General features: G+C 40.3%; 51 protein-coding genes and 1 tRNA gene (2 of these 52 cut by a window edge). 17 read left to right on the top strand and 35 right to left on the bottom strand.

Features of this window, described 5'->3' with window-relative positions; all coding sequences use genetic code 11:
* From H5186_RS13215 to H5186_RS13265, 11 genes are all read right to left on the bottom strand, one after another.
* Positions 1 to 1,466, bottom strand: partial view of a monovalent cation/H+ antiporter subunit A gene (locus tag H5186_RS13215; protein WP_149983002.1) — the 5' portion only. It extends 1,327 nt beyond the left edge of the window; the window shows 1,466 of its 2,793 coding nt (coding positions 1–1,466); its start codon is at positions 1,464 to 1,466; the stop codon falls past the left edge of the window.
* 220 nt (positions 1,467 to 1,686) lie between these two features.
* On the bottom strand, positions 1,687 to 2,892 hold the full coding sequence (locus tag H5186_RS13220; protein WP_182794562.1) for a hypothetical protein: 1,206 nt from the start codon (positions 2,890 to 2,892) through the stop codon (positions 1,687 to 1,689).
* On the bottom strand, positions 2,876 to 3,754 hold the full coding sequence (gene nlpI / locus H5186_RS13225) for a lipoprotein NlpI (RefSeq protein ID WP_182718695.1): 879 nt from the start codon (positions 3,752 to 3,754) through the stop codon (positions 2,876 to 2,878). Before nlpI ends, H5186_RS13220 begins: the two co-directional genes overlap by 17 nt.
* A gap of 138 nt (positions 3,755 to 3,892) precedes the next feature.
* Complete coding sequence (pnp, locus tag H5186_RS13230; protein ID WP_145240442.1) at positions 3,893 to 6,019, bottom strand: polyribonucleotide nucleotidyltransferase; 2,127 nt, start codon at positions 6,017 to 6,019, stop codon at positions 3,893 to 3,895.
* A 353-nt stretch (positions 6,020 to 6,372) separates the two neighbouring features.
* Entirely contained in the window at positions 6,373 to 6,642 is a 270-nt protein-coding gene (gene rpsO / locus H5186_RS13235) for a 30S ribosomal protein S15 (protein ID WP_016707659.1), read from the bottom strand.
* Between the two features lie 108 nt (positions 6,643 to 6,750).
* Positions 6,751 to 7,701, bottom strand: a complete 951-nt coding sequence (gene truB, locus H5186_RS13240; RefSeq protein ID WP_145240440.1) for a tRNA pseudouridine(55) synthase TruB — start codon at positions 7,699 to 7,701, stop codon at positions 6,751 to 6,753.
* Entirely contained in the window at positions 7,685 to 8,143 is a 459-nt protein-coding gene (rbfA, locus tag H5186_RS13245) for a 30S ribosome-binding factor RbfA (protein WP_145240438.1), read from the bottom strand. The genes truB and rbfA overlap by 17 nt, the downstream gene beginning before the upstream one ends.
* A gap of 108 nt (positions 8,144 to 8,251) precedes the next feature.
* Positions 8,252 to 10,909, bottom strand: coding sequence for a translation initiation factor IF-2 (infB, locus tag H5186_RS13250; RefSeq protein WP_149983006.1), 2,658 nt, complete (start codon positions 10,907 to 10,909; stop codon positions 8,252 to 8,254).
* Positions 10,910 to 10,934: 25 nt separating this feature from the next.
* Complete coding sequence (gene nusA / locus H5186_RS13255) at positions 10,935 to 12,434, bottom strand: transcription termination factor NusA (RefSeq protein ID WP_145240434.1); 1,500 nt, start codon at positions 12,432 to 12,434, stop codon at positions 10,935 to 10,937.
* 38 nt (positions 12,435 to 12,472) lie between these two features.
* Positions 12,473 to 12,928 (bottom strand): ribosome maturation factor RimP, encoded by a 456-nt coding sequence (gene rimP / locus H5186_RS13260; protein WP_145240432.1) that lies wholly within the window; start codon positions 12,926 to 12,928, stop codon positions 12,473 to 12,475.
* A 320-nt stretch (positions 12,929 to 13,248) separates the two neighbouring features.
* Positions 13,249 to 13,325: transfer RNA gene (locus tag H5186_RS13265), tRNA-Met, on the bottom strand.
* A 718-nt stretch (positions 13,326 to 14,043) separates the two neighbouring features.
* Between H5186_RS13265 and H5186_RS13270 the strand changes: the two genes are divergently transcribed.
* Positions 14,044 to 14,391 carry a globin gene (locus H5186_RS13270; RefSeq protein WP_182740117.1) on the top strand — a complete coding sequence of 116 codons (348 nt, stop codon included), beginning with the start codon at positions 14,044 to 14,046 and terminating at the stop codon, positions 14,389 to 14,391.
* 17 nt (positions 14,392 to 14,408) lie between these two features.
* Here H5186_RS13270 and H5186_RS13275 read toward each other — a convergent pair whose 3' ends face one another.
* Complete coding sequence (locus H5186_RS13275) at positions 14,409 to 15,221, bottom strand: hypothetical protein (RefSeq protein WP_182718633.1); 813 nt, start codon at positions 15,219 to 15,221, stop codon at positions 14,409 to 14,411.
* A 111-nt stretch (positions 15,222 to 15,332) separates the two neighbouring features.
* Here H5186_RS13275 and H5186_RS13280 point away from each other — a divergent pair, with 111 nt between their 5' ends.
* The 4 genes from H5186_RS13280 (at position 15,333) to H5186_RS13295 (ending at position 19,744) form a co-directional block, all read left to right on the top strand.
* Positions 15,333 to 16,886: a cryptochrome/photolyase family protein gene (locus H5186_RS13280; RefSeq protein ID WP_182758339.1), complete on the top strand. Its 1,554-nt coding sequence runs from the start codon at positions 15,333 to 15,335 to the stop codon at positions 16,884 to 16,886.
* A gap of 115 nt (positions 16,887 to 17,001) precedes the next feature.
* Positions 17,002 to 18,015 carry a phospholipase gene (locus tag H5186_RS13285; protein ID WP_145240424.1) on the top strand — a complete coding sequence of 338 codons (1,014 nt, stop codon included), beginning with the start codon at positions 17,002 to 17,004 and terminating at the stop codon, positions 18,013 to 18,015.
* Between the two features lie 56 nt (positions 18,016 to 18,071).
* Entirely contained in the window at positions 18,072 to 19,205 is a 1,134-nt protein-coding gene (locus H5186_RS13290) for a peptidylprolyl isomerase (RefSeq protein WP_259400337.1), read from the top strand.
* Entirely contained in the window at positions 19,202 to 19,744 is a 543-nt protein-coding gene (locus H5186_RS13295) for a hypothetical protein (protein ID WP_182794564.1), read from the top strand. Before H5186_RS13290 ends, H5186_RS13295 begins: the two co-directional genes overlap by 4 nt.
* 140 nt (positions 19,745 to 19,884) lie before the next feature.
* Here the strand turns inward: H5186_RS13295 and H5186_RS13300 are convergent, their stop codons facing one another.
* Complete coding sequence (locus H5186_RS13300; protein WP_145240418.1) at positions 19,885 to 20,331, bottom strand: Hsp20 family protein; 447 nt, start codon at positions 20,329 to 20,331, stop codon at positions 19,885 to 19,887.
* Between the two features lie 287 nt (positions 20,332 to 20,618).
* Here H5186_RS13300 and H5186_RS13305 point away from each other — a divergent pair, with 287 nt between their 5' ends.
* The 4 genes from H5186_RS13305 to H5186_RS13320 all read left to right on the top strand — a co-directional run bounded on the left by H5186_RS13305 (position 20,619) and on the right by H5186_RS13320 (position 25,729).
* On the top strand, positions 20,619 to 21,116 hold the full coding sequence (locus H5186_RS13305) for a TlpA disulfide reductase family protein (RefSeq protein ID WP_145240416.1): 498 nt from the start codon (positions 20,619 to 20,621) through the stop codon (positions 21,114 to 21,116).
* Between the two features lie 123 nt (positions 21,117 to 21,239).
* Complete coding sequence (locus tag H5186_RS13310) at positions 21,240 to 23,318, top strand: TonB-dependent siderophore receptor (protein WP_182794565.1); 2,079 nt, start codon at positions 21,240 to 21,242, stop codon at positions 23,316 to 23,318.
* A 139-nt stretch (positions 23,319 to 23,457) separates the two neighbouring features.
* The gene (locus H5186_RS13315) at positions 23,458 to 23,721 is read left to right on the top strand and encodes a GrxA family glutaredoxin (RefSeq protein WP_149983014.1); all 264 of its coding nucleotides are present in this window, start codon (positions 23,458 to 23,460) and stop codon (positions 23,719 to 23,721) included.
* A gap of 160 nt (positions 23,722 to 23,881) precedes the next feature.
* Positions 23,882 to 25,729 (top strand): DEAD/DEAH box helicase, encoded by a 1,848-nt coding sequence (locus tag H5186_RS13320; protein WP_145240410.1) that lies wholly within the window; start codon positions 23,882 to 23,884, stop codon positions 25,727 to 25,729.
* Positions 25,730 to 25,889: 160 nt separating this feature from the next.
* Here H5186_RS13320 and H5186_RS13325 read toward each other — a convergent pair whose 3' ends face one another.
* The 5 genes from H5186_RS13325 to H5186_RS13345 form a co-directional block, all read right to left on the bottom strand.
* On the bottom strand, positions 25,890 to 27,203 hold the full coding sequence (locus H5186_RS13325) for an AarF/ABC1/UbiB kinase family protein (RefSeq protein ID WP_149983015.1): 1,314 nt from the start codon (positions 27,201 to 27,203) through the stop codon (positions 25,890 to 25,892).
* Between the two features lie 153 nt (positions 27,204 to 27,356).
* Complete coding sequence (locus tag H5186_RS13330; protein ID WP_182761596.1) at positions 27,357 to 28,916, bottom strand: AbgT family transporter; 1,560 nt, start codon at positions 28,914 to 28,916, stop codon at positions 27,357 to 27,359.
* A gap of 162 nt (positions 28,917 to 29,078) precedes the next feature.
* A complete protein-coding gene (locus H5186_RS13335; protein ID WP_145240403.1) occupies positions 29,079 to 29,354 on the bottom strand; it encodes a YfcL family protein in 276 nt (91 codons plus the stop codon).
* 36 nt (positions 29,355 to 29,390) lie between these two features.
* Positions 29,391 to 30,506, bottom strand: coding sequence for an ATP-NAD kinase family protein (locus H5186_RS13340; RefSeq protein ID WP_182767917.1), 1,116 nt, complete (start codon positions 30,504 to 30,506; stop codon positions 29,391 to 29,393).
* Positions 30,496 to 31,050: an elongation factor P hydroxylase gene (locus H5186_RS13345; RefSeq protein ID WP_149983018.1), complete on the bottom strand. Its 555-nt coding sequence runs from the start codon at positions 31,048 to 31,050 to the stop codon at positions 30,496 to 30,498. Before H5186_RS13345 ends, H5186_RS13340 begins: the two co-directional genes overlap by 11 nt.
* Positions 31,051 to 31,310: 260 nt before the next feature.
* Here H5186_RS13345 and H5186_RS13350 point away from each other — a divergent pair, with 260 nt between their 5' ends.
* A complete protein-coding gene (locus H5186_RS13350; RefSeq protein WP_182731369.1) occupies positions 31,311 to 32,015 on the top strand; it encodes a DUF1045 domain-containing protein in 705 nt (234 codons plus the stop codon).
* A 13-nt stretch (positions 32,016 to 32,028) separates the two neighbouring features.
* Here the strand turns inward: H5186_RS13350 and H5186_RS13355 are convergent, their stop codons facing one another.
* Positions 32,029 to 32,382, bottom strand: coding sequence for a DUF4112 domain-containing protein (locus H5186_RS13355; RefSeq protein WP_145240395.1), 354 nt, complete (start codon positions 32,380 to 32,382; stop codon positions 32,029 to 32,031).
* A gap of 34 nt (positions 32,383 to 32,416) precedes the next feature.
* Positions 32,417 to 33,067: a glutathione S-transferase family protein gene (locus tag H5186_RS13360; RefSeq protein WP_145240393.1), complete on the bottom strand. Its 651-nt coding sequence runs from the start codon at positions 33,065 to 33,067 to the stop codon at positions 32,417 to 32,419.
* A gap of 109 nt (positions 33,068 to 33,176) precedes the next feature.
* On the opposite strand from H5186_RS13360, the gene H5186_RS13365 reads away from it, so the two are divergent.
* Positions 33,177 to 34,022: a LysR family transcriptional regulator gene (locus H5186_RS13365; protein WP_182767920.1), complete on the top strand. Its 846-nt coding sequence runs from the start codon at positions 33,177 to 33,179 to the stop codon at positions 34,020 to 34,022.
* A 17-nt stretch (positions 34,023 to 34,039) separates the two neighbouring features.
* On the opposite strand, the gene H5186_RS13370 is transcribed toward H5186_RS13365, so the two are convergent.
* Entirely contained in the window at positions 34,040 to 36,040 is a 2,001-nt protein-coding gene (locus tag H5186_RS13370; RefSeq protein ID WP_182794566.1) for a winged helix-turn-helix domain-containing protein, read from the bottom strand.
* A 128-nt stretch (positions 36,041 to 36,168) separates the two neighbouring features.
* Here H5186_RS13370 and H5186_RS13375 point away from each other — a divergent pair, with 128 nt between their 5' ends.
* Complete coding sequence (locus tag H5186_RS13375) at positions 36,169 to 38,178, top strand: fused MFS/spermidine synthase (RefSeq protein WP_182794567.1); 2,010 nt, start codon at positions 36,169 to 36,171, stop codon at positions 38,176 to 38,178.
* Between the two features lie 81 nt (positions 38,179 to 38,259).
* Here H5186_RS13375 and aroC read toward each other — a convergent pair whose 3' ends face one another.
* Together aroC and prmB are read right to left on the bottom strand one after the other, a co-directional pair.
* Positions 38,260 to 39,357 (bottom strand): chorismate synthase, encoded by a 1,098-nt coding sequence (gene aroC / locus H5186_RS13380; protein ID WP_182760385.1) that lies wholly within the window; start codon positions 39,355 to 39,357, stop codon positions 38,260 to 38,262.
* Positions 39,358 to 39,424: 67 nt separating this feature from the next.
* Complete coding sequence (prmB, locus tag H5186_RS13385; protein WP_182794568.1) at positions 39,425 to 40,360, bottom strand: 50S ribosomal protein L3 N(5)-glutamine methyltransferase; 936 nt, start codon at positions 40,358 to 40,360, stop codon at positions 39,425 to 39,427.
* A gap of 147 nt (positions 40,361 to 40,507) precedes the next feature.
* Between prmB and smrB the strand changes: the two genes are divergently transcribed.
* Together smrB and H5186_RS13395 are read left to right on the top strand one after the other, a co-directional pair.
* Positions 40,508 to 41,065, top strand: coding sequence for an endonuclease SmrB (gene smrB / locus H5186_RS13390; RefSeq protein ID WP_145240381.1), 558 nt, complete (start codon positions 40,508 to 40,510; stop codon positions 41,063 to 41,065).
* A gap of 36 nt (positions 41,066 to 41,101) precedes the next feature.
* A complete protein-coding gene (locus H5186_RS13395; RefSeq protein ID WP_145240379.1) occupies positions 41,102 to 42,025 on the top strand; it encodes an AEC family transporter in 924 nt (307 codons plus the stop codon).
* Between the two features lie 3 nt (positions 42,026 to 42,028).
* Here the strand turns inward: H5186_RS13395 and H5186_RS13400 are convergent, their stop codons facing one another.
* The 4 genes from H5186_RS13400 to sixA form a co-directional block, all read right to left on the bottom strand.
* Positions 42,029 to 42,766, bottom strand: coding sequence for an SDR family oxidoreductase (locus tag H5186_RS13400; RefSeq protein WP_149983026.1), 738 nt, complete (start codon positions 42,764 to 42,766; stop codon positions 42,029 to 42,031).
* A gap of 28 nt (positions 42,767 to 42,794) precedes the next feature.
* The gene (locus H5186_RS13405; protein ID WP_182794569.1) at positions 42,795 to 43,268 is read right to left on the bottom strand and encodes an ASCH domain-containing protein; all 474 of its coding nucleotides are present in this window, start codon (positions 43,266 to 43,268) and stop codon (positions 42,795 to 42,797) included.
* Positions 43,249 to 43,599: a RidA family protein gene (locus H5186_RS13410; RefSeq protein WP_149983028.1), complete on the bottom strand. Its 351-nt coding sequence runs from the start codon at positions 43,597 to 43,599 to the stop codon at positions 43,249 to 43,251. The genes H5186_RS13405 and H5186_RS13410 overlap by 20 nt, the downstream gene beginning before the upstream one ends.
* A gap of 74 nt (positions 43,600 to 43,673) precedes the next feature.
* On the bottom strand, positions 43,674 to 44,150 hold the full coding sequence (gene sixA, locus H5186_RS13415; RefSeq protein WP_179959228.1) for a phosphohistidine phosphatase SixA: 477 nt from the start codon (positions 44,148 to 44,150) through the stop codon (positions 43,674 to 43,676).
* A 180-nt stretch (positions 44,151 to 44,330) separates the two neighbouring features.
* On the opposite strand from sixA, the gene H5186_RS13420 reads away from it, so the two are divergent.
* Both H5186_RS13420 and H5186_RS13425 read left to right on the top strand, forming a co-directional pair.
* Positions 44,331 to 47,051, top strand: a complete 2,721-nt coding sequence (locus tag H5186_RS13420; RefSeq protein WP_182794570.1) for an insulinase family protein — start codon at positions 44,331 to 44,333, stop codon at positions 47,049 to 47,051.
* A 157-nt stretch (positions 47,052 to 47,208) separates the two neighbouring features.
* On the top strand, positions 47,209 to 49,341 hold the full coding sequence (locus H5186_RS13425) for a bifunctional diguanylate cyclase/phosphodiesterase (RefSeq protein ID WP_182740118.1): 2,133 nt from the start codon (positions 47,209 to 47,211) through the stop codon (positions 49,339 to 49,341).
* 8 nt (positions 49,342 to 49,349) lie between these two features.
* Here H5186_RS13425 and H5186_RS23385 read toward each other — a convergent pair whose 3' ends face one another.
* Positions 49,350 to 49,658 carry a hypothetical protein gene (locus tag H5186_RS23385; RefSeq protein ID WP_149983031.1) on the bottom strand — a complete coding sequence of 103 codons (309 nt, stop codon included), beginning with the start codon at positions 49,656 to 49,658 and terminating at the stop codon, positions 49,350 to 49,352.
* A gap of 86 nt (positions 49,659 to 49,744) precedes the next feature.
* Between H5186_RS23385 and H5186_RS13435 the strand changes: the two genes are divergently transcribed.
* A complete protein-coding gene (locus H5186_RS13435; protein ID WP_182740100.1) occupies positions 49,745 to 50,221 on the top strand; it encodes a DUF4234 domain-containing protein in 477 nt (158 codons plus the stop codon).
* A 47-nt stretch (positions 50,222 to 50,268) separates the two neighbouring features.
* Here the strand turns inward: H5186_RS13435 and H5186_RS13440 are convergent, their stop codons facing one another.
* The 7 genes from H5186_RS13440 to yeiP form a co-directional block, all read right to left on the bottom strand.
* Positions 50,269 to 51,588, bottom strand: a complete 1,320-nt coding sequence (locus tag H5186_RS13440) for a DUF58 domain-containing protein (protein ID WP_182784336.1) — start codon at positions 51,586 to 51,588, stop codon at positions 50,269 to 50,271.
* A complete protein-coding gene (locus H5186_RS13445) occupies positions 51,585 to 52,568 on the bottom strand; it encodes a MoxR family ATPase (protein ID WP_182761606.1) in 984 nt (327 codons plus the stop codon). Before H5186_RS13445 ends, H5186_RS13440 begins: the two co-directional genes overlap by 4 nt.
* On the bottom strand, positions 52,565 to 53,710 hold the full coding sequence (locus H5186_RS13450; RefSeq protein WP_182794572.1) for a hypothetical protein: 1,146 nt from the start codon (positions 53,708 to 53,710) through the stop codon (positions 52,565 to 52,567). Before H5186_RS13450 ends, H5186_RS13445 begins: the two co-directional genes overlap by 4 nt.
* Positions 53,700 to 55,166: a hypothetical protein gene (locus H5186_RS13455; protein ID WP_182794573.1), complete on the bottom strand. Its 1,467-nt coding sequence runs from the start codon at positions 55,164 to 55,166 to the stop codon at positions 53,700 to 53,702. Before H5186_RS13455 ends, H5186_RS13450 begins: the two co-directional genes overlap by 11 nt.
* Positions 55,156 to 55,794, bottom strand: coding sequence for a stage II sporulation protein M (locus H5186_RS13460; protein ID WP_182761608.1), 639 nt, complete (start codon positions 55,792 to 55,794; stop codon positions 55,156 to 55,158). The genes H5186_RS13455 and H5186_RS13460 overlap by 11 nt, the downstream gene beginning before the upstream one ends.
* Positions 55,795 to 56,096: 302 nt before the next feature.
* Positions 56,097 to 56,825 carry an RDD family protein gene (locus H5186_RS13465; protein ID WP_149983038.1) on the bottom strand — a complete coding sequence of 243 codons (729 nt, stop codon included), beginning with the start codon at positions 56,823 to 56,825 and terminating at the stop codon, positions 56,097 to 56,099.
* A gap of 411 nt (positions 56,826 to 57,236) precedes the next feature.
* Positions 57,237 to 57,671, bottom strand: partial view of an elongation factor P-like protein YeiP gene (gene yeiP / locus H5186_RS13470; RefSeq protein ID WP_145240366.1) — the 3' portion only. The gene runs 138 nt beyond the window's last position; only the last 435 of its 573 coding nucleotides appear in the window; its start codon lies beyond the right edge, outside the window; the stop codon is at positions 57,237 to 57,239.

Consider the following 57,671-nt stretch of genomic DNA (forward strand, 5'->3'; position numbering starts at 1 on the left):
TCCCCAAGAACTGCTAGCGACGCCGCTGACAAAATACCATCAACCACAAAGTTTGGAAACATACCGACTAGTAAACACAACACAACTAGTATTTCGATTGGCACACGCATATAGCGAGGAGGCTCATGCGGTGTTTTTGGTAAATTGATTGGGTCGCCATTAAAGAATACATCGTGAATAAAGCGTGCCGAATATGCCACAGAAAAAGCAGCCGCTAGAGTTGCTAATACAGGAATAAGCCACGACATAGAACCTAGTATTTGTTGATGTAAGGTTTCTGCAAAAAACATTTCTTTTGACAAGAAACCATTTAATAGCGGCACCCCAGCCATTGCCGCTGCAGCAACCATTGCCAGTGTCGCTGTATAAGGCATAAATCGCCACATACCATTGAGCTTACGCATATCTCGCGTACCAGTTTCATGGTCAATAATACCGGTGGCCATAAATAATGACGCTTTAAACGTTGCATGGTTAATAATATGAAATATTGCCGCTACTGTGGCAAGTTCAGTATCTAACCCAAGTAATAAAGTGATCAAACCTAAATGGCTAATGGTTGAATACGCCAGCAGCCCTTTTAAATCATGCTTAAATAAAGCGATGTAGGCGCCGACCAATAACGTTGTTAAGCCGGTCATGGCAACCAAAATAAACCAGATATCTGTTCCAGCTAACGCTGGATAAAAACGTGCAAGTAGGAAGATACCGGCTTTTACCATAGTCGCTGAATGCAAATAGGCACTCACTGGCGTTGGGGCTGCCATTGCGTGCGGTAACCAGAAATGAAATGGGAATTGAGCTGATTTAGTAAATGCACCTAGCAATACCAACACTAATGCAACTTCGTATAAGTCATGTGACTGGATCAATGTTTTGCTAGCTAAAATAACGTCTAGATCATAGCTACCAACAATATCACCAAGCAGTAGTAAGCCGCCTAGTAGAGCTAATCCACCGGCTCCAGTGACTGCTAATGCCATACGTGCCCCTTTGCGGGCCTCTGATTTATGCCACCAAAAACTGATTAACAAAAATGAGCTAATACTGGTTAATTCCCAAAACAGCCATAGTTGAATCACGTTATTCGACATCACAATACCGAGCATTGCAGTCATAAACAGCATTAAGTAACAGTATAATTTTGGCATCGAGTCATTATTACTTAGGTAATAACGGGTATAAAAAATAACCAGCAACCCGATCCCTAAGATCATAAAGATAAACAATAAGCTTAAGCCATCTAGGCGAAAAGCCAGCTCCATACCCAGCGCTGGTATCCATTGTGTGGTAAAGCGAATTGTCTCACCCGCTAAAACCGCTGGCGTGTGATAAATCGCAATTGCTAAGGCGCATAAAGGCGCTAGCATAGTTAAGCTCGTAGATTGATTACGAGTCAATTTGCCGGTGCAGGAAGAAATAACACTGCCAATTAAGGATAACAGGGGTATCCAGAGCAAAGTCATAGAGAGAAACCTTTTGAAGTCATAAGAGTATCAATACACTGCTAGTTAGTTTTAGTTTAGTACTGGTCATTTCGGATGGTTTTAATTTTAGCTTCAATAAACGCTTTATAGATATATAGTTATACTGATCAGCGACGATTTTGTCTATAGTAAGCCCTTCTACCTGCTGTTATTTTGTACTATTTTAGTGCTGACAGCATATTATTTACAACTTTATCCCTCAATATTTTTTTTTTGTCATTTTGTTTATAAAGTTCATAGGTGCTTTAAATTGCTGAAAATAGTCGCTAAATCGTAGTGGTTGATAGCTCGGATCAGTAATTTGTTGCAACCATAATTGTTGATAATGCACTGACAAAGGGATTTGTTGATATTGCATTATTGACCAGTTATGACTTGGTTTATATGCTTTAATTGGTGTTTGACAGCTATCACTTAGCTGCCAGCCAGCCGGTGGTGTAAGATCATTGGCAATAAAAAGGTTCGGCGCCACCAAGCCTTTTTGATTACATAGCCACGCCTGCTTCGCTGCGGGTAACGGATACTCATCTTCAAAGCCGTTAAAGTGCATCAGCTCATGTAAAAATAAACCGTAATAACTCGCCGAGTTTAAGTGCATTATGCCACCTTGCACATTGCCTGAGCCAGTTGCGGTCATCATCACTATAAAATCAAAGCCCGTTGGCCAAGCTTTATTGTGAGCTAAAGGCTGCCAATCACATTTAGCGGCATGTTGCGGCTGTTGTTGGCAGTTTATGGAGTCCCCTAAATAAATAGGCTTACTAAAACAAAAGCTGCCTGAGCTCGGTTGGGGGTGTTGTTGATAACGAATTTTAAATGCATTAAGTTTTGCTAAACCTTGGCGATGATCTGTCATCATCAACACATTAAACTGACACTGCGGTTGCGCTTGCAGCTGTGAAAAGGATAATAAAAATCCCTCATGACTGGCAAAGCTTTGGTCAATACTCGCCGGTGTGGCGCCATGGTGTAATTTTAATTGTTCTGCCGCATGACTTGCAGGCAACAGGTGTTGCTCTGCCAGTGATGTTAAATCATCCCAACGTTCTGATTGCAGTAACAATGTACTGAGTCTGCGGCGTTTATCAACACTTTGCTGAGCCACGCTAACACGCCAAAAAGGTAAAGCAGATTGTGCTTGATCATTTGTTAGTAACCGCAGTGCCCAAGCAAATTGTGCATCCGTAACAGCATTTATAGCTAATAAGTATAAAGTAGCATCAGTCAATGAATTAAGCTGAGCATTAAAATCGTCAATAAAACGATAATAACTAATAAGAATAGAATCTGGGGTATGTTTTACATGCCAAAAGGCAATATCGCGATGCTGATTAACTGAGCTTGGTAAATATCCCAAACTCAGCATAACAACAACGCTAATAAATAATTTAACTGTCGTTTTCACCAGCCATTAACTCAAGCTCTAAACGGGCATATTTATATTCCACAAACTCATGCACATTGGTGGCAAGTGCTAAACGAAAGAAATCTGCGGCTTGATAATCAAGCCCTTTAGCTTGATATATTTTAGCTAAATAAAAGTAAGCTTCGCATAGCCGCTGCGCATATTCTTGTTCAGTTTTAACACCATCGGCAAGACTTGTTAAAAAGCTCTGCTCGCTCATATCGCCCAAATAAAGTGATATTAAACTATACGCCCATTGGCTATCATCCAGCCCTTGTGCATTGCTTTTTAAGTTTGCTAAAGCTTGCACAGGATCAGCGCTTGCTTGCGCTAGATAAAGCCATAACACCCGGTAAGGATCACTTGGCGAACGAGATAAAAACTCTTTAAGATCAGCTGCTGCAAGATTTGCTCTATCGCCATAGTAAAGAGCAATACCACGATTTAAGTAGGCATATTCGTGTTGCTCATTGAGTTCTAACGCTGAATCAAAAAATTCATAGGCTTTTTCAAATTGTTGCATCAAGGTATGGTGAATACCTAAAAAGTTATACACTTCGGCTAAATCGGGCTTCAATTGCACAGCACGATTAAAATCAATCCGCGCCAAGGTAGACATACCTAAACTATCAAATAATACGCCACGGTCATAAAATAACTTTGCTTGTTGATCTGGCGCTAGATCAGCACGATTTAATAATTCAGAATAACGAGCTATCGCTATTTCACTACGAAAATCAGACGCTAAAGGCGCAGTGAAAGGCACATTCACAATCGCAGTCGGTTGTGCTTGCGAAGTAGATTGACAGGCGCTTAAAGACAGAATAGCAAACGATGCCAAGGCTATGTGTTTAAGTATCATTAAAATCCTTTATACCAAGATAAGTAGCAAACTGATAGGACAAGTGCTATCCAAAGAGGTTTCATTAAAGCATAAAAAAAGAGGCTATACAGCCCCTTTTTATATTATCCAGAGAATATCTGGATTAAATATCAACAATTAAGCGTCAGTTGGTGCATCGGCTGCGGCAGCTGCTGATTCCATTGCTTCTTTGATACTTAAACGTACACGACCTTGACGGTCTACTTCTAGTACTTTAACTTTAACTTCTTGACCTTCAGATAGGTGATCTGTCACGTTATTTACGCGCTCAGTACTGATCTGAGAGATATGCACTAGGCCATCTTTACCAGGAAGAATGTTTACAAACGCACCGAAATCAACGATACGTACAACTTTACCTTCGTAGATAGTACCTACTTCTAGTTCAGCTGTTAATTGCTCAATGCGGCTGATTGCATTTGCTGCGCTTTCACCGTCTGTTGCTGCAATTTTGATTGTACCGTCATCACCGATTTCAATCGTAGTACCTGTTTCTTCAGTAAGTTGACGAATAGTTGCGCCGCCTTTACCGATAACTTCTGCGATTTTCTTCTGTGGTATCTTCATAGTGTAGATACGTGGAGCAAACATTGAAAGCTCTTCAGATGGAGCAGAAATCGCTTCGTCCATCACACCTAAGATGTGTAAACGTGCAGCTTTTGCTTGTTTAAGCGCAATTTGCATGATTTCTTGAGTGATACCTTCAATCTTGATATCCATCTGTAGTGCAGTGATACCTGCAGCAGTACCAGCTACTTTAAAGTCCATGTCACCTAAGTGATCTTCATCACCTAAGATGTCAGAAAGAACTACGAATTTTTCGTCTTCTTTAACTAGACCCATCGCGATACCCGCAACAGACGCTTTAATTGGCACACCCGCATTCATAAGTGCAAGTGAAGTACCACATACTGATGCCATTGAAGATGAACCATTTGATTCAGTGATCTCAGATACAACACGGATTGAGTAAGGGAACTCAGTCAATGTAGGCATTACAGCTTGGATACCGCGCTTAGCTAGGTTACCGTGGCCGATTTCACGACGCTTAGGAGAACCTACAAAACCAGTTTCACCTACGCAGAACGGAGGGAAGTTATAGTTAAGCATAAAGTGGTTTTTGTGCGTCCCAGTTAAATCATCGATTAACTGTGAATCACGTTCTGTACCAAGTGTAGCTGTTACAAGTGCTTGTGTTTCACCACGCGTAAAGATTGCAGAACCGTGAGTACGTGGCAATACGCCAGTCATTACGTCAAGTGCACGGATCATATCTGGTTCACGACCATCGATACGTTTTTCGCCAGCAGTGATGCGCCCACGTACGATTTTCTTCTCAAGAGAACCAAATACTTTGCCAACTTCTTGCTTGTCTAGTGACTCGCCTTCAGCAAGCTCAGCTGTTAATACAGCAACAACTTCGTCTTTAGCTACGCCAAGTGCTTCTTTACGAGCCACTTTATCAGTGATGCGGTAAGCTTCGCCTACTTTATCAGCTGCGATTGCTGCTACTTTATCTTCTAAAGCAACGTTCTTTTCAGGTGCTGCCCAATCCCATGTAGGTTTGCCAGCTTCTGCTTTGAATTCGTTGATTGCGTTGATGATAGCTTGAGATTGCTCATGACCATATACAACCGCACCTAGCATAACGTCTTCTGCAAGTACGTCAGCTTCTGATTCAACCATAAGTACTGCGTTATCAGTACCAGCAACAACTAAATCAAGTTGGCTTTCTTCAAGCTCTTTTAACGTTGGGTTAAGTACGTATTCGCCGTTGATGTAACCAACGCGCGCTGCACCAATTGGACCACTGAATGGGATACCAGAGATAGCAAGTGCTGCTGAAGTACCGATCATCGCAACCATATCAGGTTGAATTTCAGGGTTAACAGAAACAACAGTAGCAATAACTTGTACTTCGTTTACAAAACCATTTGGGAAAAGTGGACGAATTGGACGGTCAATAAGACGTGCAATAAGTGTTTCACCGTCGTTTGGACGACCTTCACGCTTTAAGAAACCACCAGGGATACGACCTGCAGCGTACATACGCTCTTGGTAGTTAACTGTTAGTGGGAAAAAATCTTGGCCAGGTTGTGCTTCACGCTTACCAACAACAGTAACTAATACTGATGTGTCGCCAATACTTGCTAGTACTGCGCCGTCTGCTTGACGAGCGATTGCACCGGTTTCTAGGGTAACTGTATGTTGACCTAGTTGAAATTCTTTAATAATTGCTTGCACTTAAAATGTTCCTTAAATGTGTTCTAATAAGTTGCCATCAAAGTACCAATTACAGTACATAATTGTATTCAGTTGGAAATCAATTAAGTACTACAATTGGCAATGATGTGAATAAGCGTAGATAAACCTTTTTATCTACGCGCATAGTATATAACAAAGTAATGCAAAATTGCGAGCTTAGTCCCTAGATAAAAGTGGTGATAATAGGCGCGCTAAAAAGTGTGCTTTGCTGTCACTAACTATGTGGCTTTTATTTGATATTTCAAGAGAATTAATTGTTGTGGACAGAGAGAGTGAGAAATTTCAGGCACAAAAAAAGGAGCTATAAAGCTCCTTTCTATGTAATCTAGTTCTTAGCGACGTAGGCCAAGTTCTTGGATTAACGCAGTATAACGTGCAATGTCTTTACCTTTAAGGTAATCAAGCAGTTTACGGCGAGTGCTTACTTTACGAAGCAGACCACGACGTGAGTGGAAGTCATGCTTGTGATCAGCAAAGTGACCTTGAAGCTTGTTGATATCAAAAGTAAGAAGTGCAACTTGTACTTCAGGTGAACCAGTGTCGCCTTCTGCACGTGCGAATTTTGCGATGATATCGATCTTTTCTTGATTGCTTAGTGACATAGTAACTCCAAAAATAAAATTTAAAAGGTGTCTTAGCCGATCACTAATTCAGCCAAAACGATTAGCGGGCGTATTCTACCAGCTACGGCAATAACTACAAGCTAAACTTTACGCTGTTGTTTCTTGCTGATTTGATAAGCCACGTTTTGACTTTAAATGGCCATCAGGATTACGTTCACCAGTGCCAATAAACACACCATCAGCGAGCACTTTAATTGCCCCTTCTGGCAGTTCAATATCAAGTACAACCGCCTGACCATGGCTAAAAGAACTACCTTGCTCTTTACTGAGCTCAACCACAGGTAGACCAACTAATGCGGTGTCCATTGGCAGTAATAGTTCATCAAGATAAGTAGAAGGCGTAAGCTCTTCTTGTTTCGCTTTTACTAATAACGCTTCTAACTGCTCAAGTGACACCATTTTGTCAGCAGGGTAATGCCCTACCGCACTGCGATGCAACATGATCACATGCGCGCCACAACCCAGGTTTTCGCCTAAGTCATCGACGATAGTACGAATATAAGTACCTTTTGAAACATGGGCGGTCATTTGCACTTCGTTATTAGCTTCATCGAACTCATCTAGTGTTAAACTAAATACGTTGATTTTTCTGCACTTGCGAGGTACTTCAATGCCTTCACGCGCATATTTATATAAAGGTCGGCCTTCATATTTTAACGCTGAATACATTGACGGGTATTGATCTGACTCACCTAAAAACTTAGCAATTTCTTCGCTAAGTTGCTCAGCCGTCACATTGACATCTTTAGTACTGACAATTTCACCATCAGAATCTGATGTTGTCGTACGTTCACCTAATTTAGCGCGAACTACATAGGTTTTGTCAGTATCGAGTAAAAACTGAGTAAATTTAGTCGCTTCACCAAAACAGATAGGCAGCATACCCGTTGCAAGCGGATCAAGGGCACCGGTGTGCCCCGCTTTTTGTGCAAAATACACACTTTTAGCTTGCTGTAGCGCTTTATTTGATGAAATGCCTATTGGTTTGTTTAACAACAAAATACCGTCAACTGGACGGCCTTTACTGCGCTTTGCCATCTGTATTAGTGCCTTCTTCGCTGTCTGTTTCGTCGATATGCTCTGCATCATCTACGCTATCAACTTCGTCATCTACATGCTTTGCTTTATCTTCACGAATAATAGAATCAACAAGGTTTGAAATACGCATGCCTTCCATCAGTGAATTATCAACCACAAACTTAAGCTCTGGCATAATACGGGCACGAATGCGTTTGCCAAGTAGTGAGCGAATATAACCGGTCGCTTCATTTAATACTTTAGCACTTTGCTTTGCAGCATCTTCATCTTGGGTGTTAAACACAGTAATAAAGATTTTTGCATAAGATAAATCACGTGATACTTCTACAGCAGATACTGTAACCATACCTAAACGTGGATCTTTAATTTCGCGTTGTAAAATCACCGCAATTTCTTTTTGAATTTGCTGAGCAACACGATCAGTGCGAGAAAATTCTCTCATTTCACTTTCCTAAAATTATAACTTATTGAAAAATAATAATAAGCTAACTAAATAATGGATACACAAATGGGGGCTGAGCCCCCATTTATTATCTTAGCTTACGAACAATTAAAGTGTACGTTGTACTTCAACTGTTTCGAATACTTCGATTTGGTCACCAACGCGAACGTCGTTATAGTTCTTAACGCCGATACCACATTCCATGCCGTTACGAACATCAGCAACATCGTCTTTAAAGCGACGAAGTGACTCAAGCTCACCCTCGTAGATAACCACGTTATCACGAAGTACACGAATTGGTGCGCTACGTTTAATAACACCTTCAGTAACCATACAACCAGCGATAGCGCCAATTTTAGGTGACTTGAACACGTCACGAACTTCAGCTAGACCAATGATCTCTTGCTTGAACTCTGGTGCTAACATACCAGACATAGCTTGCTTCACTTCGTCAATCAAGCTATAGATAACGCTGTAGTAACGTAAGTCTAAGTTCTCAGACTCAATTACTTTACGTGCCGATGCATCAGCACGAACGTTAAAGCCAACCACGATTGCATTAGATGCTGCAGCAAGGGTTGCGTCAGTTTCAGTGATACCACCTACGCCTGAGCCTACAATCTTCACTTTAACTTCATCTGTTGACAGTTTAGTCAATGAATCAGAGATTGCTTCGATTGAACCTTGAACGTCTGCTTTAAGTACCACATTAACTTCAGACACATTGCCTTCAGTCATGTTAGTAAACATGTTTTCAAGCTTCGCTTTTTGCTGACGTGCTAGTTTAACATCACGGAATTTACCTTGACGGTAAAGTGCAACTTCACGGGCTTTACGCTCGTCTTTAACTACAGTTGCTTCGTCGCCCGCAGCTGGAATACCAGATAGACCTAAAATCTCAACTGGGATTGAAGGACCTGCAGACTTGATGTCTTTACCGTTTTCATCGCGCATTGCACGAACACGACCATACTCAAGACCACATAATACAATGTCACCTTGGTTAAGCGTACCAGATTGTACAAGGATAGAAGCAACTGGACCACGGCCTTTATCAAGACGAGATTCAATAACAACACCAGCAGCCATACCCACAGTTGGAGCAGTAAGTTCTAACAACTCAGATTGGTTTAATACCGCTTCAAGAAGGTCATCAATACCTAAACCAGTTTTAGCAGAAATATGCACATACTGTGTATCACCGCCCCACTCTTCAGGAATAACGTCTAGTTGAGCAAGCTCATTCTTAACGCGATCTGGGTCTACGCCTTCTTTATCCATTTTGTTAACAGCGATAATTAAAGGAACGCCAGCTGCACGCGCATGCTGAACCGCTTCTTTAGTTTGTGGCATTACACCATCATCTGCTGCAACCACTAGGATTACGATATCTGTTGCTTTAGCACCACGAGCACGCATTGACGTAAACGCCGCGTGACCTGGAGTATCCAAGAAAGTGATCATGTTACCATTTACGTCAACATGATAAGCACCGATATGCTGTGTGATACCACCGGCTTCGCCAGAGGCCACTTTTGCTGAACGAATATAATCAAGCGTTGACGTTTTACCGTGGTCAACGTGACCCATTACAGTTACTACTGGTGCACGTGGCTCAGATTTACCATCTTCATGACGGTCATTTAGTACTGTTTGCTCTAATTCGTTTTCTTTAACAATGATAACTTTGTGGCCCATTTCTTCTGCAACTAACTGTGCAGCTTCTTGGTCGATCACTTGGTTAATGGTAACCATGTCACCCATTTTCATCATTGTTTTTACAACTTCAGCGCCCTTAACGGCCATGCGTGATGCAAGCTCAGCAACTGTAATTGTTTCGCTAATACGCACTTCGTTTTTCACGTCAACCGTTGGCTTTTGGAAGCCATGTTGTAATGAAGCTGGTGCTTTTAGCTTGCTTTTCTTGCCTCTCGAAGGAACAAATTTCTCCTTCGCTGGGGCTTTTTTCTTTTTCTTAGCACGGCGTGTGCCTTGCTCATCACGCGCATCAGCAACATCTTCTGCTTCACGTGCGTAAGTAGAAGTCGTAAGGTGGTGATCAGCGGTTTCTTCGCGCTTCTTACGTTCTTCTTCTTCTTTCTTCCAGCGAGCTGAATTTTCTTCTGCTAGCTTTCTTGCCTCTTCTGCTTGACGTTTCGCTTCTTCTTCAGCTTTCTTCAATGCGGCCTCTTCTGCTTCTTTTTGCAGACGCTCAGCTTCAACGCGATCTTTTTCAGACTTCGCGGTTTGTTCTGGGGTCATCTGCTTCTGTTTTGCTACACGTTCAGCATCTGCTTTACGTTTAGCTTCTTCTTTCACTTTACGGTCAGCCTCTTCTTTGGCTTTACGCTCTGCGTCTTGTTTTGCTTTAAGCTCAGCTGCTTCTTTTGCAGCTTGTTGCTCAAGTTCACGACGAGCGGCTTCTTCTGCTGCTATACGTGCTTGCTCTTGCTCTTGCTCAACCGCGCTTTTCTTCACGTAAGTACGTGTTTTACGTACTTCAACTTGTACTGACTTTGCTTGACCTGTAGAACCCGTAACACTTAATGTGCTTTTGCTCTTACGTTGCAATGTCATACGCGCTGGGCCATCTGAGCCTGTGCCGCCGTGTTGCTTGCTTAAGTGATCAAGTAACGTTGCTTTTTCTGCTTCAGTTACATTATCACCCGCTTGCTTAGTGATACCGGCTTGCGATAATTGTTGAAGCAATTTATCAACAGTTGTACCAATATCCCCGGCTAGTTTTTCAACATTTACTTCTGCCATAGTCTCTAATACCTCCGTTAATAAATTACTCGTCTGCGAACCAACAAATGTTGCGCGCAGCCATAATTAGCTCACCCGCTTTCTCTGGAGAAAGCTCTGTAATATCGACTAATTCATCAATACCTTGCTCTGCTAAATCTTCTAGCGTAACAACCCCTTTGCTTGCCATAACAAACGCAAGGTGACGCTCTAACCCTTCAAGTGCTAATAAGTCTTCAGCAGGCTCTGCACCATCAAGGCTTTCTTCTGTTTTAAGTGCTTTAGTCGTTAATGCATCTTTTGCACGTGAGCGTAACAAATCAACAGTATCTTCATCTAAACCATCAATTTCTAAAAACTCAGACGCAGGCACATAGGCAACTTCTTCAAGGGTTGAGAAACCTTCGTTGATAAGTAATGTTGCAAAGTCTTCATCGATGTCTAAGTTTTCAGTGAATAAGTTAATTAACTTATCAGATTCCGCTTCGTTCTTAGCGCGCATCTCTTCAACTGTCATTACGTTTAGTTCCCAACCAGTTAACTGGCTAGCAAGACGTACGTTTTGACCGTTACGACCAATTGCTTGTGCTAGGTTATCAGCTTCAACAGCGATATCCATTGAATGGGTGTCTTCATCCATTACAATTGAAGCAACTTCAGCAGGTGACATTGCATTAATAACGAACTGGGCTGGGTTGTCATCGTAAAGTACGATATCAACACGTTCACCACCTAATTCGGTAGAAACAGCTTGTACACGTGCACCACGCATACCAACACACGCACCAATTGGGTCGATACGTTTGTCGTTAGATTTCACGGCGATTTTAGCACGTGAACCTGGATCACGTGCCGCTGCACGTAATTCAATCATCTCTTCGCCAATTTCTGGCACCTCAATGCGGAATAATTCCATCAGCATTTCTGGCTTAGAGCGTGTTACAAATAACTGTGCACCACGAGCATCAGGTTTTACTTCATAAAGTAAACCACGGATGCGATCGCCAGGACGGAAATTTTCACGTGGTAACATGTCATCACGGTAAATAACCGCTTCAGCATTGTTACCTAAATCTAATACGATTGCGTCACGCGTTGCTTTTTTCACAACACCTGTTACTAACTCGCCTTGTTGATCTTTATAAGCTTCTACAACAAGTGCGCGCTCAGCTTCACGTACTTTTTGTACGATTACTTGTTTCGCCATTTGTGTAGTAATACGGTCAAATTTAATTGACTCGATTTGCTCTTCGATGAAATCACCAATCTTAAGATCTGGGTCATCAACCTGAGCCGCTTCTAACGTGATTTCGCTGTAAGGGTTTTCCAGTGAGCCATCTTCAAGTACTGCAGCAATCTGCCAACGACGGTAAGTGTCGTAGTCACCTGTTTTACGGTCAATTGCAACGCGTACTTCAATTTCACCAGTGTGTTTTTTCTTAGTCGCAGTCGCTAATGCGAACTCTAACGCTTCGAAAATCTTTTCTTTTGGAACCGCTTTCTCATTGGAAACGGCTTCAGCAACCAATAATATCTCTTTTGCCATGGGTTATGCCTCGCTTGCCCTATTCCTTCGCACTCGGATTAAAACTTTGCGATGATGTTCGCACGTTCAATGTTACTGAGCATAATTAACTGCTCAGTACCGTCATATGAAAGTGTGATCATATCACTGCTAACTGCTATTAGATCGCCTTTAAAATTACGGCGACCATCTTGTGGAAGCTTAGTACGCACGCGTACTTCCTCTCCTTGTGCCTTCTCGTAGTGATCTTGTTTGAATAATAGACGATCAACACCAGGAGACGATACTTCCAAATCATATTCATTTGTAATCGGGTCTTCGACATCTAAAATTGCGCTTATTTGACGACTTGCATCAGCACAGTTATCAACCGAGATCCCCGCTTCGTGATCGATATAGACCCTAAGCGTAGAATGGCGACCCGCTTGCACAAACTCTAGACCATGTAATTCAAAGCCTAACATTTCAACTGACGGTGAAAGCATGGTTAATAAATCTTGCTCAAGTTTTGTCACGAAAATTCTCCATACAAACAAAAAAAGGGCTTATAGCCCTAAAATACTTAGCTTATACCTTGATTTAAAATCAAGAGGTGCAGATACAACAACGCCCCGAACCAAGCGGGGCGTCACACCTAAAGCATAAAACTGTGTGGCCATGGGCCAAGCTTGGTTGCGGATAGCTAACACCATCTAAATTAAACCCAAAGGCTTAAACGCAAAACGCGCATTACATAGAATGCGCGACTTCAAATCAGTAACTAAAATCGCTACTCAAAAGTATGGCTTCAAGAATTGAGAAACATTAATAAAATTAATGGCTTATCTCAAAAACTTGGTTGCGGGAGCCGGATTTGAACCGACGACCTTCGGGTTATGAGCCCGACGAGCTACCAGGCTGCTCCATCCCGCGCCAACTTGTATCAAATATCTGATACTTGCCTAGCAGCTAATTAAGTGAGCTAGACAATGGCGGCTATTATAAAGAGGCTTGGCGGAATTAGCAACCAAAAACTGGTAAAGAATGACTAGATTATAAAGTACAAAATTATAGGTCAGAACAATTCGCTATAACTGAACACCAAGTGCGATTTTTAAAAACCAACATAAAGGCCCTAGGGCGTGTTGACCTTTTGTGATTAATTTTGCAGCAGTATGTTTGGTATTTAGGCAAGGCAGAGTCTATGTAGTGTGGTTGTTCCCCATAAATAGGCGATAACGCAGTATAAATTCCAAACATGCGCTGCCCAAAGGGTTCTTCCTAGGGGCGATTAACTCTTTGTTGCTCGATTTTTACTTAGCCCACTAGGTTACAAACCTCGCGCCGCGATTAAATCGCCCCTAGATTGAACAAATTTCAATCCACAAAGGTCAACACGCCCTAGCCTTATTGGCATTAATAAAGCACGCTATCGCGCAATTTCCATCGATTTACTCACTCTTTCCTACACAGCGTCTATACTAAGTTTTTAATGGCAATCTGCATATTTAAGGCTATTTAGAGAGGGCTTATTATGAGTATTTCTGCTCATCATCAAAAAATGTTATTATGAAGTATCGCAATAATAAAACCCAACTTTCACTGTTTTACTGTTACCTTTCATGTGCAATTAAAACGTCATGCATTGACAATGCAATGGCCTAGCAGTGATGAAATAAGTGAAAAAAGTTATTTGTTGTATTGCTCATTGGAACGCACTATTACCCACTTAGATCGCTTATTGTCTGTATTACCTTTTATTCATTATCATGCCAACAACCTAAGTAAATCTGGCCTCACTTGTCAGGATGTTGATTTATTATGTGATGCTTTTATAGCTGCGCTAAAAATTCATTTGGGCCGAGAATTTACGCTAAACCTAGAACAAGCGTGGCGTTATGCACTCAGGATGTTTAACAGCATAGTGAAAAGCTATTTATTTAATACCAGTAATATTGTTGCAATTAACAAGTCCGTGCAGCAGCAAGTGAATTCATAACAAATAACCTACATGCATTATTCTATACTGGCTAACTCTTGTAGAAGACGATCTATTTGGTGCTGTTCAACATCGATTAAAGTTGCATATTTTGATGTTAACGCACTCATTTTTCTAGATAAGGAGTTATCAAAAGTCGCATCAGTTAAGTTATTCGGTTGCTCTTTAGCCTGAGCTTCGAGGGCTGCTATTTGGCGATCCATTTGAGCTTGGTAAGTATCTATTTTTGATTGTCGCTGTTCAACATCTCGTTTGATTTCTTGTGACCGAATGAACGAATCAATACCTTTGCTCTGGGTTGATTGTTGGTCAATTTCAGACGTGTTTTTCGACGCAGGCAAAGCGTGTTTTTCTTTTAAGAGTCGATCAATATCCCGCTGTTCACGTGCAATTAAAACGTTATAGCGCTCTGAAATACTGGTCATTTGATTAGCTATTGCAGTTTCTTTTTTTGCACCAGATAAATTATTTAACTGCGCATCTGATTGCTCACCTAAGGCGGCAATTTGCTGATTCATTTTCTCGCTTAAGCTATCAATTTTATCTTGATGCTGTTGAATATCAGCATCAATTTGCCGAGTCCGAATATAACTATCAACGCCCGAGGTATCAATATTTTCATTAGCAACAATCTGACTAGATAAGCTTGGGTTTTGCTCTTTTACAGAGATTAGTTTCGCATCATCACCACATGGAAATTGACTAAATTCCACGACGCCTTTTTTTTCACACTGATAGACTGTGGCATGCAAAGAACTAACATGGCAAAGTGCAATGAGACAAGGTAAAACAATTTTAAATTTGCAAATAGCATACTGATATTGATTCATAAGGCGACACTCCTTTGTTTACGTATTAATACCTATACCACGACTATCAGTATTAATAAATGCGATCTAATCGACAATTTAATTCGTATAAAACAATTTTGAGCAAAATTAATGATCTATAAAACTCTGAGATTTATTTTTGGCGACCAACTTAATGCCAATCACAGTTGGTATAAAGAAGAGGATCAAACACAATACCTTTATGTCATTGCTGAATTAAAACAAGAAACAGATTATGTAAAACACCATATACAAAAGGTAGCGGCGTTTTTTGCGGCAATGGAGAACTTTGCGACTGCGCTCAAACAAGCACAATTAAATGTGCTTCATTTAACACTCGATGATACCCACGATGACGCATGCATTACCTCATTACTAACACGCTTGGCGAAGCAATATCAGTGTCAACAAATCCAATATCAGTATCCTGATGAGTATAGATTAAAAACTCAACTGCAAGAGTTTGCAAACAGCAGTGACTTTAATGTTAGTGCCACAGACAGCGAACATTTTTTATTACCTTTTGCTGATATCAGCGACCATTTTAAAAAAGATAAGCATGTGAAAATGGAATTTTTTTATCGCATGATGCGCAAGCGCTTTGACATATTGATGCAAGATAATGCTCCACTAGGCGGGCAATGGAACTTTGACCAAGACAATCGTAACAAATTAAAAAAAACTGATTTAGCTGCTATCCCTGAACCAAAAATATTTACCAATAATATTGAAGCTATTTTACAGCGCATAAAAAAACACCAGGTAAATACCCTTGGCCATTGTTCAGCAACTTTATTATGGCCAACCAGTCGTGCTCAAGCAAAACAATTACTCGATTACTTTTGCACTCATCTACTCCCCTGTTTCGGAAAATTTCAAGACGCGATGACCTGTCAGAGCTCATACAAATGGAGCTTGTATCATAGTCGTATCGCGTTTGCACTTAACACAAAAATGCTGCACCCAATGCAAGTTATTAAGCAAGTACTGGCTGAGTTTGCGGCACGCCAAGAACAGATCACGCTTGCCCAAGTTGAGGGGTTTATTAGGCAAATTTTAGGTTGGCGAGAATATGTAAGAGGTATTTATTGGCAAAATATGCCTGATTACGCGAGTAAAAATGAACTTGAGGCTGCTCGTCTGTTACCAGATTATTTTTGGAGTGGCAAAACAAAAATGAACTGTATGAAACAGGCAATCACGCAGAGCTTAGAGACCGCCTACGCGCATCATATTCAACGCTTAATGATCACCGGAAACTTTTGCTTATTAACCGGTATTGATCCAAATGAAGTTGATAGCTGGTATTTGGGCATTTACATCGATGCCATTGAATGGGTAGAAATGCCTAACACCCGTGGTATGAGTCAATTTGCAGATGGCGGCCTAATCGCCACAAAACCGTATGCCGCAAGCGGTAACTACATAAACAAAATGAGTGATTACTGCACCAGCTGCCACTATAACGTAAAACAAAAAAGTGACGACACGGCTTGCCCTTTTAATAGTTTATATTGGCAATTTATGCACACCCATGAAGCCCGCTTAGCTCGTAACCCACGTATTGGCATGGTCTATAAAAATTGGCAAAAACAAGATACATCACAACAGCACGCTATTTTAGAGCGAGCGCAATGGTGCCTAAATAATATAGAAAAACTCTAACAGAAGTATCATATTAGGTAACATTGTTAATTAAATGTTTAATTAATTTGTAATTATAGTGTAATCACCCTACTTTCTAATATTAGAAATTACTCCACAACACTATGAGAACACGATGAAAAAACAGTTTTTAACGGCATTATTACTGATCAGTACAAGCCAAGCACAGGCATTTAGCCAAGAAACACATAAACGTATCGTCATCGATGCAGTGAACTACATGCAGCAGCACCCAAGCAGCACACAGTTTTCGGCATTAAGCCAATACGCTCAACAAAATAATATGACGGTAACCCAGTTAGCCGAAGTACTAGGCCAAGCAGCCTATGATGTGGATGACTTTGAAGACACCTTCTTTTGTGGTGCTGTAACGGGGTCATGTGTTCAAGCACCAATATGGGGAGCAGCAGAGAGTATTGTTAAATATACCAGCTATTGGCATTTCCAAAACCATACCCAAGGGGCTGATCAACACGGTAACGACTTTGGTGGCTACAATTACCAAAAACTGACGGTATGGGGCACCGTTGATAACTTGGCTTCAAGCTGGTTAAAAGGTGACTACCTTGATGACGGTCAAGGCGGTGAAACAGGCTGGTTTAATGCCGATTCATCAAAGTACAACAGCTATGGTATTACTGAAGCTAATTACCGAATTGACAGCCAATCAAATTACAACATGTACGATGACTTTGAAGAAATGCCTTTTCAGCCAATTGATAATTTAGGTCAATACTGGTATCAAAGCTATTTGCAAAGTGGCAACCCACAAGTGTTAGGTTTTGTTTTCCATACAACTGACTTACTACAACCACACCATACTTGGACCACATCTGATCTCAATCATTCAAGCTGGGAAAGCTGGGTAAAAGACTACTATGATCAGGAACAACTCAATGACTCTGCCCTTATTACACAAGCCATGCAAACATTTTCAGCACTGGATATAAACAGTCAAGACGTACGCCCTTTACTGACACAAGGTGGCGCTTTTTCTTATGCTCAAGGCGGTATTGTGCTTAATTCACAAGACCATTACGACCGCTTAAATACGGCAAAACAAGTGATCCCACATGCGATTGCCATGGTTGTGCACCTACTTAATCATGCCATGGTCGTACGCCAATGAAAGCGCTGAGCAGTTGTATTTTGTTATTGTTAGGACTGCTTTATAGCAGCCTAACAATGGCATCATTTAACCAATATAGCGCTGCTGAAGTGCGTTTAATGCAGCAAGTTTATCAACAACACAATGCCAACATTAGTCGCAAAGACGTTCGTAAACATATGTTTGAAAATCAATTTTTATTATATCAAGCAGAACAACATATGCCTGAGCTGCTTGAACGTCAATCTGCGGTAGGCTTTAGCACGCAGTACCATGTTGAGCGCTATTTAATGAACATATTTGACAGGCAACTCAATTTATCAACATCCTATGTTAAAGGAAGTAATCTCACACAATATAATGCCCAGTGGCTGCTCAAAGTATTGCCTAGCTACCCTGCTGATGGCCAATACAACGCTGAACAAATCAATAAAATGCAGCGCACTGAGCTCAGAGGGCTCTTTACAACCGCCGTCAATCTTTATGAGTTTATAGCCCCTTTATCTATGCAAGTACGCTTTCGACTGCACCAAGGTGAAAGTGACTTATTCAAAACTGAAGTGATAAAAAAGCAACAATTTGAGGCGTTGCTTTTAAAAGCGACGCCATTACTTTTAAAGCAAGGGATCAGTATCGCACACCTAGAAGAACTAGCAAAAGGCGATATTTTAAGGCCTTCGATTCAAAGTTGGCTAGGTATTAAAGACATGATGCACGTTCAAAGCCCAATACTCGACAGTCTTGAACAACAAATATCCGATAAAGAAATAAAAAATTATTATCAGGCAAATAAAGCGCGCTTTAAATACCTTAGTGAAGTGACAGCTTACGGCGCTGTGTTTACTGAGCGAGAGCAAGCGGTTCGCTTTAGAAACACAGTACAAGCAAGCTCTTTTACAGATGCATTATATATATCACAGCAAACCGACATTTATGCTAAGTATCACAATAAACTAACTCGCAAAAATAAAAGTAATTGGGCTGTGCAACTGGCTTATACGCTAAAAGCAGAAGAATTATCTGCGGTGATGCGCTCACCTGAAGGTCTATGGGTCGTCATAATTAGTAATAACCATCAGTATAACTACTTTAGCGCTACTGACGAAACTGTTCGCTATCAAGCTAAAAAAGCCATCGCAATACAAAAAGCGCAGCAACGCTATCAGCAAAATTGGCTGGCTTGGCAACAACAAAATGCTGTAAAACTATGAATAAAAAAGCTATCTACATAATTACAGGCGTCGCTTGTTTAGGTTTTTTAGTAATAAATTTAACAACAGAGCGAAAACGCGAAATAGCTCCCATTCGCGCTGCTGATGATTTAACGCCAGTAACGCCCGCGCCACAAATAAATAATGCGTCGGCACCGACAGCTATTAATCCAGATATGACTGCTGATGCGGCGATTGATAGTCACACCTCATTAAAAAATACTGATGCCAGTCAACAACTGCCGCCCATTACTACACCGAGTTACTTGCCTGTCATCGCAAAAAATCCAATCAGTGCGAGTCAGTTTCAAGGCGACTTAACCGATCATCAAGCTTACCTCGATTTTCATAAACAGCAGCAAACTCAGCTTGAGCAACGCTTTGTAATAGCTGCTCAACAAAAAATAACTAACCTTGAAAGCTTGCTCGAAAAAGGCCATCAAAAAGGCCTCCCTCAACGGCAGCTGCAAGTTGCTATTGATAAAATTGCCGCCTTAAAAGACATGCAAGCCAAATTAAAAAGTAAAGATACAAACTGAACACAGCATCATTAATCATCTGCGATTAATGGTGCGCTAAGCGGACCCGATGTTTAAGCAAAGCTAAAAAAGCCGCCTCAACTGAGGCGGCTACTAAAAATAACAAGTAAATTAGGGGAAAAACACTGTCAAAGGGATGGTTATTTACCTTCTAGCAAGTTACCACTGCCAATTTCAATTTTACGTGGTTTAAGTGCTTCAGGGATCTCGCGTTGCAAGTCGATACTAAGTAGCCCATTGGCTAAATCAGCGCCGAGTACTTTAACGTGGTCACCTAGCTGGAATTTGCGTTCAAAGTTGCGCTCAGCAATGCCTTGATGAATAAATTTGCGCTCTGCGCTGTCATCTTTATTGGCTTTAATGCCAGCAACTTTTAAGGTGTTATTTTCTGACTCTATCGTCAGCTCATTATCACTAAAACCGGCAACAGCCATAGTAATGCGATATTTGTCTTTATCGAGTGCTTCGATGTTATACGGAGGAAAACTTGGCTGCTTGTCAGTGCGAGCGGCCGCATCCATTAAAGATGCTAAATGATCGAAGCCAATGAATGAACGATAAAGTGGTGATAAATCTACTGTACGCATAATAATATCCTCATATTTAAGCGATATTTTGCATGTGCTTTTCGGTTGAACAAGCGCAAGCAAAGTTTAATTAATAATATAAATTTCAATTACTTCTGTTTAGTTAGGACCCATCAGGCGTCCTCACTAAACTATATATGGACGGCGAAATTGTTTTCAAGATTATTTTTGAAAAAAGTTTTATTTTTTTTCAAAATCTCTTTTTGCCTACTCAATAAAGTGAGGACTCAAAGTTTGCTTTTCAAGTCTTTAAATAGTAATAAGGGGAATTAGCTTTAGAGGTCGATATGAAAAAAGTAACGAGTTTGCTGCTCAATATAATTATGTTAGTTGTGGTGTTTTTTGTAGTGACTACATATCAGCAACGCAATTTACTCAGCTCAGATAGCAGCCCTGCTCCATATTTTAATTTACCTGTGCTCAATGACAGCGAACAACGTATTGATATTGCGATGCTCAAAGGTAACACCACCGTGGTTTATTTTTTTGCGCCATGGTGCACAATCTGTCGTTACAGTATGCCAAACCTAGAAGCGGCATTGGTTGATTCTAATATCAACGCCATTGGCATTGCACTTGATTATAAAAATGAACAAGCAGTTGCGCAGTTTGTTAGTGAACTTAAACTCACAATGCCCATTTTACTAGGCGATAAAAATACCCAGAGTAATTATAAAATCAGCGCCTTTCCTACTTACTATGTAATTGATCAACAACTGCGAATAACCGCACGCTCAATGGGCTATTCAAGCCAATTAGGTATTACTATCAGAGCTCAAAACTAAATGTAACAGCTTGTAACACCTCCCTACATTTGCCTACATTTTCGTACAGTTTACTACGTATTTTTATATATTTTCTCATTACTATAGGTCGCAGTCACACTTACTCATAACCATGGAAGAATCATGTTAGCCACCTGCTTGCCATCACTTTACCGTTTAACGCCACTGGCGTTGTGTTTGCCATTTTTAACGCACGCCAACGTTGATGCTAATGAAGAAATAATAGAGCGTCTTGAAACCGTTTATAAACGCAGTAGCATTACCAGTGAAATAACCGAAAATACTGAAAAACTGATCACTATGCCCGGTGCTATGGGCGATCCACTGCGGGCAGTATTTGCATTACCAGGCGTTGTCGCCGCTGGCGGCTCAATGAGTGAACCGGCGGTACGTGGCTCATCGCCCGATGATAATTTGTTTGAAGTGGATTTTATGCCTGCAGGCTATATTTTTCATGATTTCGGCAGTTCTATTTTCAACAAGTACATTATTCAAGATTTTCAACTTTACTCAGCCGGCTATGGCACCAGTTACAGCAACGCCACCGGTGCCGTATTTGACGTAACACTGCGTAATCCTAAATATCAACCGATTACTACCACGCTTGATCTTACAATGTTTAATGCCGGTGTCTTTGTTGAAGGGCAACTCACGCAGAACACCGCGTTTTATTTATCAGCACGTAAAAGTACATTACCACTGTTCTTCTCTAAAGGTGAAGAGCTTGAAAACGACGATGGTGAACTCAGTGGTATCACCATCAATGATCCCCCAGATGATCATGATTACCAAGGCAAATGGATCTGGGATATAAACAATCAAAACGCCCTAACAGTGTCATTTACAGGCGCAAAAGACTCGGTTGCAGCAGGCTTTAATCAACGCGCTGAACTTTCACTAAAAAATCCTGAGTATCAAGGCGATGCTGATTTTATTCGTGAATTTACCAGCCAAAGTATCTTATGGGATCACTTTAATAAAGACTTTCATTTACGCTTAGGCGTTGGTTCGCTCGAACATTCTGGCCGATTGGAATACGCTAAACGTGCCACGCTAAGTGATGGCTATTTTGATGAAGAACAACAAAAGCAAATCACTTATAAAGGACGATTAAATTGGCGTGTTACTAAAGCCCAGCAACTGGTTTTTGATGCCGCCTATTTTGATAACGACAGTACTTACAGTTACGATAGTTTTCAATATCTTTGTACCGAGCTCGATCCTGATTGCGATCTAAACAAAGGTGAGCGAATAACTGGCAAAGACAAGCTAGCCCTTGATAAGTACTTTGTTGGTGTTAGCCATGTTTGGGTTATTAACGAACAATGGCAAAGCGAAGTCGGCGTGCAATATCAAAGCAATGATTACACTGATGAAGATTTTGTGATGCCGCGCCTTACGCTTAGCTACTTTATTAATAATCACAATAGCATCAATGCTAAATACGGGCATTATAATCGCATGCAAGATATTGACACTCTATTGCCTGAACACGGCAACCCGAATTTACGTTCGCAAACCTCAAAACACAGCAGTTTGGGTTTTGCACAAGAACTTGCCGATGAATGGACATGGTCTATTGAAGGGTATTACAAAACCATGGACGATTTACCGTTGGCATTAAACAATTATTCCGATGCAGCAATTCGTTACAGTAATGATGTAACTGGGCGAGCTTACGGTGTTGATCTATTAATAAACAAAAATAAAACTGATAAATGGTATGGCTGGCTTGCAGTTAGTTATGCCAAAAGTGAACGTACTGACCAACGCCAAAATATCACTCGGGATTATTACGCTGATACCCCTTTAGTTGTCAACATGGTGTTTAATTACCAAATCAGTGAAAAATGGCAAGGGGGCTTTAACTTTACTGCCCGCAGCGGTCAAGCTTACACCCCGATTGTTGGCGTCACAGAAAATTCCGAATTCGAAGGACGTTTTTTACCACAATATGGTGATCCATTTTCTGAGCGTTTCGATGTTTATCATCGGCTTGATCTTCGTTTTGAACGTCAAACCGACTTTTGGGGCTTAGACGGTGTGTTAATTTTAGAATTAATGAACGCCTACGGCCAAGCAAACACCAGTAGCATTGATTTAGATTATCAGAAAGTAACCTCGACTAATGATTTAATTATCAAAGAAAACGAGGATGATTTTGAAATGCGCCCTTCAATTGGCTTTAGTGTTAAGTTTTAATTAGCCACCCCACATACACCTTTAATACTGATTAAAGGTGTATGCAATCATTAAAATAGAATTCATCAATCGTTTTTTTACGCTGTTTATTTTTTCTCAATTAGTTAAGATGAATGTAAATAAAATCGAGGAGAGCGATATGTTAACTGTAATTTTTGGCCGTGAAGGCTGCCCTTATTGTGTACGTGCTAAAGATGTTGCTGAAAAACTAGCAAATGAACGTGATGATTTTAAATACCGTTATGTTGATATTATTAAAGAAGGCGTTAGTAAAGCCGATTTAGAACAATCAGCAGGTAAGCCTTGCCCAACCGTGCCACAAATCTTTATTGACCAAGCACACATCGGTGGTTTCACTGAGTTTGAAGCTTACGCTAAAGAGAATCTTGGACTTTATCAATAAGTTCTGTATAAAATTTGTTAATCAATTTGATTTACCCACAATCAAATTGATTAAATTATGACCAACATCAACTACATACAAATTAGTTTCAATTTATACAAGCATTTGCCTCGTAAATCCTATACAATGCGCGCCTCTTTAAATTCGTTGAGGCGTATTAATGTCAGAACCAGTCACGTTTGAATCTCTAAATCTTTCTCCTGCAATTTTGAAGGCAGTTGAAGAGTTGGGTTACAAGACACCATCTGAAATCCAAGCTCAATGTATACCGTTATTGCTAGAAAGAAAGGACGTACTGGGACTAGCTCAAACGGGTACAGGTAAAACCGCAGCATTTGCACTGCCATTACTTAATAATATTGACCCGTCTGTGAAGCAGCCGCAGATCCTTGTACTCACACCAACCCGTGAGCTTGCGATCCAAGTAGCTGAGGCATTCGAACAATATGCTAAACATGTTCGTGGTATTGAAGTATTGGCACTTTATGGTGGCCAGAGCTACAGTATCCAACTAAGTGCACTTCGTCGTGGCGCGCAAGTTATTGTCGCTACTCCAGGTCGCTTAATCGATCATATTAACCGTGGCACTATCAAGTTTGACAGCTTACAAGCTCTTGTACTTGATGAAGCCGATGAAATGTTACGTATGGGCTTTATCGATGATGTTGAAAACATCATGGAAAAAACGCCGCGCGAAAAGCAAACATGTCTTTTCTCTGCGACCATGCCTAAGCAAATTCAAAACATTAGCAGCAAATATATGAATAACCCTGAACAGGTTCATATATCTGCGCGTAACTCAACGGTATCATCTGTTGAGCAAGTGTTTTGGAATGCCAGCGTACACAAGAATAAAGCGATTGTTCGCTTTTTAGAAGCTGAACAATATGAAGGCGCGATTGTTTTCGTACGTACACGTAACGATACAGTACAACTTGCTGAGTTATTAGAGCGCGAAGGTTTCTCTGCAGCTCCACTTAACGGTGACATGAACCAGCAAGCACGTGAACGCACAGTAGAACGCTTAAAAAGTGGCATGCTAAACGTTGTTATCGCAACAGACGTTGCAGCACGTGGTCTAGATGTTGACCGTTTAAGCCTTGTTATCAACTACGATATCCCACAAGATTCTGAAGCTTATGTTCACCGTATTGGCCGTACAGGTCGTGCTGGTCGTACTGGTAAAGCGATTCTTTTCGTAAAACATAACGAACGTTATTTACTTAAAAATATCATTCGTCATACGAATTCAGATATTGTGCAAGTTGAACTACCAACTGCAAAAGTTGTTGAAGAAAAACGTATCGAAGCGTTACAAGCTAAATTAGCTATTGCGCTTGAAAATAAAGATATTACTTTCTTTAATGAAGTAGCAGCTAATATGGCGCAAAAGCTTGAACTTGCTCCTGAAGACCTAGCAGGTGCGTTACTGTGTTTAGCACAGCAACAATCACCAATTAAGGTTGAAGAAGTTAAGATCCAACAACGTGAGCGTAGCGAACGTAATGACCGTAACCCACGTGAGCGTAATGATCGTGGTGACCGTGGTCGTCGTAATGAACGCAGCGAACGCCCTGCACGTGACCGTGATGCTAAACCACGTGAACGTAATAGCCGTGATGCAGGCCCTATGGATACTTACCGTATCGAAGTAGGTCGTGAACATGGTGTTCAAGTTAAGAACATTGTTGGCGCTATCGCTAACGAAGCTGACATCTCAAGCAAGTTTATTGGTGATATTCGTTTACACGACAATCACAGTACGGTTCAATTACCGCAAAACATGCCTAAAGATGTACTTGATCATTTCCAAAAAGTGTTTATTTGTAAACGTCCAATGGGCTTAACATTAACACAAGATCAAGGTCCTGCTGAACCACGTGCTGAACGCTCTGAGCGTCCATCAGGTGACAAAAAACGCAGCTTTAACAAAGATGACAGTGCACGCGGTGATAAGCGTAGCGGTCCTCGTAAAGAACGTCGCCCAGTAAGCTTCACAGCTAAATAAGCAACGACTCTTTAATAAAAAAAACCTTGCCACGAAAGTGACAAGGTTTTTTTGTGTTTGGAATAAAGTAAATATTCGTGAGGGGAAGATTTTGTGAAGTCACAATATTCGTTGATAGCAATTGCATTGAATGAATGAGTATTTGAATTCGCTAAAATAATCATGTTTTTAATAAAATTGGCATAAATAACGCTCTAACATCTATTTTTGCTTCTAAGCGAGCCGCAATCAAATATAAACCAGCAAGTTTACGGTGAATAAATAATGCATCCACTGGTGGTGTATGCCATTGCTGTGCTTGTGCACTAAGTTGCAACCCAGCATCTTTAATATTTGCTGCCAGTTGACTATTTTTAAAATCAAAATCACCATCGTGACGCAGTGGCTCACACGCCATTAAAAATAGCTCTATAACATTATCTTTATAACTGTCACGCAATGTATCTTTAAAATAACCAATCTGAGTGGCCGCATTTAATACCCCATCACGATTATTCTCACTGCCTGCTTTAAATAAAGCTAGATAAGCTTGGCTCAACTGAGGCGAAATCTCACGGGTTGCCCCAAAATCAAATAAAACGATTTTTTGTGTGGCTGGTTGATAATGAAAATTAGCAAAGTTTGGATCTGTTTGTATCAGTCTAAATTCAAACATTTCTTTAAAAAATAACGCAATAAGTTGCTGTGCCACAAAGCTTTGCTCTGCTTTGGGTAAATCGGTAATTCCCTCTATAGGCTGAGCCTCAATATACTGCATCGTTAATATTTGTTTAGTACTGTGCTCTTTATAGACGTTAGGAACAATAAAGTGTCGGTTATTTGCCAATGCATTTTTATAACGTAATAAATACTGCGCTTCACGGTGATAATCAGCTTCCGCTAATAATTGTATTTTAGCCTCTGCGACGAGTGGCTTGATATCAAGATCTTTAGGTAGTAAACGAGACAGTGTAAGCAGCGATATAACATTATCAACATCACTGACCACACTTTTTGCGATCCCCGGGTATTGAATTTTTACAGCTAATTGCTCGCCGTTTTCATGGTAGGCCAAATGCACTTGACCAATAGAAGCGGCAGCAAATGGCCTAAGCTCAATATGTGAAAAACGCGATAACCAGTCATCTCCCCACTGCTCTTTTAATACAGTAATGAGTTGTTTATGTGGCATGGGGTTAGCGTCTGATCGAAGTAATGCAAGTAATTGAGCAAGCTCTGGACTGAGTAGATCCCCAGCATCCATTGACAGTAGCTGCCCTAATTTCATTGCCGCACCGCGTAAGTGTGATAGTTCTGTCGCTAGATTTTTTATGTTTTTAGGCTGCAGTAATAAGCTTTTATTATCCCAACCCTTTCCTGAAAGAGTACTTTTGGCTCCCTCAAATAACATATTACTCGCGACACTGGTTGCTAATGAGCCTAACTTTGCAAAGCGTGAAAATCGAGATGTAGGAACAGCGCGTTCATTGGCCATACTAAAACCTAGTTAACGAATATATTTACCGGTTTATACGTACCAAGCTGGGTATACGATCGAATTGACAACTGGCTGGATAAAACTAACCACAAAAAAACCTCGCCATTATAATGACGAGGTTTTTACACATAAATATTTAGCCGTGCTTTATTAAGGCGCGACTGCTGGGTACACGTAACTTGCGTCTAATCCAAGCGGGATACCCAGTGCCCAGTAACCGAGTAAAAATAAGCTCCAGCCAATCATAAAAGCGATTGAATATGGCAGCATCATCGCGATAAGCGTGCCAATGCCCGTGCCTTTGACGTATTTTTGGCAGTACACCACAACTAATGGGAAATACGGCATTAAAGGAGTGATGATGTTTGAACTAGAATCGCCCACGCGATAAGCCGCTTGAGTTAAATCTGGCGAGATACCTAACTGCATTAACATAGGCACAAACACCGGGCCCAGTAGCGCCCACTTTGCTGAACTTGAGCCAACAAACAAGTTTACAAAACCAGTTAAAAAGATGATACCGACAACAGTCACCGCACTTGGTAACTGCATGGCTTTTAACAGCTGCGCGCCTTCAATTGCCAGCAGAGCTCCCAAGTTTGATTTACTAAATGCAGCAATAAACAAGGCACAAAAGAACGCCATTACAATATAATACGCCATGCCGCCCATTGCTTTACTCATGGCATCTATCATATCTTTAGAGCTTTTAAAGGTGCCAACGGTAAAACCATACACTGCACCAGGTATCCAAAACAGTAGGAAAATTAGCGGTACGATAGATTGCATTAAAGGCGAGCGAAAATTAGTTAAAGAGCCATCTTCGCTTCGCATTGCAGAGTCCGCAGGGGCTGACACATAGGCTAATAACGCAAGACCTGCAATCATCACTGTACTTGCAATAAAAAACGCGCGTTTTTCGTCGCTACGGGCATCTTCAAATGCAGGTAAATCTTCTTTATTACCATCTAATTCGGTATTTTTTAACCGTGGTTCAATGATTTTATCGGTGATGTACCAGCCTAATAAAATAATGAATAAACTTGAAGCCGAGGTAAACGCCCAGTTATTTAATGGGTTAATCGACATCGCGGGGTTAATAATTTGCGCCGCACTTTGGGTAAAGCTTTGCAGTAGTGGATCAATCCCCGACGGAATAAAGTTTGCACCAAAGCCACCACTGACTCCCGCAAATGCCGCCGCAATACCCGCCAATGGATGGCGCCCTGCTGCATAAAATATAACACCAGCTAACGGAATGACTAACACATAACCTGCATCGGTTGCTGTATGGCTGACGATGGCGACTAAAATAATTGACGGTGTTAAAAGTTTTTTAGGTGTCACCTTTAACATTAACTTAAGGCCAGTATTAATAAAGCCAGAATGTTCAGCAACCCCTACACCCAGCATGGCCACTAACACCACACCTAACGGTGCAAAACCGGTAAAAGTTTTTACCATTGATGATAAAAAGGTCGCTAACGAATCACTCGCCAACATATTATTAATAATAATGGCTTCACCGGTACGAGGGTCGATAGCGTCAAAAGTAACACCTGAGAACCACCACGACAGTAGCCAAATTAGTAACATGGCAAACAAAAAGATGATTGCCGGATCAGGCAGTTTATTTCCTACCCGCTCAACAAAATTTAAAAATCGCGCAACTATGCCCGAGGGCATTGCCACATCTTTATTATTATTCATTTCACTTGTTCCCTAGAGTTTAGTCAGTGGTACTTTAGCGTATCTAGGGAATGAGGTAAATTTTAAGTGAACAGAAAATACATTTTATAGGAACTAAATAGGCTCAATGCACAAAAAAACGGCACTATTGCCGTTTTTTTAAATAACTTTTTATTTAGTCTTTTAAGCGAGTGCTTTTACTTCTTCCCATAATCTTACTACTAGGGCTTTATCTTCTTCGTTAAGCTCACCATTGCGATACGCTTTCACTAAACTTTTTTCAACGGTTTCATTGAGCTCATCTATTTCAAGATTAAGCTCTTCAACTTGCGCATAGCCTACTGCTAAATCAAAATGGCCTCGTAAATAACCACCGGCAAATAACTCATCATCAGTGGCTTTGATCACTAAGTCATCAAAATACTGTTGGGCTGCGTCAATATAATTTACTAAACTCACTTCTACTTCTCCTGATTTTGCAGGGTCTTCTACCAATCAATCTTGATGGCCTACTGCATACATAATATGGTCGTTAAATCCGCAGGTTACACGAATATAACCGCTTAATTCATCATCCAGCTCACTATCGCCTGTATCGCAAATGAGCGGGCGGCCGTTTAAAGCCTGTAATTTAGTTTTGGTAGCCACCACAATAATATTATCCAGCCCTATCGCGCGAATAAGTGCTGGGCTTAACTGTTGATTGCCACGGCCAAAAATATGGCCTTGGCCACCAATTAGCGTGATCACTAATTTAGTGTCGCGCTGATGGGTCATCGCTAATAATTGTTCAGCTGTAAGATCTTGCGCAATTAAGCTTTGATCTGCAACTAAATCAACACCTAATAAGGTATTTTCAAGTCCCATTTCTTGCATAATAGCTGCAACTGTTGAGCCACTGCCCATTACATATAACGTATCTTCATCCATTTCACTGACGACATAGCCGGCAATATCAGCAAGTACCAGCTCGTCGGTTTCTTTACCGCCATTTTTTACCGCTTGTACATAACGTACTTCACTGGGTACTTGCATTTCACCATAACGTTTTGCTTTAACTGTGCCTTGACGAAACGCATCTTCGTCAATATCCATCACATCGGCATCGCCTAAGGTAACTAGTTCACCTTTGACCAGCATTTCGACTACCCGCCCTGCGGCCTTTGGCGTGATTGCATAAACCCCTGAATGAATTTTACAGCCTGCAGGAATGCCAAGTGCCGGTACGCTATCTTCAACCGCATGACAAATATTGCGCGCAGTGCCATCGCCACCAGCAAATAAAATTAAATCAACACCTAGCTGTTGCAATACCTTGGCTGCACGCTCAGTATCATCTGCACTACTGGGGTGCTCGCTTTGATACACAACTTCGGTATTAAAACCAAGATCTGTAGCGGTGCTTTCACCCATTGAGTGATTAACAGTATAAATTGTTATTTTATCTTGATAAGGCAATAACACCTCAAGCGCTGCTTTAGTGCGTAAATTAGCTTTTGGCTCAGCGCCAAGCGCCAGAGCTTTAGCCGCAACACCATCACTACCTTTGAGCGCCACACTGCCACCTAAACCAGCAACTGGGTTTACAATTAGTCCTAACTTAAACTGCATTACTTAACTCCTGAGGATGTTGCCATACAAACTGCCCGGCATTCAATGGCCATGGCGTATTGTAAAATTCGCTTAATGCTTTTAAAAGTGCAGTAGTCCGAGGATTAAAGCCTATTTTTAGTAACTGTAAAAGTTGCTTGTGTACTCGCGCCTGAAAATCAAAACGACAGGTTTGCTCACCATTTAAATTATCAACCGAAACATTAAACTCAAAACCTGTAGCAACACTCAACGCCCACTCGATTGCTTGCGGTTTTACTTCAACGGCTTCAAATTCTGCTTGCTGAGCTTTATCACGGCCATCTGGGCAATACCAATAACCGTAATCTTCGAGTAAACGACGTTTATCACCCGCCACTAGCCAATGAGCTATTTCGTGCAGTGCACTGGCATAAAAACCATGGGCAAACACAATTTGATGATACGGCGTTTTAACATCAGCGGGAATATAAATAGGCTCATGCTCACCTTTGACCAAGCGTGTATTATGGCTGTGGTAAAAAGTGCGTTCAAAAATAGATGTTAAATCGGCTATTTGATGCATAAAAGTCTGATTAATTCGCCTCGGTAAAATGCAACAAATGCACATTAAAATCGAGGCGAATTGTACGGGCTTTTAGCAAGAATGTAAAAGTTGATAACGACTAAGCAGCCATGCGTTATTGTCTTGCCTTTACTTTGCAAATTTAGCTAAGCCAAAAATATGTATTCGCTGCAATCTAGCTCCTTTTATTTACTGTTCAAGTAATAACCCTTATCCTCTTTACACTTACTATCCGAATTTAAGAATAAAATTATAAACCCATGTTCAAATTACTTTTTATAAAACGACCGAAGCTTTTAGTTGTTACTTTAATTACGCTGATAAGTATCCCCCTGCCCTCATTTGCAAAAAGTGTCAGCATCAATGTGTTTGCAATCCCTTCCAAGTCAATCATTAACTTAGTTGAGCAAACTAGTGATGCATTAAAAAAAGAAGGGATCATGAGTTTTTATGAAAAAGGTAAGCCAGTGCACGCTACTTTGTATTTAACTGACTTTGTTGAAGGCTCAGAAGAAGACATTAAACGTGCTGTAAAAAGTATCACCGAGCAACATCAAGAGTTTGCTATAACAGCGCAAGGTTTTAGTGTTACGCAAAGTAATTGGGCATTTATTAACTTACAGTATTCGCCTAAGCTGCAAAGGCTAGCAGATGAAGTAACAATGGCGATTGAGCCATTACGCGATACAAATGCCACAATCCCTAGCTGGGTTAAAAACTACCCCAACAAATTAACGGCATTTGAGCGCTATGGTAGCCCCAATGTATTTCAGAACTTTCAGCCGCATTTAACATTATTAGCTAACGAGAAAAGCCCTAAGCTCGTTATTTTAAATAAACAAATGCAAGCCCACCCGCCTGAAGCGCAGGGTAAAATAATCGGCATTGGGATTGGCATTTCAGACCCGTTTGGCCAACAGAAACAAGTGATTGCAGAATACTTTTTTAATAACGATAAAAACTAACTTATTTTTATCGTTATTGTTTTACTAAGTAGCGTTTCAGTAGACGGGTATTGCGGGTATTTGCTTTAAAGTAAGCGTCAAAAATATCACCGACAAGCGGAATTAGGCCACCAAAAAAATCAATCAACATATTTATTACGATACGTAATTTTATACGCTTACTAACTCCTAAGCGCTGGGCTTCAAATAGAATATAGCTAGATAAAATTAGCCCAGCTAGATCTCCAATACCAGGCAGAATACCGATCAGTGCCTCTACGCCAAACTTAAACCGAGTAAAAGGAATGCCAATACTGCTGTCGGTAAAGCGACTAAACCTTTCTAGCCGCTTTAATGTATCTTGGTGTGATAGCTTAATCTGTTCCATACGTCCTCATAACCTTATCGCTTGGCAAGTTACTTTAAGTAACATCAACCCCTGCTTCATCGCAAGCAACAATATCAGTTTCTTTTAGCGCTTCGGTGATCCACTGTTGTAATGTAGGGCAACTTAAAACATGCTGACAATAATGCTCCGCCAAAGCTGAAAGTGAAATTTGGTAGGTTTTTAACCTAAGTACTACAGGCGCATACATAGCATCTGCGATACTAAACTCACCAAACAACCACGCATTTGGGTAACTACGTTGTTGCTGGCTGAATATTTCATCAATGCGGCTAATGTCTTTTTTAGCCGCCGCAGATAACTCAATTAGGCGAGTTGCACGAATATTCATTGGCATTTCATTACGCAGCGCCATAAAGCCGGTATGCATTTCAGCGCTTAAACTGCGGGCTGTCGCTCGCTGCGCAGTATCAATAGGCCAAGCTGTATTTGATAAATAAGCATCATTGATGTATTCACAAATTGCCAATGAATCCCATACCTGCAAGTCGCCATCGACTAAGGCGGGTACTTTCTGTACTGCAAAACTGTTTTTAAGCGTTTCATAAAACTCAGGGGTGTCTAATACGAGTTGTTTCTCAGTAAAAATAACATTGAATTTACTCATTAAATACCATGCTCTAAGCGACCATGTCGAATAGTTTTTATTACCGATAAATAATTGCATTTGCGTTCCTTAGTAGTGTTTAATATCCCTAATATAGAGCAGTAGTAAATTAATTACTTACCAATAGTTTTTATACAATACATAAATAAAATTGATAGATGAGTTAAATATGGATTTAGACGCCCTACGTACTTTTTGCGCTTTTGTTGAAACGGGCAGCTTTACTCGCGCTGCTCAACAAGTATGCCGCACCCAATCGGCAGTGAGCATGCAAATGAAAAAGCTCGAACAAGAGCTGGGTAATCCATTATTTATCAGACAAGGCCGGCAGCTTGTACTATCGTCAAGTGGCGTTCACTTAGCCAGCTACGCAAAACAATTATTAGCACTGCATGATGAAGCCTATAAACAACTTAAAACCGGTGGTGGGCAAACTCGCGTGCGCTTAGCATGTCCTGACGATTATGCAGGCACAGTATTACCTAAAGTTGTGGCTTTATTACATAAACATATACCGCAACTTGATTTACAAATCAGTTGCGCGCCGACCAACCAGCTCAAAACACAACTAGATCAAGGCTTGCTAGACATGGTGATTGCGACGCGCTCGCCCAGCTCTGAAGAAGGTTATTTTTTAGAATCAAGCAAAGGTGTGTGGGTTAAAAGTGCCGAATTTAACTATCAATCCGCTATGACCCTGCCGGTTGCAATATTTCAACGAGATTGTAAATTTCATCAAGCGGCTATTGAAGGGTTACTAAAGGCTGAACGCCCATTTAACATTGTTGCTTGCTGCGGCTCGCTCAGTGCGCTCACAGCATTAGTAAAAGCCAATCTAGCCGTTGGTGTGATGGCTGAGGTAAGTAACACTCAGGAGCTGGTGACGGTTACTGACTCAACTCTGCCGCCCTTGCCCGTTATTGATATCGTACTATTACACGCAAACCACGCTCATAACCCGATAAAACGAGAGTTAGTAAAGCTAATAGCAGCAGATTATGCACTTACCTTGTGAATCTTGGGTTTTAAAGACTATCGCAGCCTTACTAAGGTGCGTTTTCGCTTTGGCTCAGTAAGATATAAAAGTTGCGTATTATCGTGTGAAGCATTAATTAACATATTACCTTTCTCGTTCGCGATATGGCGTATTTCTGAGTGAGCGCTTTGTAAATCAAACATATTAAGCTCATAACCATCTTCTTGCTCTAAGGTAATACTCAACGTTTGCTCATCGACCGCCAGACCAATAATATCACTATCATCTGCGTGCCATACTTGAGCAAAATTGCCATCTTGATCGAGTCGAAATACCTGTTTGTTATTTGAAAAATAAATCTGATCGTGTTTGTCTAAAGCCATTGCATAACAAGCCAGCCGCTCTCCTTGGCCAGTGAATGGCGATAAACTTAATGTTTGCATGTCTAATTTTGCTGGGTGAAATGTAACGCCATCGTCAGCGCGATATGAAACCAAGATCGCATCTTCATTATAAAACTTCTCTCTGAGATAAAACGAATGATGATGGTGGGCTATTTCTTGATAATCGCCACTTTTTAAATCAATTCGAAACAGTTTATCTTTGCTTGCGGTGATCACTTCTTCGCCATTTTTTGACCAAACAACCCCAAACAGTTCTTCATTATTAGGGTTTGCAAAAATCAGCGTTTGTTTACCTTGCTCATATAAAAATAGCTGTTTTAAACCAAAACGATGGGATTCAAAGACAAACTTAGTTGAATCAGGTGAGAATACCGGCAAAAAATCAACCGACGAGGTATCGACGAGCTTTTCATACTGCTGAGGTGTTGCACTAGTTGCACGCAAAATATCAACATCAATATTTACAAGCTCCATCAATATCTCCTCACCAGATGGCGTGAATGCAGCATCTCGAATAACTTGATAATTATTAAATTCGATATCAGTTGAGTTGCCCTGACGATCAATAAGTAATAGATTATTTGTGCTGCTTATCAGCAAGTATTCACCACTTGGGTGCCAACTAAGCCCCTGAATACCATCTTCAATAACGGCAATTGTTTTACTACTATTATCCGTTAAATTCAGTATTTCAATACGGTAGTTATTTTGTCCTGCTTCATAACCAAGCGCTAGTTGCGTTTGATCTGGCGACAACGCATGTAACTTTAACCAGTCTTGACCCATTGAGGCTTTGATTACCTGTTTTTGTTTAGTTTCTATATTGACGGTCGAAAGCTGCGTATCATTTTTATGTTTTCGTCGCTCAATAAAATAAACCTGATTGTTATTAGTCCATTGTAATTGCTGGCTGGTAACTAAATATTCTTTAAATTCCAGTACGTTGGCGTAATTTAAACTCGTTAGAGTTATCATGTCTAAATTAAAATACGCTAATTGGCTAACATCATTTTGTTTTTCTATAAAAGCCAATGCGCGATTATCCGCACTCCACCCTAGACTATAGTAGGTCGATGGGTGCTGGGATAATTGTACCTCTTTACCTGTCGTTAATTCTTTTAGCCAGATATGCTGATTATCATTGTCACCGCGAACAAATGCTAAATAATTGCCGTTATTAGATTGCGATTGAGAGGATTCATTGGCTTCATTTGATGTTACAGGCACCAACGCAGAGAAATCAGTTTTAACAACCTGCGTTGCAAATGCGAACCAACCACCAACCAAACATACAATTGTCACGGCGATAAAAGCCAACAACGGCCACTTTACACAGTGAGAACGTGTTTGTTCGTTAAGCTCAAGGCAATAACCCCGTTTCGGGTGGGTAATGATGAATTGTGGATTTTTAGAATCTTCATTTAATGCTTTCCTAAGCAGTGCAATATTGCGTTGCACATTACTTGGGCTAAACACTGAATTAGGCCACACAGCTGCAAAAATTTCTTCCTGGCTAACCACATTGCCCCTATGAGAGTACAAAAATTGGAGCACATCCATAACCTTAGGTTCGACAATTTGTACGCCTTCAGCTGAGGAAATTTTACCACGGCTAACATCGACGTCAAAATTCCCGATTCGAAACCTACCCACTTACAACTCCAATAAATTCATACAAATCATAGATTAAGATTTTCTTAAGATAAACTCAAGGGTTATTACATTGCCGCATTAATTAGTTCAGTTAATGGTTAGGCACCATTTACTAAGTAATAAAAAAGATGCAACGGATATTATCGACATTCATTATTTTTGTGAGCGCGTTTCTACTCTTTCAAATTCAACCTATCTTATCGAAAGAGCTACTACCCGAGTTTGGCGGTGGCGCTTCGGTTTGGTCAACCAGCCTATTTTTTTATCAAAGCATGCTGTTACTCGGCTATTTATATGCTCATTTGTTAAGCCGTTATCAGCTCAAACGACAATTATTTATACACACATTGTTAGTGGCTGTATCGAGCATCATTACTTTTAACACAATTGAAGTCAGTCTATTTTTATCACTAACACCAGCGTGGTCAGTGATTGCTAAATTGTTTTTACAGGTTGGCTTAGTCTTTATGTTACTAAGTGCCACCAGCGTACTATTGCAGCGCTGGTATATTGAATCGACCGCTATGACTGTACCTTATCAATGGTATTCGCTTTCGAATCTGGGTTCACTACTTGCTTTGCTGAGTTACCCATTTATTTTTGAAGTTTTATTTTCAATCGATGAGCAAAAGAGCTATTGGACAGTGGGGTTATTTGCATACTGCATACTGTTATTGTGCCTAATTTATGTATTATTTAGTAATGGCAGTATCGCTGATAAAGCTATTACTAAGTCAAAAACGACTTTGCTCGTCAAACCTAATTGGCTGTGGATTGTGTTCTCAGCAACCAGTTCAATGATGTTGATCGCGACAACTCAGATGATCAGCATCAACATCCCGCCTATGCCTCTGATATGGGCTTTACCATTGGTAATATATTTGCTGACCTTCAGTTATGCGTTTGCATCCGCAAAAAACTATAATCGCGCCCATTGGACGTACTTATTAATATTTAGCGCATTCGCAGGGCTGATGATGTTTTTCCTTGGCAGCCAATTTAATGCTTTAGCTCAACTGGTGATCTACAGCTTTATTTTATTCATTGTTTGTATGATCTGTCATGGTGAACTTCGAAAACTCGCGCCAGATGGCTCACTGCTTACTGTATTTTATTTATATATCGCTTTAGGAGGAGTGATCGGCAGTTTACTCAGTGCCTTAGTCGCACCGCTACTGTTTGAACAAATAACAGAATTCATTGTGGCGTTAGCTGTAGCGCTTTCATTATTTATATACACGCTACTCACCCAGACGACGAAAACGTCCTCTTGCTATAAAATAGCTTTACTAGCTACGCTGGTTATTTGGGGCACAGGATATAGCTATCTTTTTGTTAATTTTAATCAATACAACTTAGCGTCTGAGAGAAATTTTTACGGTTATGTCACTGTCAAAGACATTACAACGTCTGATCTTGCTGAACGACGCCTAATCGATGGCACAACGATTCATGGCTCACAGCCACTTAATAAACAAACTGAACTCACAAACAGCTATTACCATCACCATACTGGTATCGCTAAATCATTGTCAGCATTAAAAAAGCAACAAGATTTAAATATAGGTATTATTGGTTTAGGTGCTGGAGTTTTAGCAAAGTTTGGCGATAAGTTCGATAAAATCCGCTTTTATGAACTTAATCCTGCGGTTTACAACATGGCCATGAATTATTTTTCATATTTAACAGATAGCCCTGCACGTATTGATGTGGCTATTGGCGATGGCAGAATCACCTTAACTAAAGAGCAAAAAAATAATGCACCGTTAATGAATGCGTTAATTATTGATGCTTTTTCAAGTGATGTTATTCCTACCCATTTACTGACTGAGGAAGCTTTTCAGTTATATTGGCAGCGACTAACAAAAGGCGGCTTATTAATTATCCATATATCCAATAATCATATTGATTTGATGCCAGTGCTCCAAGCTCACAGTAAGCGCTTCGATAAATCTCTGATCAAATTTAACTATAGCGGTACGCAGTTAGGCTCACAATGGGTCGTAATGACGAATAACCAAGCATTTTTAAATTCGATAGCCATGACAGACTTATCACCGATAACACCTTATTCAACAGTACATTTGGCGCAATGGACAGATCAAAAACACAGCCTGATCCCGCTCCTGAAACTTTGATGTCTATCTTAAAATAACCACAACAAAAAAGCGCGATTAACATCGCGCTTTTAAATAATTCTAAATGCTTTTAACTAAACCCTAAACAGAGCCATTTATTGGCCCATGCTCATGATGAACATGCGGGTTTTGACCACGTTGACGTAGTAAATGATCCATTAAAGTAATGGCCATCATCGCCTCGGCAATCGGGATTGCACGAATGCCAACACATGGGTCGTGACGGCCTTTGGTGATCATTTCCACCGCTTCGTTTTCAGTGTTAATACTGTTGCCAGCAATGGTAATACTCGATGTCGGTTTGAGTGCAATTGACGCGATTATATCTTGCCCTGTAGAGATACCTGCAAGCACCCCACCGGCATGATTTGAGGTAAAGCCATCAGGGGTTAACTCATCACGATGCTCAGAGCCTTTTTGCTCAACCACATCAAAGCCGTCGCCAATTTCAACGCCTTTTACTGCGTTAATACTCATCAGTGAGTGGGCAAGTTCTGCATCAAGGCGGTCAAATACCGGCTCACCTAAACCAACAGGTACATTCTTAGCCACTACTTTTACCTTCGCGCCGACTGAGTCACCTTGTTTTTTAAGGTCGCGCATATAGTCGTCAAGCGCGTCTAACTTGCTTGCATCTGGGAAAAAGAAAAGATTATTTTCAACTTCATCCCAATCGTAATTTTCAGCTTTAATTGGCCCAAGTTGACTCAAACACGCACGTACTTCAATACCATGAAATTGCTTTAGATACTTTTTAGCAATAGCGCCTGCGGCAACACGAATAGCGGTTTCGCGAGCAGATGAACGGCCACCACCGCGATAATCGCGTAGGCCGTATTTATGCCAGTACGTGTAGTCACCATGACCTGGGCGAAATACGTCTTTAATTTTGCCATAATCTTGTGAACGTTGGTCGGTATTTTCAATTAATAAACCAATACTGGTGCCGGTGGTTTTACCTTCAAAAACACCCGCTAAAATTTTAATTTGATCGCTCTCACGGCGCTGCGTAGTGTAACGGCTTTGCCCTGGCTTACGACGATCTAAATCGATTTGTAAATCTGCCTCAGTGATTTCAAGACCTGCGGGCGTGCCATCCACAACACCGCCTAAGGCGACGCCGTGGCTTTCGCCAAAGGTGGACACTTTAAATAACTGCCCTATGCTATTACCTGCCATTAACTTTCCTCATTCCTAATGACTACTAAGTACCGAGCCTGAGGCTCGGCTTTGATTTTTGTGGTGATCAGTCTGCGAAATATGCAACGAGTTGTTTTTTGCTGATCATAAATACGCCAAATCCACCTTGCTCAAACTCAACCCATTCAAAAGGCGCATTTGGATAAAGGGCATCCATGTGTACCATAGAATTACCAACTTCGACAAATAACAAACCGTTATCAGTTAGATGATCGGCCGCTTCACTCAAAATAGTACGGGTTACATCAAGACCATCATGGCCTGATGCCAAGCCAAGCTCTGGCTCATGGTGGAACTCACGCGGTAAATCAGCCATATCTTCGGCGTCTACATACGGAGGGTTTGCCACGATCAGGTCATATTTCTGCCCTGGTACACCGCTGAATACGTCGGATTGAATAGGTAATACACGGTCACTTAACTGATAATCTGTGATATTGATATCAGCAACTTCGAGTGCTTCATAAGAAATATCAACGGCATCAACCTGCGCTTCTGCAAAAGTTTGTGCTAATGCAATCGCGATACAACCAGAACCGGTACATAAATCTAAAATACGATTTACCGATTCAGGCTCAGCTAGCCAAGGTGAAAAGCGATTATGTATTAACTCTGCAAAAGGTGAACGTGGGATCAATACGCGCTCATCGACATAAAATGGCATATTAGCAAACCATGCAATATTAGTCAGATAAGGTACTGGCGTGAAATCATTTATACGTTCTGCAATTAATCCCGCAAGGCGGTTTTTTTCGGTGCTAGTTAACCGGGCATGCATTAATTCTTTTGGTGCATCAATGGGTAAGCTTAACGCGGGCAGTAACAAGTTGACTGCTTCATCCCATGCGTTATCAGTTCCATGACCAAAGAAAATACCACTGCTGGCAAATTGACTCGTGGTCCACCGTAGCCAATCGTGTAACGTTGACAGTTCTGCTACAGCTTCATCTAAGGTTGCTTCTTCTATTAATAATTCGCTCATATTCGTTATCTACCTGCTGCTTTAGAAAATATCAATTCAATCGAGGCGCAATTAAGGCCCCATGATTGCCCTATTGTAACGCTTTTTTACACAGTTTTTACTCTGTTTTCACTCGATTTCTAGCGTTTTTTTGTTTAGACTGCCGCTATGAAAAAAGATCCTCTCTCAAACGCAGATATTAGCCCTGACGACATCGATATGTTTCGTCAAAGTATTAATGGTGCCCGTGTATTTAAACAAGACACGCATCGCTTTGCTAACAAACCTAAAATCTCACAAGCTAAGCTGTTTGCCCAGCAAAAAAAGCAACATCAGGCAGAATTTTTCTTTTCTGATGAATATGTGCCAGATATTGATACCAACGGAACGGTTAATTATGTGCAAGACGGTCAAGATCGTTTTTTAGCAAAGCAGTTACGCCGAGGTGACTTTGTACCTGATTTAACCCTTGATTTACATGGTTTAAATAAGGAGTTGGCAAAAGATGAACTCGCAGGACTGATCCATGAGTGCAAAAAGAAGCATTACTACTGTGCGTGTGTAGTACATGGTATTGGTGGACATATACTCAGACACAAAGTGCCGCAATATTTAGTACAGCATCCAGATGTCATAGCAATACACCAAGCGCCACTTGAATACGGTGGTAAAGGTGCGGTACTTATTTTAATAAACTTACCACAAAGTGATGAATTTAGACGCTAAGCGTTAACGTTATCCCTATTTCAAGGCAACAGTGCAGTGCATATTTTCTCTATCATCTTTCCGCTGATTTTCATTGTTGCGCTTGGTTTTAGTTGTTGTAAATTAAAGTTTTTTGAACAGCAACACATTGCAGGGCTAAGTAAGTTTACTTTTTACATTAGCCTGCCGGCATTTTTATTTTTAAATATGTCGCAAATCGATTTACAGCAAAGTATTAGTTTATCGGCCTTTCTGAGTTTTTATATTCCTGTACTGAGCGTATTTGCCTTAGGTATTTTGGTTGACCGCTTTTATTTAGCTAAGCAAAAAAATTATCAACAACACAGTGTATTTGGCTTAGCGTCGAGTTACTCAAACATGGTGTTGGTGGGCATTCCTATCATCATCGCATCCCTTGGCAAAGAAATGATCGCCATCGCTTTTATGATCATTACCTTTCATAGCACATTGCTGTTTGCACTTACCTATTTAATCGGCGCAAAGGGCAGCGAACACGCATTTTCATGGTCAAGTTTTGCTAAGAGCATGGTACTGAATCCGATTGTATTGAGCATCGGCTGCGGGCTAATATTAAATGTCAGCGGCATTGTTTTGTTTGATAATCTAGCAAAGAGTTTAGAGCTTTTAGCGACCCCCGCCATTGCCTGCGCGTTATTTGTATTAGGCGCCAACTTAGCGTTTTACAAAATTGCAGCTAACTGGCAACCCGCATTAATCGCCTCGTTAATGAAGATTTTTTTACTTCCTGCTGGGGTATTTTTAATCGGTGCATACGCATTTGAATTAGATAGAGAGATTTTGAACGTGTTAGTGCTATTAAGCGCTTCTCCTGTTGGTGTAAATGCTTACCTTATTGCCAGTCAAATAGGTCAACATCAGGTGACATTAGCCGGTGCAGTTGTACTGTCAACGGTTTTAAGTGTGATTAGCTTTAGTTTTTGGTTATCGGTATTGCTTTAACCTTTACAAACCGCCAGCTACATCAACAAAGCTACCTGTGGTAAACGATGCCTGCTCAGAGGCTAAAAAGTAAATTGCAGCGGCAACTTCCTCAGGTTGTCCACCTCGACCCAATGGCAGCTTGTCTTTAAGACGCTCCACCCGATTTACTTCACCACCGTCGCGGTGCATATCGGTGTAGATTAACCCTGGGCGCACTGAGTTAACACGAATACCTAACTTGGCTACTTCTTTGGCTAAACCAATGGTTAACGTGTCCATTGCTCCTTTAGATGCGGCATAATCAATATATTCATTTGGTGAACCGGTTTTAGCCGCTGCCGATGATACATTAACGATACTGCCGCCACTGGGCATTCGCTTAATCGCTTCTCGGGCACATAAAAAAGCGCTTGTTACATTGGTGGTTAGCACTTCATTTATACGCGAGGCTCCCATCTCAAGTAATGGCATTTGCGGTTTTAAAATACCCGCATTATTTATAAGCACATCTAATTTGCCAAATAACTCATCTACTTTTGTAAACAGGGTCAGCACTTGCGTTTCATCAGACACATCGGCTTGCACTATTTCGGCTTTTACAGCAAAGCCGCGTGCTTGCTCTGCTATTTTTTCTGCGCTGTGTTGATCCGTTTTATAATTAATACAAACATCATAACCGTGACTAGCAAAATAAATTGCGGTTGCAGCACCAATTCCTCGGCTTGCTCCGGTTATAAGTACTACTGGGTTAGATTTCATTGTCTGTCCTTATCTATACAAAATAATATTACGCCACATAAACCAATTTAAATTGTTCACAAACTAAGGGCATCATATTACTACGTTCAAATTTAGTTTCGGCAAGTTCCCGCTGATAATACGTCCAGTGCACTTTTCGCCAATAGTGAAGACTTTTATCTCCTTCACCTTCTAACGCCGCATATTCAGCGGTTATTTCGTTGTAAGGCACGATTGCGACATTCGTTGTTTCAATAATCCCTAAAGGCTCACCATGCCAGTTAGTGAAAATGGCTAAATCACCTACTTTGGGAAGCGCTTCTTTACTATGCTCAAACCAATAAAGTGATGTTGTAGTTGCTTGCTTTATGCCCTTTAAAACCAGTGCTGCACATTCATCGGCATCAATTTGATTATCACAAAAGTGCCAAACCGGGAGCTTTGTGATTGAACGACTGTAGGCGTAATTAAATTCATTTATAAGTCGTTCAATTGCTTGGGGGTTACTTGATTGCAGCAACAACTGAAATCTCAACTAACAAAGCATCGCGGGCCATTTTAGCTTCCACGCAGGCACGTGCGGGCGCATGACCTGCTGGTACCCACGCATCCCAAACCGCATTCATATCGGCAAAGTAATCCATGCTTTTTACATAAATAGTGGCGCTGAGCATATGCTCTTTTGAACTTCCCGCCTCATTTAAAAGTAACTCAACTTTATCAAGCATAGTTTGCGTTTGTTCGGTGATGCCCTGCTCTGCGTCAGCACATACTTGGCCACATAAGTACACCGTACCATTGTGCTTAACGATACGACTCATGCGAGTTGCGGTTTGAATACGTTCAATTGTCATAAAATTGTCTTTGCTAAATTAGTGTGTCGCTAATTTAGCAAATTTAAAAAGGAACGCAAGGTTTGGGTATGAGGCTAAACTGCTACGTTATTAGGTGCATGAATACTGAGGTATTGGCTTTTATGGCGACTTTCATCGTAACTCAATACGGCAACCGCTCCAGTGTTAAATATCGGCATATTCCCAGCACTCAATTGGTCAACTAAATAACTAACTATTGGCATGTGAGCTACGACCAACCAGGTATCGCATTGTGGATGCATCGCGATGAGAGTTTCTAGATAATCGGCGGCAATTTGTGGATTGCCTTCAGGGATTATATCGCTGCAAGTTTCTTCGAATAAAAAAGCGTTATGCTTTTTTACTCCTTCAGCTGTTTGCTGAGCACGAATGTAAGGGCTTACTAACAATGCCGTTGGGGTATGTGTTGCTTGCAACCATAAACCCATTTTTTCGGCCTGTTGTTGGCCAACCGAGGTCAAATTTCTACTTGCATCGTCAGCTTGCATCGGTGTTGCTTCGCCGTGGCGCATTATTAAGATTGTTTTCATAAAAAATCAACCGATTAAAGAATATAAAACAGTAGCCAGTTTGCCTGTTTGTCCGCTATATTAAAACAACGTCACACATTTCGCTTATGATATTCAGGTAAAAATCGCCAAGCAATTTAATCGCAGCCCTGAAGTTATCATTGTTGTTAACGAGTAAACTTAACGTTTCAGGAGCATCATTTGAATATCAGCCGCAATGATAACAGAACATACCGTGCCCTCACACTGGACAATGGTCTAAAAGTCCTGTTAGTGCAAGATAAAGATTCAACTAAAGCCGCTGCATCGATGGCCGTGAATGCTGGTCACTTTGACGATCCTGTTGATAGACAAGGGCTCGCGCACTTTTTAGAGCATATGCTTTTTTTAGGCACAGACCAATTTCCGGAATCCGGCGGGTTTGGTAATTTTGTTTCCCAATCCGGTGGCAACACCAACGCATGGACCGGCACCGAGCACACGTGTTATTTCTTCGATATTAACAATCAAGAGTTTGCACAAGCACTGAGCCAATTTAGCCGGTTTTTTATTGCACCTTCTCTCAACCCTGGCGAAACTGAAAAAGAACGTAATGCCATTGATGCAGAGTTTAAATTAAAAATAAAAGACGATGGCCGACGCATCTATCAAGCACACAAAGAAACCGTTAATCCTGCTCATCCATTTGCTAAATTTTCAGTGGGTAATCAGCAAACCCTAGCGGATCGTAATGGCTGTGTAAGCAAAGAATTGCGAGATTTTTTTAACACCCATTATCAAGCCCAGTGGATGAGCTTAGTGGTCTGCGCTGATGCAGAAATTGACACTATGGTGCAATGGGTAACTACATTATTTAATGATATTAAAGGTCAGCAGCAACCAAAACCAGTCATTGAGGCATCACTTTATCGCGCGCAAGATCTTTGCAAAGTACTGCATATAGAACCGCATAAGCATATGCAAAAACTCATAGTAAGTTTTGCGATGCCTAATATTGATGATTTTTATCGCCATAAAACCGTTAGTTTTATTGCGCATTTATTAGGGTATGAAGGGCAAGGGTCGCTTTACTCTATTTTAAAAGCGCAAGGTTGGATCAATGCCCTCTCTGCTGGAGGTGGCATTAACGGTAGCAACTTTAAAGATTTTAATATCAGCATGGCACTGACCGATGAAGGAATTGAATACTATGAAGACATCGTTGAAATGGTGTTTGAATATATTTGTTTAATTAATCAAAACATCGATAAATTACCGCGCTTATATCAAGATAAAAAAAATCTATTGCAAATCGCCTTTGATAACCAAGAAAAAGCCCGCTTAATCGATTGGGTCAGTAATTTAAGCATCAACATGCAACACTACGATGAAGCCAATTATGTGCAAGGTGACTATCTCATGGATGGTTTTAATCAAACGGCTCATGAAACTGCAATGCAATGGTTAACGCCGCATAATATGCGCTTGGTGTTGATCCATCCTGATGTTGAACCTGAGCATACCACTCAGTGGTATCACACGCCCTATCGGATCGAAAGTATTTCTAGCTGTTGGCTGGAAGCGCTGTGCGAAATTAATACTCCACTACCAGAAATGCTATTACCTACAGCAAACCCTTATTTAACCAAAGAAGTGTCATTGTATGACGTTGAGCAGCCACAAAATCACCCACAACTATTAGTAAAAGAACCTGGCTTTGATTTTTGGTTTAAACAAGACAACACTTTTCGAGTTGCCAAGGGGCACTTTTATTTGGCGATGGATTCTGACTTTGCTGTTAAAGATATCAAACACATGGCACTTACTCGTCTATTTGCAGACTTATTTATGGATAGTGTTGCAGAACAATTTTACCCGGCAGAGTTAGCTGGTTTAAGTTATCACTTAACCTCACATCAAGGTGGTTTAACCCTGCACACTGCGGGACTCTCATCGAGCCAATTAGAATTAGTTGATGAATTACTTGAAGCTTTATTCAATGTCGATATTTGCGCTAAACGTTTTGCCGAGTATAAAAAACAGTTAGTCCGTCATTGGCGTAACAGCAATCAAAATAAACCCGTTGGTGAATTATTTAGCGTGCTGGGTGCAAAAATAATGCCGTGGAATCCAGAACCAGAGCAGCTTGCTGTGGCACTTAAAGATACCAGCTTTCATCAGTTTAATTGTTTTCGCCGCGAGTTTTTTAATGCCTTGCATGTAGAGTCATTTTTGCACGGTAATTGGCGAGAAAGTGATGCAATTGAGTTTCAAAAAAAGATTGCTCACCACTTAGCTAAATCAGCAACGATTGAAGATCTAACCCGTCCGTTATTTGAAATAGACAAAATAACCCGCTCGCAACTGACCCTAAATTGTAGCGATCATGCGATGGTTATTTATTACCAAGCACAAACCGATGACGTTGTTGAAAAAGTAAAAATGATGGCGCTAAACCATCTTATTAATCAAGATTACTTTAATGAACTTCGTACCAAACAACAGTTAGGCTACCTAGTGGGCGCAGGTTATGCGCCCTTTAATACTCGTGCGGGCATCGCCTTCTACGTGCAGTCACCTAACTACAGTGCAACCGCGATTTTTGAGCGTCATAATGCGTTTCTTGAGCAATTCCTTGCTTCATTAGAGCAATTAAATGAAGAGCAATGGCAGCAACAAAAACATGGCTTAACCACCCACATCGCCGAAAAAGATAAAAACCTCCGGCTGCGTTCACAACGCTTGTGGCTTGCCATTGGTAATCAAGATCATCACTTTCATATGCAACAAAAATTGTTAGAAGCATTGGAAAACCTTAGTCTTGCACAGATAGTTACTTATATTCGCGAGACATTTGCAGAACATAGACCAAGATATGAGCTACTAAGCGTACCTAAAATAAACAAAACGACAAAAAAGCTGATTTCTTCTCATTCTCTTTGACACAACACCGTGCTTCAATTAGATTATCAAGTGCAAAATACAGAAGTGCCCTATGATAATAATAAAAATAATATTCAACACATTCATATTCGCCTCATTATTACTCTGCTTTAGCCCATTGGGCTATAGCGAGCAATTAGTCGATCAGCAAACTTTAATGCTTTATTTACCGAGTGCATTTGTTACGTTAGTGCTGCCTTACTTATTATTCACAATCTACAAATTACGCCGCTCACGACGCCAATTATGTATTTCTGAACGGCGTTTAAAAAGCACGGTTGAAGGCAGTGGTGACACACTTTGGGATTGGAATATCAAAACTGGTGAAGTACTGCGCATTAACGATAAATACATGATGGATAGAAATACCATCATTGATGTTCCACCTAATAAAGCCCTTATTCACCCTAATGATATAGCGCAAGTTGAATTACTGTTAAAGCAACACTTTGCGGAGCAAACCGCTTTCTTTGAAGCCAGCTATCGCATTAAAGATAGCTTTGATCGCTGGCATTGGGTACTCGACAGAGGCAAAATCATTGAAAAAGACACCAATTTAAACCCGCTAAGAATGACTGGCACGGTACGCGATATCACGCAATTAAAATCAACCGAGGCACGCCTTAACTTATTCGCTAAATGTGTTGAATCACTCACTGATGCATTAGCCATTTACGATAAAAACTTTAACCTGGTTGATCTTAATCCCAGCTTTTTATCGCAGTTTGGTGGGAACCGAGATAACTATTTAAACAAGCCATTTACCTTACCAGGTTACGAGCAAAGTTATATTGATGATATTAAAAATACTGTTCGTCTTACCGACCATTGGCAACAAGAAGTTAAACTGCGCAACAGTGAGCGAAAACTACTACCGATTGAAATCTCAATCGATGAAATTAAGAATGAACATAATCAAATTTGTAACTATGTCATTGTATATTCAGATTTAACCGAGCGTAAAAAAGCCGAATCACAACTACATAACTTATCAAATCGCGATCGTACAACTGGCTTACCTAACCGAAATCTATTTTTTACCGATCTTAAAAAGCTGGCAAAACAAGACAGCCACCATGCATTACTAGTATTTGATTTAGATAACTTTAAAAAAATTAATGACTCATTAGGGCATCAACTAGGCGACAGTTTACTGGCAAAACTAGCAATGCGGTTGAGTAAACTCACCCGTGAAAAAGATGTGTTTTACCGCTTAGGTGGCGATGAATTTGCCTTAGTTATGTCTGGCACTAACGATATTCATACCATTACCAGAATGGCAAAACAGTTTTTAGCCGCCATTGCCACGCCATTTAAAATGGCAGGTCACGAATTAGTGATCACTTCAAGTGTCGGCATTGTGTTATTCCCAGAAGATGGCAATACCCCAGAACTACTGCTTAAAAATGCCGATACTGCGATGTACCATGCGAAAAAGAAAGGTAATAGCTACTTATTCTTTAACGACACCATGAACCGCCAAGCAGTAAAACGCCTGCAAATTGAAAACTTAATGCGATTTGGTTTAAAAGAAGATCATTTTGAAGTTTACTACCAACCAAAAATGAATATCCGCACCGGTAAATTCACTGGAATGGAAGCCTTGGTGCGTTTTATTACTCCGAAAAAAGGCATTATTAGTCCTGGCGTGTTCATTCCCATCGCAGAAGAAACCGGGCAAATCATCGAAATTGGTGAAGTGGTACTTCATAAAGCATGCCGTGATGTTAAAGCCTGGCTGGATGCTGGCTTATTTAATGGCCGAGTTGCGGTAAACTTGTCTGCTAAACAATTTAGCCTACCGGATCTAACTACTCGTATTGATGTGATTTTACAAAATCACGCCTTACCATCGTACTTTTTAGAGCTTGAAATTACCGAAGGCACGGTAATGGACGACCCGCAAGATGCGATTGCCATTATGCGATCCCTCAGTGCCCGCGGTATTCATTTAGCCATGGATGACTTTGGCACTGGCTACTCATCACTTGCATATTTAAAGCAGTTTCCACTTAATACCCTAAAAGTTGATAAAGCGTTTATTGATGATATGCAAACAGAGCGAGGCCGTAATATGGTTGACTCAATAGTTACTATTGCACATAACTTAGACTTACATGTGGTGGCTGAAGGGGTTGAGCAAGCAGAGCAAATTGCAATCTTAAAAGAGCTTAATTGCGAAACGATGCAAGGCTACTACTATTCAAAACCTTTATCGCGAGCTGAATTTACAGAATTTTTGAAGAAACAACAAAACCAAGCGGCACTTAGTTTAGTACAACAGGCATAAATGACAGCCTATGGTCGCCATGTGCACGCTTGTATACCCACGCAGCGCACTAGTGCACGACGATAATGTAAGTTAAACAAGCACCATGCAACGGGGCCTAACAACCCTGCTAGCAGCAACCAGCGTTTAACTGGCATACCTTTTTTAATTGCCTGTGCATACATAACGACAATAGATACAACACTGATCAATAAATATTGCAAATTCACCACACCCATACCGCTTAAAATTAACCTGCAATGTACAATAATTAGTTCTTTATTTTCACTAATAAAATCAGAATATTTAATTCTTTCAGTAACAAGAATGATATACAAAAACTATTACTGTTGCTATTATCTACCCGTGTATTTGCGTGTGCAATACACATTTAAAGGATAATTAAATATTTCTAGGAGATATCATGTCAGAAAATACTTCAAATGTATACGAAGCACCAGCAGCAAACCTAACCAAAAATAATGAAAGCGGAGATAAACCTGTTTTAAATTTTGATCGTTTTTCGGCTTGGGGAGTGTTCTTTTTAGCCGTCATTACTTTTGGAATTTATGGTGTATATTGGCTAATAAGCAGAACCAATAAAGCCAATGCATTAGCAACTAAACAAATTAGCCAAGGATTGATATATGGTTATTTAGCTTTATACGTTGCGAATTTAATTCTCTCTATAACCGAAGTACTACCAGTGTTGTCAATTATTATTTCGCTAGCTTCTATCGTGGTCGGATTAATCTTTATTTTTTCGTTACGTTCTTCTATTTCAGAACTAATCAATAAAGGTAGTAGTGAACCCGTTAAGCTCAATGGCGTTTTAACCTTCTTCTTTAATATAATTTACTTCCAATACAAAATTAACGAAGCAATTGATCAACAGAAATAAAAAGTAAAAAGGCATTATTTTAATGCCTTTTTCATCTCAACCTGTTTCTAAAGCACTCCTGAGTGCTTTACATTCAAATATGTATTTAGCACATTAGGAAGTAACTTTTGTGGTTGTGTATCAATTGCGATAACGCCTTCTTTTTTAAGCCTTGCCATATTAGCTTTATGCGTATTTAATAAATCTAATGCAGCACAATAGGTCATAGCTTCATCATAATTCTCTATTGGCTCTGCAAGTACTTCTGTCAATGCATGATTAGAGAGGTTAATAACTGCAACAAGGTGATGCTTTTGCAATAACTTTATAGCTGGAAGCACCTCATCTAAGCTTTGATCATCAAATGTCGTAACAAGTAATACTAAAGAACGCTTACTTCTTTTTGCGATTAATTGATTAGCTGCAACAAGGTAATCGCTGATACTTTGGTCAGGGTACAGATCATAAAAATGATTCATCACACGCGATACATTCTGTGCACCTTTAACATTAGGTAACCAGCGAATATCATGATTAAAACTTTGCATGCTAAACCAATCCCCTTGTTTGAGTACTGTATGAGCAAGTAAGAGCAAAGCATTTAATGCGTGATCAAAGTGAGTACCCGATATGGTATCTATATTCATCTTCTTCGATGCATCAAGCATTACAACAACATGCTGATTTTGTTCTTCTTGGTACTCTTTAGAAATTAGTTTGCGACGTTTACTTGTAGCCTGCCAGTCTATCTGTTTAATACTGTCACCTTGTCGGTATTCCCTAAGTTGATGGAATTCAATACCATCACCTCGTTTTTTTGTCAGTTTTAAACCACTTATTGGTGTGTTTGTCACCCCATTAAGCGCTTGATTTTGAGCTACTCGACTAAAATCTGGGTAAACTTTTAACGCTAAATCTTGAGGTATTATCCAATTTGCCTGCCACAGCTTTAACCGTGAACTAATTCTAAGCTCAACGGCAGCCAATTGCGCATCTCCGCGTTGATGTGCGCACATACTCCATTGTAAACGGGCTTGCTCATTTTCTGCCAGAGTTACGCTGGTATATAATTCAGATAGCTCAATCGCATTGCTTAGGTGCAAACTTATATCAGTAATTAATAATTGCTCTGAGGTATTTTTAATACTTAGTTTAACTGGTTGCCAACGTCCCAATGACATGTTTTGATTGGTGTTTACCTCAATACTTAATTTATGTTTGAAGCGAGTAGGCAAATAATCTAATAACGCTAGTACAAGCAGTCCAGCAATGAGTACTGTAGTTAATAAACTCGCTGTCTCAGTAAAGATTAATATGGGTAACAGCAAAACTAATGCGCAAACCAGCTGCAACAAACGCTTTGCTGGTCGTAACTTAGTGCGGATCATGATCTAGGCGCTTCAACACTGGCTAGTATTGCTGAAATCACTTCATTAAAAGACACCCCTTCTAACTCTAGATCGGCTGAAAGTATCAAGCGGTGGCGTAAAATATTAGGTACCACTAGCTTAACGTCATCAGGGGTAACAAAATCTCGGCCATTCATCAATGCCATTACTTTTGCTGCTTTAATAATGTTGATTGATGCTCGTAGTCCTGCACCATGTAATACTCCTTGCCATGTTCGCGAACTACGAACTAACTCCACCGCATAATTATAAATCTTTTCATCTACTAAAATGTCAGCACATAATTGCTTAATCTGAGCAATATTACTGACGCTTAATACTGCCGGCAATTGGCTAACTTCTGACTCATTCGAAACAACTTTGGTGTTGAGCTTTAATAATTCAACCTCGGCCTCTAATGATGGAAAACCCAATTCAATTTTCATCATAAAACGGTCTAACTCAGCTTCAGGTAATGGATAAGTCCCCTCTTGATCAAGCGGATTTTGCGTTGCAAGTACCATAAACGGTGAGCCAATAGATAAGGTTTCGCCATCAATGGTAATTTGTTGTTCTTGCATTACTTCCAATAAAGCTGACTGAGTTTTAGCAGGTGCTCGGTTGATTTCATCAGCAAGCAAAATATTGGTAAATGCTGGGCCTTTTTTTATATTGAAATCGCCAGACTTCATATCATACATACTGTGTCCTACAACATCAGATGGCATTAAATCGGGTGTAAATTGCACTCGTGAAAACGACACACTTAAGCTTTTCGCTAATGCTCTTACAAGTAAAGTTTTGCCAAGGCCCGGTACTCCCTCAAGTAATACATGACCTCCTGCAAATAACACAGTTAACACATCTTCAATAATGGCATCTTGTCCAACTAACACACGGGAGATATTATCCTTAACTTGCTTAACTGCTTGCGCCGCATCCGTTAAGCTTATTTGTCCTGTTGCAAATTCGGTGCTCATAGGGCATTCCTTAATTGTTTAAATAGTTTGATATACTCTGTTCGTTGTTGCTGAGATTCTGGCAATTCAACACTTAGAAGCTCAGCTACCTGTTGCTTATCAAAATGCACTAAGTTGGCGATTATCTCTGCTTGGCGAACTTCGGTTAGTGATTTGAAGTGAGGGATCCTAGTTTCTACTTTGGCGTTAAAATCTTTTTTTAATGCAGTAAACAAGCGTTGCTCAAAACCGTGCTTTATATAAAAATTAACAATCGCTCGAATGTGGTGTTTAAAGCCTACGGTTAAAATTAAATCAGGCGCATAAGCGCGACCAATACGACTACTAATATGCCAAATAAATAATAACATCAATAGCATCACACAGATCACCCACTGCCAGCTCCATTGCCATAACTTAGCAAACCAATTAGGGTAACTTAAATAAGGAACATAAGTTATTACATCAACCCCCTGACTCAACCAAACCAGTAAACTGCCATGATCTAAATGGCGCAACTGATAGTTTGTAAAGGGAGCTAGAGACGGCATCACAATAATACGGCCATCACCAAATTTAAAATCACACATGATAACTTGATCATCACTATTTTTGGTGGCTATACCTGGGCAGTTTTCAATTTCAAATGCCTGACTCAATTCTAAATCCAGTTGGGTATTTTCATTGAGCGTTAACACGCTATTTTTCTGCCCCTCTTTTACCATCACAAAATGATTTTCAAAAATCCCTTCACTCGTGTTTACACTAATCCCAAGATCTTGAAAGGTAAAAGTATTGTCTAAACCAAGTTCATCCCTTTGCTTATTTAATATATAAACAAGACGCCCACCTTCACTCACCCATTGGGACAATTGCTGATCAAGTGTGTGCGAATTACTAAGCGCCGCTTCATCGACAATTAACATACTGCGGTGATCAATAATAAGTGGTTGTTGATTATTGTTATCTAATTGCTTTTCTTTTTTCCATAGCACCCCATGTTCAGCTAATAATCTCTGCGCCATTGTGAAATTATCTTTGCTAACTTCGGAGTGAAAACCTATTTCAATCTCTTCTTTTTGCCAGTCAGCTGACAACAACGCTGAGCCAATAAAAAAAACTAACACACAGCACAAAAAAACCACCACAAACTTAAGCTTCATTTATTTGCTCCTTGTTTGCTGATGCCATAGCCTCTATTTGTGCTATTAATACGTTAAAATCAAAATTAAGTGATTGATGGCCCCAAGCCACTTTTACCCAAGCAGAAAAAAGTTGAGTAAAAACATCTTTGCTTTGCTCAGTGACTTTTGCATCAATTGCTGATTTACACTCTGTTTCAGTCATCGAACGGTGTAATTTTACTTGATGAGTGCTCTGCGCCCAGCGAAGCGAAAAATGCAGTAAATAAGCAAGCGCTAGACGCTGATTATTCTCATGATATGCTGACCTTGCTGCTGCAATTAAATCCTCAGGTAAGTCTTGCGGTTTAATATCAGCAAACATGGTTGGGATTATATGTTCTCGATGCTGATTTTTTTGTCTTTTCGGTAATTCTAGTGCTAAGAAGAAGCCACGCTTTTTAACTAATAAATACACCAACCACAACACAAATAAAACAATTAGCAACCAAATAAAATAACTAAGAAAATTGCCTAAGCTCTTGAAAAAATTAGCAAGCCAACGATAATCACCATCCGCTGAAGAGTCCTTTTCTAAATCAAAATTTGGTACCCAAGTGGTTTTCTTTTCGATAACATCATCCTGCGCATAAAGTGTAGAAACTTGCTCTTTTATAATTAACTTATCTATTGGCTCTGCCATTGACTTACTCGGCACAGCAAACAAACAGCAAGCAAAAAACAAGCAAGCACTTGATAATAAAGTATTTAATCTGGCCCGCATATTTTTAAAGGTTAGCTCAATGTCCCAGCCTTCTAAATCTATACGGCGGTGCAAGTAGGCCATAAAACCTCCGGTGACAAATAATGGTGCGACTAAAGCGACACTGATCACATACACACTATTAAATGCAATTTCCATCCACAAAGGGCTTTCTAATATTTGATACAATGGCTCTTCAAGTGACAACGACGTTGGAATAAGGGTAAAAATAATCGCAGAAATACCGATCATTAAGATAAACTCAAAATGTACGCAAAACATCATCCAAAGCGTTTGTTTGGGCTTTGATGTTGCAAACAGCACCTGTTTTCGCATTTCTTTACGACGGCCATCTAGCCTTTCTAACTGTGTTACAGGTGCTAAAAAAGCTCTGTTAGGGCTCAGTCGATAAAGCGTCATATTGATGAATATGTCACCCGCTTGCAGCTTCAGGATTGATTTTAAACTACTCGAAATGGTTGCCTGTTGATTAAACACTACTTTTGACATGTAGTCTAAAATTGGCCGTTCAAATAACGGTTTTAAAAACCATACAATAAAGGCGCTCCATGACCAACCAAACAATACACCGGCAAGGATGAACACTGGCACAGCTAAACAAATATACAAACTAAATAACGGTAAAAAATGTTGTTTAGTAAGTAATACCGTCAAATCAAACGTTTCATAGGCGCCGCGTTTTCGAGGATTAAAGCTAAGACGATTAAGTTCCATAGCGCATACCTCTATACAATCGATAAATTACATATGTCCAACAAACAGTACCTACGACGAATTTAATTTCATGAGCAATGGCACGGGGCGACCAAAATGCTTCAATAAAGGCAGCTAAAACTAACATAACAAAAGCACCAACAATTAATGGTAGTGCTGTTTGAGCCGCTTTTTTCATAGCATAACTGCGTGTAAATTGGCTTGGGTTTAATAACGCGTAGCCAATCTGACATCCCGCGGCAGAGGCAATAATAATCGCTGTTAATTCAAACGAACCGTGAGTAATAACAAACGAGAAAAATGTTTTTTCAAAACCAACATTGACAATATGCGCACCAATGGCGCCGAAATAAAAACTATTAAATAGCAAAAAGAATACAGCACCGAAACAAAGTAAAACTCCCCCTGCAAACATTTGAAAGGCAATACCAATGTTGTTATATATATAGACACCAAACATTAATATATCTTTGTCAGGAGCACGAGTCTCCGTTTGAACAGCTCCAGTTGGGTTATACATTTTTTCAATTTCAAGCACCGTACTTTGACCTAAAAAAGTATAAACGGCATCTGGATAAAGGGTGACCCAAATAAAAGCAATAACCGCCAACCCCCAAAATGCCAACAAATTAGCGCCTAACATGAAACGGTTTTCGTACAAAGCACGAGGAAAAGCAGTGCGGGCTATTTGCCAAATTTCTGAAAATTGGTTTTTGCGGGATAAATACAGTGTTTTTTGACCCTGTTGTACCAGCTGATTTAGCTGCTGAATTAGTAAAGGACTGTACTGCCTACTTCTTGCGATGGCTAAATCGTTGCAAATTTTTCGATATAATTTAGGAAAGTCTTCAGGAAAAGTACTATTTAGTTCGCAATATGCTTGAAATTGTTGCCATATTTGGCTGTTTAAATTTACAAATTGAGTTTGCTTCATTGCTTACTCTCACTATTGGAGCGACCACTGTTGATATTATTCTGCCCAGCAAAATGCCTTGCGTAATTAAATAATGTTTCAACACTATCATTTTCTTCGATATTTAATGGCTTGGATAAAATATTTGCTATTTCTTGACGTCTTGCAGGAGAAAGTTCATGGGCACGCTCAGTAAAGTCTAAAACAGCTAATTGCTCTTCGGTACTAAACGCAATGCTAGGTACTTCAGCTGGCCCGTCTGGTAATAACTCCCGACTCATAGCGTCTTCTTCGTAAACTACGATAGTTCCTGCAGCCCAATCACCGATGCGTTTGAAACGGGGATTAAAACACATAACAATTAAACCAAGAAAATAACCAACAGGCAGCATATCTGCGGGGCGAATTAAGTTTCTTACAACAATTTGTGAAAAGGTTGGAGGTAAGCCATTATCTTGAACAACACGAATTTTTAGACGTTTTTTACCTGGGGTCTGGCCATTTTTAACTTCATAAAAGATGTTATACCCCCATGAAATTAAAAAATACATGACAAGTAAAATACCTTCCCCAAAATCGCCGAATAACATAAGCACAGTAGCGATAATGGCTATCAAAATTGTGCGAAGAATAAAATCGATGATGTAGGCGTAACTACGCGAAACCAATCCAGCGGATGTGATAGCTATATCCACACCTTCAGGTAATTTAACAAACGCCCTATTTTCCAATCCATGGTTTAGCATTACATTTACTACAAATTTGATGATTACATAAAGTTGAACGTATCGAAAGAAGTAACATTCAACCAAGGAAATGACGCGTTATAATGCGCGTTTTTGTGTTATTTTTCAATATTCCTTTAGTATAAAATGTTTAATCATGAAAAACATTAAGTAGCTGGACTTAACCGCTTCAGCCGTTTCACACATTTCTAGTTTACTTTTGAGGTATTTATAAACTCGGTAAAAATAACAAAACATAGAGGGGATTTAAGTGTGGAGGGGATTGATTATTCAATTTAGTTCAAGAGTTTTTTCTCACCCTGCTTTAAATAAAGAATATACCTACGAAGTCCATAAAACACCCAAGCTACTTAAATTAATCAAATAGCTTGGGGGTTTTATGGATTAATACTGCAAAAGACGTAAAGATTATTATTTTTCAGCACGGCCCATAAATTTATGCTCTGCGGTATTAATACGGATGCGGTCACCTGTAGAAATATGCTCCGGCACTTGAATGATCAAACCAGTTGATAATCGTGCAGGTTTAGAGCGAGCGCTCGCTGAAGCACCTTTAATTGAAGGGTCTGTTTCTTCAACCACAAGTTCAACACTTGATGGTAAATCTAATCCCACTGGTGCGCCATCAATTACAATGACATGCACGCCTTGGGTTTCTTCGTTGACGAATAAAATTTCTTCGCTGATCGCTTCTTTATTAAGATTATATGGCGTGTAATCTTCGTTATCCATAAATACGTATTCTTCGCCATCTAAATACGAGAACATTGCTTCACGACGAGTTAAATCAGCTAGTTTTAACATGTCGCTATCTTTGAATGTTTCATCTACTTTGCTACCAGTTAC

Source organism: Pseudoalteromonas sp. SG41-2 (assembly GCF_014164535.1).
In the GTDB taxonomy this organism is placed as follows: domain Bacteria; phylum Pseudomonadota; class Gammaproteobacteria; order Enterobacterales; family Alteromonadaceae; genus Pseudoalteromonas; species Pseudoalteromonas rhizosphaerae.

What these genes read in the sequence shown, in the direction of transcription:
- H5186_RS13445 (WP_182761606.1), bottom strand. Translation starts at nt 52,568, where the DNA reads ATGAGCACCGAATTTGCAACAGGACAAATAAGCTTAACGGATGCGGCG.
- H5186_RS13270 (WP_182740117.1), top strand. Translation starts at nt 14,044, where the DNA reads ATGCAATGGCCTAGCAGTGATGAAATAAGTGAAAAAAGTTATTTGTTG.
- rbfA (WP_145240438.1), bottom strand. Translation starts at nt 8,143, where the DNA reads ATGAGAGAATTTTCTCGCACTGATCGTGTTGCTCAGCAAATTCAAAAA.
- H5186_RS13450 (WP_182794572.1), bottom strand. Translation starts at nt 53,710, where the DNA reads ATGAAGCTTAAGTTTGTGGTGGTTTTTTTGTGCTGTGTGTTAGTTTTT.
- H5186_RS13280 (WP_182758339.1), top strand. Translation starts at nt 15,333, where the DNA reads ATGATCTATAAAACTCTGAGATTTATTTTTGGCGACCAACTTAATGCC.
- H5186_RS13290 (WP_259400337.1), top strand. Translation starts at nt 18,072, where the DNA reads ATGGCATCATTTAACCAATATAGCGCTGCTGAAGTGCGTTTAATGCAG.
- nlpI (WP_182718695.1), bottom strand. Translation starts at nt 3,754, where the DNA reads ATGATACTTAAACACATAGCCTTGGCATCGTTTGCTATTCTGTCTTTA.
- H5186_RS13400 (WP_149983026.1), bottom strand. Translation starts at nt 42,766, where the DNA reads ATGAAATCTAACCCAGTAGTACTTATAACCGGAGCAAGCCGAGGAATT.
- sixA (WP_179959228.1), bottom strand. Translation starts at nt 44,150, where the DNA reads ATGAAAACAATCTTAATAATGCGCCACGGCGAAGCAACACCGATGCAA.
- smrB (WP_145240381.1), top strand. Translation starts at nt 40,508, where the DNA reads ATGAAAAAAGATCCTCTCTCAAACGCAGATATTAGCCCTGACGACATC.
- H5186_RS13315 (WP_149983014.1), top strand. Translation starts at nt 23,458, where the DNA reads ATGTTAACTGTAATTTTTGGCCGTGAAGGCTGCCCTTATTGTGTACGT.
- H5186_RS13440 (WP_182784336.1), bottom strand. Translation starts at nt 51,588, where the DNA reads ATGATCCGCACTAAGTTACGACCAGCAAAGCGTTTGTTGCAGCTGGTT.
- H5186_RS13360 (WP_145240393.1), bottom strand. Translation starts at nt 33,067, where the DNA reads ATGCAATTATTTATCGGTAATAAAAACTATTCGACATGGTCGCTTAGA.
- H5186_RS13285 (WP_145240424.1), top strand. Translation starts at nt 17,002, where the DNA reads ATGAAAAAACAGTTTTTAACGGCATTATTACTGATCAGTACAAGCCAA.
- H5186_RS13325 (WP_149983015.1), bottom strand. Translation starts at nt 27,203, where the DNA reads ATGGCCAATGAACGCGCTGTTCCTACATCTCGATTTTCACGCTTTGCA.
- H5186_RS13365 (WP_182767920.1), top strand. Translation starts at nt 33,177, where the DNA reads ATGGATTTAGACGCCCTACGTACTTTTTGCGCTTTTGTTGAAACGGGC.
- H5186_RS13330 (WP_182761596.1), bottom strand. Translation starts at nt 28,916, where the DNA reads ATGAATAATAATAAAGATGTGGCAATGCCCTCGGGCATAGTTGCGCGA.
- aroC (WP_182760385.1), bottom strand. Translation starts at nt 39,357, where the DNA reads ATGGCAGGTAATAGCATAGGGCAGTTATTTAAAGTGTCCACCTTTGGC.
- H5186_RS13295 (WP_182794564.1), top strand. Translation starts at nt 19,202, where the DNA reads ATGAATAAAAAAGCTATCTACATAATTACAGGCGTCGCTTGTTTAGGT.
- H5186_RS13425 (WP_182740118.1), top strand. Translation starts at nt 47,209, where the DNA reads ATGCTTTATTTACCGAGTGCATTTGTTACGTTAGTGCTGCCTTACTTA.
- H5186_RS13435 (WP_182740100.1), top strand. Translation starts at nt 49,745, where the DNA reads ATGTCAGAAAATACTTCAAATGTATACGAAGCACCAGCAGCAAACCTA.
- H5186_RS13345 (WP_149983018.1), bottom strand. Translation starts at nt 31,050, where the DNA reads ATGCATCAAATAGCCGATTTAACATCTATTTTTGAACGCACTTTTTAC.
- H5186_RS13455 (WP_182794573.1), bottom strand. Translation starts at nt 55,166, where the DNA reads ATGGAACTTAATCGTCTTAGCTTTAATCCTCGAAAACGCGGCGCCTAT.
- nusA (WP_145240434.1), bottom strand. Translation starts at nt 12,434, where the DNA reads ATGGCAAAAGAGATATTATTGGTTGCTGAAGCCGTTTCCAATGAGAAA.
- H5186_RS13320 (WP_145240410.1), top strand. Translation starts at nt 23,882, where the DNA reads ATGTCAGAACCAGTCACGTTTGAATCTCTAAATCTTTCTCCTGCAATT.
- truB (WP_145240440.1), bottom strand. Translation starts at nt 7,701, where the DNA reads ATGGCAAAGCGCAGTAAAGGCCGTCCAGTTGACGGTATTTTGTTGTTA.
- H5186_RS13310 (WP_182794565.1), top strand. Translation starts at nt 21,240, where the DNA reads ATGTTAGCCACCTGCTTGCCATCACTTTACCGTTTAACGCCACTGGCG.
- H5186_RS13275 (WP_182718633.1), bottom strand. Translation starts at nt 15,221, where the DNA reads ATGAATCAATATCAGTATGCTATTTGCAAATTTAAAATTGTTTTACCT.
- H5186_RS13340 (WP_182767917.1), bottom strand. Translation starts at nt 30,506, where the DNA reads ATGCAGTTTAAGTTAGGACTAATTGTAAACCCAGTTGCTGGTTTAGGT.
- infB (WP_149983006.1), bottom strand. Translation starts at nt 10,909, where the DNA reads ATGGCAGAAGTAAATGTTGAAAAACTAGCCGGGGATATTGGTACAACT.
- H5186_RS13465 (WP_149983038.1), bottom strand. Translation starts at nt 56,825, where the DNA reads ATGCTAAACCATGGATTGGAAAATAGGGCGTTTGTTAAATTACCTGAA.
- H5186_RS13355 (WP_145240395.1), bottom strand. Translation starts at nt 32,382, where the DNA reads ATGGAACAGATTAAGCTATCACACCAAGATACATTAAAGCGGCTAGAA.
- H5186_RS13305 (WP_145240416.1), top strand. Translation starts at nt 20,619, where the DNA reads ATGAAAAAAGTAACGAGTTTGCTGCTCAATATAATTATGTTAGTTGTG.
- H5186_RS13350 (WP_182731369.1), top strand. Translation starts at nt 31,311, where the DNA reads ATGTTCAAATTACTTTTTATAAAACGACCGAAGCTTTTAGTTGTTACT.
- rpsO (WP_016707659.1), bottom strand. Translation starts at nt 6,642, where the DNA reads ATGTCACTAAGCAATCAAGAAAAGATCGATATCATCGCAAAATTCGCA.
- H5186_RS13375 (WP_182794567.1), top strand. Translation starts at nt 36,169, where the DNA reads ATGCAACGGATATTATCGACATTCATTATTTTTGTGAGCGCGTTTCTA.
- H5186_RS13300 (WP_145240418.1), bottom strand. Translation starts at nt 20,331, where the DNA reads ATGCGTACAGTAGATTTATCACCACTTTATCGTTCATTCATTGGCTTC.
- prmB (WP_182794568.1), bottom strand. Translation starts at nt 40,360, where the DNA reads ATGAGCGAATTATTAATAGAAGAAGCAACCTTAGATGAAGCTGTAGCA.
- H5186_RS13410 (WP_149983028.1), bottom strand. Translation starts at nt 43,599, where the DNA reads ATGACAATTGAACGTATTCAAACCGCAACTCGCATGAGTCGTATCGTT.